Origin of the sequence: Xanthomonas sp. SS (genome assembly GCF_014236835.1) — a bacterium.
Lineage (GTDB): Bacteria > Pseudomonadota > Gammaproteobacteria > Xanthomonadales > Xanthomonadaceae > Xanthomonas_A.
In genome coordinates, this window is the sequence record NZ_CP051190.1 from 2,735,005 (window position 1) to 2,792,041 (window position 57,037).

At 68.9% G+C, this 57,037-nt stretch carries 50 protein-coding genes (2 of these 50 running past the window's edge); 15 read left to right on the forward strand and 35 right to left on the reverse strand.

The window, feature by feature from the left end:
* Positions 1–617 carry the 3' portion of a fatty acyl-CoA ligase RpfB gene (gene rpfB / locus HEP74_RS11280; RefSeq protein ID WP_185812964.1) on the forward strand. Its footprint begins 1,069 nt before the window's first position, so the window shows 617 of its 1,686 coding nt (coding positions 1,070–1,686); its start codon lies beyond the left edge, outside the window; its stop codon occupies positions 615–617.
* A gap of 255 nt (positions 618–872) precedes the next feature.
* Positions 873–1,748: a crotonase/enoyl-CoA hydratase family protein gene (locus HEP74_RS11285; protein ID WP_185812965.1), complete on the forward strand. Its 876-nt coding sequence runs from the start codon at positions 873–875 to the stop codon at positions 1,746–1,748.
* Positions 1,749–1,799: 51 nt separating this feature from the next.
* Here the strand turns inward: HEP74_RS11285 and HEP74_RS11290 are convergent, their stop codons facing one another.
* The 21 genes from HEP74_RS11290 to HEP74_RS11390 all read right to left on the reverse strand — a co-directional run bounded on the left by HEP74_RS11290 (position 1,800) and on the right by HEP74_RS11390 (position 29,135).
* Positions 1,800–3,959 carry an ATP-binding protein gene (locus HEP74_RS11290; protein ID WP_185812966.1) on the reverse strand — a complete coding sequence of 720 codons (2,160 nt, stop codon included), beginning with the start codon at positions 3,957–3,959 and terminating at the stop codon, positions 1,800–1,802.
* Complete coding sequence (rpfG, locus tag HEP74_RS11295; protein ID WP_185812967.1) at positions 3,956–5,098, reverse strand: cyclic di-GMP phosphodiesterase response regulator RpfG; 1,143 nt, start codon at positions 5,096–5,098, stop codon at positions 3,956–3,958. Before rpfG ends, HEP74_RS11290 begins: the two co-directional genes overlap by 4 nt.
* A gap of 169 nt (positions 5,099–5,267) precedes the next feature.
* The gene (gene lysS / locus HEP74_RS11300; protein WP_185812968.1) at positions 5,268–6,785 is read right to left on the reverse strand and encodes a lysine--tRNA ligase; all 1,518 of its coding nucleotides are present in this window, start codon (positions 6,783–6,785) and stop codon (positions 5,268–5,270) included.
* A gap of 97 nt (positions 6,786–6,882) precedes the next feature.
* A protein-coding gene (prfB, locus tag HEP74_RS11305) for a peptide chain release factor 2 (RefSeq protein WP_185812969.1) occupies positions 6,883–8,008 on the reverse strand; the annotation gives its coding sequence in 2 pieces (ribosomal slippage) (positions 6,883–7,932 and positions 7,934–8,008; 1,125 coding nt in all).
* A gap of 102 nt (positions 8,009–8,110) precedes the next feature.
* On the reverse strand, positions 8,111–9,007 hold the full coding sequence (locus tag HEP74_RS11310) for a LytTR family DNA-binding domain-containing protein (protein WP_185812970.1): 897 nt from the start codon (positions 9,005–9,007) through the stop codon (positions 8,111–8,113).
* A 50-nt stretch (positions 9,008–9,057) separates the two neighbouring features.
* Complete coding sequence (locus HEP74_RS11315) at positions 9,058–11,994, reverse strand: DUF2135 domain-containing protein (RefSeq protein WP_185812971.1); 2,937 nt, start codon at positions 11,992–11,994, stop codon at positions 9,058–9,060.
* A gap of 500 nt (positions 11,995–12,494) precedes the next feature.
* Positions 12,495–14,225, reverse strand: coding sequence for a single-stranded-DNA-specific exonuclease RecJ (gene recJ / locus HEP74_RS11320; protein ID WP_185812972.1), 1,731 nt, complete (start codon positions 14,223–14,225; stop codon positions 12,495–12,497).
* Positions 14,222–15,142, reverse strand: a complete 921-nt coding sequence (locus tag HEP74_RS11325; RefSeq protein WP_185812973.1) for a phosphoglycerate mutase — start codon at positions 15,140–15,142, stop codon at positions 14,222–14,224. Before HEP74_RS11325 ends, recJ begins: the two co-directional genes overlap by 4 nt.
* A gap of 4 nt (positions 15,143–15,146) precedes the next feature.
* Positions 15,147–15,611: a transcription elongation factor GreA gene (greA, locus tag HEP74_RS11330; RefSeq protein ID WP_170867603.1), complete on the reverse strand. Its 465-nt coding sequence runs from the start codon at positions 15,609–15,611 to the stop codon at positions 15,147–15,149.
* Between the two features lie 8 nt (positions 15,612–15,619).
* Positions 15,620–18,862, reverse strand: a complete 3,243-nt coding sequence (gene carB / locus HEP74_RS11335) for a carbamoyl-phosphate synthase large subunit (RefSeq protein ID WP_185812974.1) — start codon at positions 18,860–18,862, stop codon at positions 15,620–15,622.
* A gap of 8 nt (positions 18,863–18,870) precedes the next feature.
* Positions 18,871–19,314 (reverse strand): DUF6973 domain-containing protein, encoded by a 444-nt coding sequence (locus HEP74_RS11340; protein ID WP_104558976.1) that lies wholly within the window; start codon positions 19,312–19,314, stop codon positions 18,871–18,873.
* Complete coding sequence (carA, locus tag HEP74_RS11345) at positions 19,314–20,438, reverse strand: glutamine-hydrolyzing carbamoyl-phosphate synthase small subunit (RefSeq protein ID WP_185812975.1); 1,125 nt, start codon at positions 20,436–20,438, stop codon at positions 19,314–19,316. The genes HEP74_RS11340 and carA overlap by 1 nt, the downstream gene beginning before the upstream one ends.
* Before the next feature lie 161 nt (positions 20,439–20,599).
* On the reverse strand, positions 20,600–21,316 hold the full coding sequence (gene dapB, locus HEP74_RS11350; protein WP_185812976.1) for a 4-hydroxy-tetrahydrodipicolinate reductase: 717 nt from the start codon (positions 21,314–21,316) through the stop codon (positions 20,600–20,602).
* 364 nt (positions 21,317–21,680) lie between these two features.
* Positions 21,681–22,403: an MOSC domain-containing protein gene (locus HEP74_RS11355; protein ID WP_185812977.1), complete on the reverse strand. Its 723-nt coding sequence runs from the start codon at positions 22,401–22,403 to the stop codon at positions 21,681–21,683.
* 22 nt (positions 22,404–22,425) lie between these two features.
* Entirely contained in the window at positions 22,426–23,634 is a 1,209-nt protein-coding gene (locus tag HEP74_RS11360; protein ID WP_185812978.1) for an aminotransferase-like domain-containing protein, read from the reverse strand.
* A gap of 317 nt (positions 23,635–23,951) precedes the next feature.
* Positions 23,952–24,980 (reverse strand): hypothetical protein, encoded by a 1,029-nt coding sequence (locus HEP74_RS21930; RefSeq protein ID WP_255427723.1) that lies wholly within the window; start codon positions 24,978–24,980, stop codon positions 23,952–23,954.
* 90 nt (positions 24,981–25,070) lie between these two features.
* Positions 25,071–25,664 carry a hypothetical protein gene (locus HEP74_RS11370; protein ID WP_185812979.1) on the reverse strand — a complete coding sequence of 198 codons (594 nt, stop codon included), beginning with the start codon at positions 25,662–25,664 and terminating at the stop codon, positions 25,071–25,073.
* Positions 25,665–26,327: 663 nt separating this feature from the next.
* Entirely contained in the window at positions 26,328–26,723 is a 396-nt protein-coding gene (locus HEP74_RS11375; protein WP_185812980.1) for a hypothetical protein, read from the reverse strand.
* 42 nt (positions 26,724–26,765) lie between these two features.
* A complete protein-coding gene (locus HEP74_RS11380) occupies positions 26,766–27,020 on the reverse strand; it encodes a DUF6587 family protein (protein ID WP_185812981.1) in 255 nt (84 codons plus the stop codon).
* Position 27,021: 1 nt separating this feature from the next.
* Positions 27,022–28,881, reverse strand: coding sequence for a ferrous iron transporter B (gene feoB, locus HEP74_RS11385; protein ID WP_185812982.1), 1,860 nt, complete (start codon positions 28,879–28,881; stop codon positions 27,022–27,024).
* The gene (locus HEP74_RS11390; protein WP_221893123.1) at positions 28,878–29,135 is read right to left on the reverse strand and encodes a FeoA family protein; all 258 of its coding nucleotides are present in this window, start codon (positions 29,133–29,135) and stop codon (positions 28,878–28,880) included. Before HEP74_RS11390 ends, feoB begins: the two co-directional genes overlap by 4 nt.
* Before the next feature lie 125 nt (positions 29,136–29,260).
* Between HEP74_RS11390 and HEP74_RS11395 the strand changes: the two genes are divergently transcribed.
* The 6 genes from HEP74_RS11395 (at position 29,261) to HEP74_RS11420 (ending at position 33,535) form a co-directional block, all read left to right on the forward strand.
* Positions 29,261–30,049: an enoyl-CoA hydratase-related protein gene (locus tag HEP74_RS11395; RefSeq protein WP_185812983.1), complete on the forward strand. Its 789-nt coding sequence runs from the start codon at positions 29,261–29,263 to the stop codon at positions 30,047–30,049.
* Positions 30,046–30,447, forward strand: coding sequence for a VOC family protein (locus tag HEP74_RS11400; RefSeq protein WP_053841060.1), 402 nt, complete (start codon positions 30,046–30,048; stop codon positions 30,445–30,447). The genes HEP74_RS11395 and HEP74_RS11400 overlap by 4 nt, the downstream gene beginning before the upstream one ends.
* 177 nt (positions 30,448–30,624) lie before the next feature.
* Positions 30,625–31,518, forward strand: a complete 894-nt coding sequence (locus HEP74_RS11405; RefSeq protein ID WP_185812984.1) for a hydroxymethylglutaryl-CoA lyase — start codon at positions 30,625–30,627, stop codon at positions 31,516–31,518.
* A gap of 176 nt (positions 31,519–31,694) precedes the next feature.
* A complete protein-coding gene (locus HEP74_RS11410) occupies positions 31,695–32,465 on the forward strand; it encodes an SDR family oxidoreductase (RefSeq protein WP_185812985.1) in 771 nt (256 codons plus the stop codon).
* Between the two features lie 112 nt (positions 32,466–32,577).
* Positions 32,578–33,144, forward strand: a complete 567-nt coding sequence (gene yeiP, locus HEP74_RS11415; protein WP_185812986.1) for an elongation factor P-like protein YeiP — start codon at positions 32,578–32,580, stop codon at positions 33,142–33,144.
* 4 nt (positions 33,145–33,148) lie between these two features.
* The gene (locus HEP74_RS11420; protein WP_185812987.1) at positions 33,149–33,535 is read left to right on the forward strand and encodes a hypothetical protein; all 387 of its coding nucleotides are present in this window, start codon (positions 33,149–33,151) and stop codon (positions 33,533–33,535) included.
* Positions 33,536–33,997: 462 nt separating this feature from the next.
* Here HEP74_RS11420 and HEP74_RS11425 read toward each other — a convergent pair whose 3' ends face one another.
* From HEP74_RS11425 to HEP74_RS11435, 3 genes are all read right to left on the reverse strand, one after another.
* Positions 33,998–36,001 (reverse strand): DUF7844 domain-containing protein, encoded by a 2,004-nt coding sequence (locus tag HEP74_RS11425; RefSeq protein ID WP_185812988.1) that lies wholly within the window; start codon positions 35,999–36,001, stop codon positions 33,998–34,000.
* Positions 36,001–36,318: a DUF2388 domain-containing protein gene (locus tag HEP74_RS11430; protein ID WP_185812989.1), complete on the reverse strand. Its 318-nt coding sequence runs from the start codon at positions 36,316–36,318 to the stop codon at positions 36,001–36,003. Before HEP74_RS11430 ends, HEP74_RS11425 begins: the two co-directional genes overlap by 1 nt.
* Before the next feature lie 125 nt (positions 36,319–36,443).
* Positions 36,444–37,832, reverse strand: a complete 1,389-nt coding sequence (locus tag HEP74_RS11435) for a D-2-hydroxyglutarate dehydrogenase (RefSeq protein ID WP_185812990.1) — start codon at positions 37,830–37,832, stop codon at positions 36,444–36,446.
* Between the two features lie 291 nt (positions 37,833–38,123).
* Between HEP74_RS11435 and serA the strand changes: the two genes are divergently transcribed.
* Complete coding sequence (gene serA, locus HEP74_RS11440) at positions 38,124–39,365, forward strand: phosphoglycerate dehydrogenase (RefSeq protein ID WP_185812991.1); 1,242 nt, start codon at positions 38,124–38,126, stop codon at positions 39,363–39,365.
* A 205-nt stretch (positions 39,366–39,570) separates the two neighbouring features.
* Here serA and HEP74_RS11445 read toward each other — a convergent pair whose 3' ends face one another.
* Together HEP74_RS11445 and HEP74_RS11450 are read right to left on the reverse strand one after the other, a co-directional pair.
* Positions 39,571–39,852, reverse strand: a complete 282-nt coding sequence (locus tag HEP74_RS11445; protein WP_011036994.1) for a hypothetical protein — start codon at positions 39,850–39,852, stop codon at positions 39,571–39,573.
* Between the two features lie 109 nt (positions 39,853–39,961).
* Positions 39,962–40,513, reverse strand: a complete 552-nt coding sequence (locus tag HEP74_RS11450; RefSeq protein WP_185812992.1) for an NUDIX hydrolase — start codon at positions 40,511–40,513, stop codon at positions 39,962–39,964.
* Between the two features lie 170 nt (positions 40,514–40,683).
* Between HEP74_RS11450 and HEP74_RS11455 the strand changes: the two genes are divergently transcribed.
* The 6 genes from HEP74_RS11455 to HEP74_RS11480 all read left to right on the forward strand — a co-directional run bounded on the left by HEP74_RS11455 (position 40,684) and on the right by HEP74_RS11480 (position 46,768).
* A complete protein-coding gene (locus tag HEP74_RS11455; RefSeq protein ID WP_185812993.1) occupies positions 40,684–42,156 on the forward strand; it encodes an amino acid permease in 1,473 nt (490 codons plus the stop codon).
* 85 nt (positions 42,157–42,241) lie between these two features.
* Positions 42,242–43,678, forward strand: coding sequence for an amino acid permease (locus tag HEP74_RS11460; protein ID WP_185812994.1), 1,437 nt, complete (start codon positions 42,242–42,244; stop codon positions 43,676–43,678).
* Positions 43,679–43,687: 9 nt separating this feature from the next.
* Entirely contained in the window at positions 43,688–44,329 is a 642-nt protein-coding gene (locus HEP74_RS11465; RefSeq protein WP_185812995.1) for a methylthioribulose 1-phosphate dehydratase, read from the forward strand.
* 106 nt (positions 44,330–44,435) lie between these two features.
* A complete protein-coding gene (locus tag HEP74_RS11470; protein WP_185812996.1) occupies positions 44,436–45,002 on the forward strand; it encodes a 1,2-dihydroxy-3-keto-5-methylthiopentene dioxygenase in 567 nt (188 codons plus the stop codon).
* Between the two features lie 3 nt (positions 45,003–45,005).
* A complete protein-coding gene (mtnC, locus tag HEP74_RS11475) occupies positions 45,006–45,704 on the forward strand; it encodes an acireductone synthase (RefSeq protein ID WP_185812997.1) in 699 nt (232 codons plus the stop codon).
* A 59-nt stretch (positions 45,705–45,763) separates the two neighbouring features.
* Positions 45,764–46,768, forward strand: a complete 1,005-nt coding sequence (locus HEP74_RS11480; RefSeq protein ID WP_185812998.1) for a C13 family peptidase — start codon at positions 45,764–45,766, stop codon at positions 46,766–46,768.
* Positions 46,769–48,288: 1,520 nt separating this feature from the next.
* Here HEP74_RS11480 and HEP74_RS11485 read toward each other — a convergent pair.
* From HEP74_RS11485 to hisG, 9 genes are all read right to left on the reverse strand, one after another.
* Entirely contained in the window at positions 48,289–49,875 is a 1,587-nt protein-coding gene (locus HEP74_RS11485) for a calcineurin-like phosphoesterase C-terminal domain-containing protein (protein WP_185812999.1), read from the reverse strand.
* 78 nt (positions 49,876–49,953) lie between these two features.
* A complete protein-coding gene (hisIE, locus tag HEP74_RS11490) occupies positions 49,954–50,607 on the reverse strand; it encodes a bifunctional phosphoribosyl-AMP cyclohydrolase/phosphoribosyl-ATP diphosphatase HisIE (protein ID WP_255427724.1) in 654 nt (217 codons plus the stop codon).
* A complete protein-coding gene (hisF, locus tag HEP74_RS11495) occupies positions 50,597–51,373 on the reverse strand; it encodes an imidazole glycerol phosphate synthase subunit HisF (protein WP_185813000.1) in 777 nt (258 codons plus the stop codon). Before hisF ends, hisIE begins: the two co-directional genes overlap by 11 nt.
* Entirely contained in the window at positions 51,367–52,101 is a 735-nt protein-coding gene (gene hisA, locus HEP74_RS11500; RefSeq protein ID WP_185813001.1) for a 1-(5-phosphoribosyl)-5-[(5-phosphoribosylamino)methylideneamino]imidazole-4-carboxamide isomerase, read from the reverse strand. Before hisA ends, hisF begins: the two co-directional genes overlap by 7 nt.
* Entirely contained in the window at positions 52,098–52,700 is a 603-nt protein-coding gene (gene hisH / locus HEP74_RS11505) for an imidazole glycerol phosphate synthase subunit HisH (protein ID WP_185813002.1), read from the reverse strand. Before hisH ends, hisA begins: the two co-directional genes overlap by 4 nt.
* 28 nt (positions 52,701–52,728) lie before the next feature.
* Positions 52,729–53,856, reverse strand: coding sequence for a bifunctional histidinol-phosphatase/imidazoleglycerol-phosphate dehydratase HisB (hisB, locus tag HEP74_RS11510; protein ID WP_185813003.1), 1,128 nt, complete (start codon positions 53,854–53,856; stop codon positions 52,729–52,731).
* Entirely contained in the window at positions 53,853–54,938 is a 1,086-nt protein-coding gene (hisC, locus tag HEP74_RS11515) for a histidinol-phosphate transaminase (protein ID WP_524540795.1), read from the reverse strand. Before hisC ends, hisB begins: the two co-directional genes overlap by 4 nt.
* A gap of 20 nt (positions 54,939–54,958) precedes the next feature.
* Complete coding sequence (gene hisD, locus HEP74_RS11520; RefSeq protein ID WP_185813005.1) at positions 54,959–56,254, reverse strand: histidinol dehydrogenase; 1,296 nt, start codon at positions 56,252–56,254, stop codon at positions 54,959–54,961.
* A protein-coding gene (gene hisG, locus HEP74_RS11525) for an ATP phosphoribosyltransferase (RefSeq protein ID WP_185813006.1) crosses the window boundary here: on the reverse strand, positions 56,251–57,037 show its 3' portion. It continues 128 nt past the right edge of the window; 787 of the gene's 915 nt are visible here — the last part of the coding sequence; its start codon lies off the right edge, out of view; the stop codon is at positions 56,251–56,253. Before hisG ends, hisD begins: the two co-directional genes overlap by 4 nt.

The following is a 57,037-nucleotide window of genomic DNA, read 5'->3' on the forward strand; positions in this document are numbered from 1 at the left end:
TGGTCGAGGCCTACGGCCTGACCGAGACCTCGCCCGCCGCCTGCATCAACCCGCTGACGCTGCAGGAATACAACGGCGCCATCGGCCTGCCGATCCCGTCCACCGACGCCTGCGTCAAGGACGACCAGGGCCAGATCATGGCGCCCGGCGACGTCGGCGAACTGTGCATCAAGGGCCCGCAGGTGATGAAGGGCTACTGGCGCCGTCCCGAGGAAACCGCCGGCGCGATCGATGCCGACGGCTGGCTGCACACCGGCGACATGGCACGGATGGATCCGCAGGGCTTCTTCTATATCGTCGACCGCAAGAAGGACATGATCCTGGTCTCCGGCTTCAACGTGTACCCGAACGAGGTCGAGGACGTGATCGCGATGATGCCCGGCGTGCTGGAAGTGGCCGCGGTCGGCGTACCGGACGAGAAATCCGGCGAAGTGGTCAAGGTAGTCATCGTCAAGAAGGACCCCAACCTCACCGCCGAGGACGTCAAGGCCCACGCACGCGCCAACCTGACCGGCTACAAGCACCCGCGCATCGTCGAGTTCCGCAAGGAACTGCCCAAGACCAACGTCGGCAAGATCCTGCGGCGGGAATTGCGCGACAGCCCGCCGGCCGCCTAGGTCGACACTGGCGTGGACTCCAGGTCCACGCCGCGCGGCGGGCGCAGGCCAGATACACTCCGCCGCTACCCTCGCTTCTCGGCCCTGCCGCCAAGACGCATGGCTGCCGCCAGCCATGCACGCCACAAGACGTGAATTTCTCCGTCCAAGGCGCCATCAGCCCTCTGTTTCCGTAGGTGTAGCATCGGCTCGCGCGCCGTCCCCCCGGCGCCGCGCACGCCGTTCCGCTGCCAACCAAAACACCGAGGAAATCCCATGAACGTTGACAAACGCTTCTTCAACCCGAGCTTCCCCACCATCCGCGTCGAGTCGAGCGCGGATGGCAACGCGCATTGGATGTTCATGCACAACGATGCGGCCGTCGGTGCCCGCCCGTGCTTCAGGGACGATCTGCTCGACGACATGTGGAGCTTTACCGATGCGATCACCCTGAGCGGCGGCAATGCGCTGCAGCGCGGGCAACTGCGGCACTTCGTATTGGCCTCGGATGCGAACGTGTTCAACCTCGGCGGAGACCTGGAACTGTTTACCCAGCTCATTCGCTTGCGCGACAGGGACAGCTTGCTCGCCTACGCCAAGCGTTGCGTGGAAGGCGTGCATACCCTGCATACCGGCCTCGGCGGCGACGTGCGGACCATCGCGTTGCTGCAGGGCGACGCCCTGGGCGGCGGCCTCGAGATGGCGCTGGCATGCCACACCATCGTGGCGGAGGAAGGCGTCGGCATGGGCTTGCCGGAGGTGATGTTCGGCCTGTTTCCGGGCATGGGTGCCTACTCCTTCCTGTGCCAGCGCGTATCGCCGCAGCTGGCCGAGAAGATCATTCTGGAAGGAACGGTCTACAGCAGCGAGCAGATGCATGCACTCGGCGTGGTCGACATCCTGGTACCCAGGGGCGAGGGAAAGGCGGCGGTCGAGGAACTGATCCGCATCCAGCAGCGCAGCAAGCTGTCCTATCTCGCGATGAACGCGGCGCGCCGCATTTCGCAACACGTGTCATTGCGGGAACTGATGGCCATCACCGAAGTCTGGGTAGACGCGGCGCTTGCGCTAGACGACAAGTCGCTACGCATGATGGACCGATTGGTGCGGGCCCAGACGCGGCGCGCGCACAACGTCGCCGCGCTCGCCTAGAAGACTCAGACCGGAAGGGGGCCCGGGCCCGGCCGAATGCCGGGCTTTCCCTCAGCGCAGTTCGTTGCCGTCCTGCTGGCTGCTTCGCAGCGCCCGCAGGTCCAGCACCTCCCTACCCTCGGTCAGGCTGGCATTGAGCGTCGCCAGGCATTGCCGCCACTCGCTGCGCATCTGCCAATCCGCCATACGCATCAGTTCGCCGCCAAGGTTGGCCATCTTCACCAGCCCCAGGTTGCTCGCCACGCCCTTTACCGCGTGCGCATGTTCGCGCAACCTCTCCCAATTCTCGGACTCGCCCGCCATCTGCATTCCGCCCAGGCAGCCATCGGCATCGTTGAGGCATTGGGAAATGAATTCCCGCTCGAATCCGTCACCCATGCCCAGGCCGGCCAGCTCGTCGAGTACGGACGAATCCAACACCCCCTCCTTGGCAAGCCGCGATTGCGGTTCGGCCGGGCGCAACCTGCCGTCCGTGGCGATATCCGTCAGCGTGTCCAGCAGCCGCGAGGCGACCACCGGCTTGGCCAGGAACGTATGTGCGCCGGCCTGTTCGCAGCGGTGAATCGACTCAGGCGTGACGTCCGCGCTGAGCACCACGACCGGTGTGCGCGAACGGCCGGCCTGCATGATCCGCAAGTGCTTGAGCATGTCCAGGCCACTCATCCCCGGCATGTGCAGATCGACGATGACGGCATCGAAATCGGTCTCGGCAAGCGCATCGAGCACCGCTTCCGCACCATCGAGACAGATCGCGCGATGGCCGGCCTTCTGCAGCAGGCGCTGCAGCACCATGCGGTTGGCCGCATGATCGTCGGCAACCAGGATGCGCATGCTACGCACCCGCGCGCGATGGCGCAGGAACGGATCCGTGAACGCGATGATGTTGCCGCTCGGCGACGGTTCTTCTTCGCTTGCGCCATCCCGAGCGTTGCTGGTCAGCGGCGCGGCGGCTGCGGCCTCGAACGGCAGCTCGAACCAGAAGCGGCTACCGCGCGGAGGACTCTCCTGGTAACCGATGCTGCCGCCCATCGCTTCGACCAGTCCCTTGGCGATCGTGGTTCCCAGGCCGGTGCCTTCGTAACGCCGGGACAGGCCCACGTCCGCCTGTTCGAACGCCTCGAACAGGCGCGGGCGCATCGCGGGCGGCACGCCGATCCCCGTGTCGACGATGTCGAAACTCAACCGGAACGGCTCGCCGGCGTCGTTGCGCTGTATCCGGACACGGATATCCACCCGCCCCATGTTGGTGAACTTGATCGCGTTGCCGGCCAGGTTCAACAGGATCTGCCGCAGGTGCCCCGCGTCGCCACGCACATGGTCGGGCACATCGGCCGCGACCTCCAGGTGGTAGCCGAGCGCCTTGGCGCGCGCCTGCGGCTGCAGGATCAAGCCGATCTGCGCCAGAGTCTCGCGCAGCGAAAAATCATGCTTCTCGGTGCGGATCTTGCCCGCCTCGATGGCGGAAATATCCAACACCTCTTCCACCAGGGACAGCAGACTTCGCGCGGACGCCTGGATGGTGCCCACGCACTCGCGCTGTTCCGCGTCCAGCTTGGTGGTGGCCAGGACTTCGGTCATGCCGGACAAGCCGTTCAACGGGGTCCGGAACTCATGGCTCATGTTGGCAAGGAATCGGCTCTTGGCTTCGCTGGCGCGCCGCGCCTCCGCGGTCGCCTGGGTCAACTGCCGCAGCAGCCCCGACAGATACATGGGAATCGCAATCAGACCGGCCCACAGCCCGGCGCTCAGCGTGACGTTCTCGCGCCAGTAGCCATTGAGCAGGACCACGCAACCGAAACTGATGCAGGCGGATACCACCGCGCCGATCAGATAACGGTTTCCGTAGCGAAGGCCATTGCCGACCGTGACCCACATGATGATGACGTAAAGCCAGGCCAGCGGTTCTCCCTGCAGGATCATCGCCACCGTCATCAGGCCATAGTCGGTCACCATGCCGATGACGCGCCGCACGTTCGACTTGCCTGGCCGCGCCAGAATCGCGGCGAACAGCGCCAGGCCGACAAGAACGCCCACGCCGCTCATCAGCACCGACGTCAGGTACACATCGGGCGCGAGCTGACCCAGCCTTTCGGCGATCGTCATGCAGACGATGACGCACAGGAAGATGCCGACCCGGATCAGCGTCTGCCCGTGTTCGGTATCCGTGCGCTGTCGCAAGCGGGCCCGGATCCATTCCAGCCGCGGTTTCACAGCGCGACCCCCGGCCGGACCGACGCGCTCGAAAACTTCTCGCAGATCAGATGCAGCTGCTCGCGCCCGCGGAACAGCGCGTCCACGCAGCGCGGGTCGAACAGGCGGCCGCGTTGCGCGTAGAGATAGGCGAGGGTCGCATCCATGGTCCAGGCTTCCTTGTAGGGACGCGGCGAGATCAGCGCGTCGAAGACGTCGGCGACCGCCACGATCCGCGCCTCCAGCGGGATCGCTTCGCCGACCAGTCCGTCGGGGTATCCGCTGCCATCGTAACGCTCATGGTGGCGCAGCGCGATCAGCGCGCCGACCTGGATGAAGCGGTTCTGGCTGCCGCTGAGCAGTTCATAGCCGATGCGCGGGTGCATGCGCATCACCGCCATCTCTTCCTCGCTGAGCTTGCCGGGCTTGAGCAGCACCGCATCGGGAATGGCGATCTTGCCCATGTCGTGCAGGCTCGCGGCCATCTCGATGACCCGCACCTCGTCCTCGGACAGACCCAGCTGCTCGGCGATCAGGCCGGCCACGTGCGCCATCCGTTCCAGGTAGGCGCTGGTGCCGGCGTCGCGGTACTCGATCGCCCGCGCCAGCCGCGACAGGGTCTCGCGCTCGCGTTCCTCGACCTCGCGCATGCTCGCCAGCAGGCGCTGCTCCAGCGACATCGCGCGCTGCTTGATGTTCTCGCTCTGCAGCCGCAGCTGCAGCAGGTTGTGGCAGCGTGCGCGCAGTTCGCGCGGGCGGATCGGCTTGACCAGGAAGTCGATGACCCCGGCTTCCAGAGCGGCCTGGCGGATCGGCTCGTCGCCGACCACGGTGATCAGGATGATCGGAATGTCGCGGTGCTTGGGCAGGCGTCGCAGCCGCCGCGCGAATTCCAGCCCGTCCATGCCGGGCATGCGGTAGTCGAGCAGCAACAGGTCGACCTTGCCGGCCTCGCACCAGGCCAGCGCGGCCTGCGAGTCGCCGAAGTCGCGCACGGTCAGTTCCGGGGCGATGTCCTCGATCACGTGGCGCAGCATGGTCCGCGCAGACGTCTGATCGTCGACGATGACGATGTTCAAGCGATTGTCCGCCCCCTCCGCCCAGTCCGGGCGGTCGCTGCTGGAGGATACTCCGGACAGGCTCATGCTGGCATCTTGCATCTGCGATCCTCTCGCCCACGGGCTTCGGGCTGCTGAGACAATAACGGGAAACGCTCCGGCGCCGGCTATGCCGACCCAACCGCCTCACTTCCGCTCGCTTGCCAACCGCTTGCTTGCCGACGCCCGATACGAGAACCCCACGCCAAGGCCACCGCCGCCTTCGGCTAGATTAAGCCTCCGGGCGCATGTACGGGAACAGCAGCACGTCACGGATCGAATTGCTGCCGGTAAGCAACATTACCAGCCGATCGATGCCCATGCCCATGCCGCCGGTGGGCGGCAGGCCGACCTCCAGCGCGCGGATGTAGTCGGCGTCGAAGTGCATGGCCTCGTCGTCGCCGCCCTCCTTCGCCGCCACCTGGGCCTGGAACCGGGCCGCCTGGTCTTCCGGATCGTTGAGCTCGGAGAAGCCGTTGGCGATCTCCTTGCCGTTGATGAACAGCTCGAAGCGGTCGGTATAGCCGGGTTCGGTGTCGCTGGAACGGGCCAGCGGCGACACCTCGACCGGGTGGTCGGTGATGAAGGTCGGCTGGATCAGGGTGTGCTCGACGGTGGCCTCGAAGATCTCCAGCAGCAGCTTGCCCCAGCCGTAGGACGGCTTGGTGCGGATCTTCAGCCGCTCGCAGTGGCGCAGCAGCGCGGCGCGGTCGGTGCAATCGGCGGCGCTGATCTCGGGGTTGTGGTGGCGCACCGCTTCGTCCATGCGCCAGCGGCGGAACGCCGGGGCCAAGTCGATGTCGGCGCCGTCCCAGTGCACCTGGGTGGTGCCGAGCACCTCCTGGGCCACGTCGCGGATCACGCTCTCGGTCAGGTCCATCACCTCGTGGTATGTGGCGTAGGCCTCGTACAGCTCCATCATGGTGAATTCGGGATTGTGCCGGGTGCTGACGCCTTCGTTGCGGAAATTGCGGTTGATTTCGTAGACCCGTTCCAGGCCGCCGACCACCAGTCGCTTCAGGTACAGCTCCGGCGCCACGCGCAGGTACAGATCCAGGTCCAGCGCGTTGTGGTGGGTGGTGAACGGCTTGGCGGTGGCGCCGCCGGGGATGTAATGCATCATCGGCGTCTCCACTTCCAGGAAACGGCGCGCGTCCAGCCAGGCGCGCATCGCGCGGATGATCTTGGAGCGCTTGACGAACACCTCGCGCGCCTCCGGCGACACGATCAGGTCCACGTAACGCTGGCGGTAGCGCTGCTCCACGTCGGACAGGCCGTGCCACTTGTCCGGCAACGGGCGCAGCGCCTTGGTCAGCAGCCGCAGCGCCGTCGCCCGCACCGACAGTTCGCCGGTCTTGGTGCGGGTCAACCCGCCTTCCACGCCGATGATGTCGCCGATGTCCCAGCCCTTGAACGCATCGTAGGCCGGGCCCAGCGCGTTGGCCTGCAGGAACAGCTGGATGCGCCCGGACTCGTCCTGCAGCTGCACGAAGCTGGCCTTGCCCATCACCCGCTTGGCCAGCAGGCGCCCGGCCAGGCTTAGGTTGCGGCCCTCGGCCTCCAGCGCCTCGGCGCTCCAGCGCTCGGCCTCGGCGAACTCGGCCTGCAGGTCGCCGGCGTAATCGTGGCGGCGGAAATCGTTCGGATAGGCCACGCCCTGCGCGCGCAGCGCTCCCAGCTTGGCGCGGCGTTCGGCGATGAGGCCGTTCTCGTCGACGGGAAGGGACGGCGCGGGGGTCTGCTCGGTCATGGGAATGGGTACGCGGAGAAGAAGGGAGAGGATGCAGCAGATACGCGGGCTGCGCCGCGTGGCCGGCCTCCGCCACCGTGGGCGGGAGGCCGGCGGTTCAGGCGTCGCTGCGTTTGGCGCCGACTTCCAGGCCGGACTTGAGGCTGGCCTCGACGAATTCGTCCAGGTCGCCGTCGAGCACCTTCTGCGTGTCGGTACGTTCGATGCCGGTGCGCAGGTCCTTGATCCGGCTCTGGTCGAGCACGTAGTTGCGGATCTGGCTGCCCCAGCCGATGTCCGACTTGGTCGCCTCGACCGCGTCGCGCTCGGCGTTGCGCTTCTGGATCTCCAGCTCGTACAGCTTGGCGGCGAGCATCTTCATCGCGTTGTCGCGGTTCTGGTGCTGACTGCGCCCGGTCTGGCAGGCCACGACGATGTTGGTCGGGATGTGGGTGATGCGCACCGCCGACTCGGTTTTGTTGACGTGCTGGCCGCCGGCACCGGAGGAACGGTAGACGTCGGTGCGCAGGTCGGCCGGATTGATCTCGATGTCGATGTTGTCGTCCACTTCCGGCGACACGAACACCGAGGTGAAGCTGGTGTGGCGTCGGTTGTCCGAATCGAACGGCGACTTGCGCACCAACCGGTGCACGCCGGTCTCGGTCTTCAGCCAGCCATAGGCGAAATCGCCTTCCACGCGCACCGTGGCCGACTTGATCCCGGCGACTTCGCCGCCGGAGACTTCCATCAGTTCGGTCTTCCAGCCGCGCGACTCGCACCAGCGCAGGTACATGCGCAGCAGGATTTCGGCCCAGTCCTGGGCCTCGGTGCCACCGGCGCCGGCCTGGATGTCGACGAAGGCGTTGCTGGCGTCCATCTGCCCGGAGAACATGCGCTGGAATTCCAGCTTCTCCACGTGCGCCTGGAAGCGGTCGACATCGGCGACCACCGCCAGCGCGGTGTCCTCGTCGTCCTCGCTCTCGGCCAGCTCCAGGAACTCAAGCGCCTCGTTCAGCCCGTCGAGCACGCTGGCGATGCCGCCGACGGTCTTCTCCAGGTTGGAGCGCTCGCGGCCCAGGCCCTGGGCGCGCTCGGGGTCGTTCCACACATCGGGATTTTCCAGCTCCCGGGTGACTTCCTCTAAGCGTTCTTTCTTGACGTCGTAGTCAAAGAAACCCCCGGAGCGACAGCACCCGATCGGATAGATCGGCGATGCGGTGGCGGATGGGATTGAGTTCGATCATGGCGGCATTCCGGCAAACGGCAAACAAGAGCGCGATTCTAGCAATTCCGGCCGCCGCGCCACAGCGCGTGCGCTGCCGCGCCCGGGCCGGGCCGCGCCACGATCACTCGGCGATCGCCGCCTCGCCCTCGCCGGCCGCCGTGCGCAGGGCCGCGCGGTAGCGGCGGCTGCACGGCACATGGCTGCCGTCGCGCAGGTGCACGCGCGCCTCGCCGGCCTCCAGCGGCTCGATCGAGACCACGCAGCCCAGGTTGACCATGTAACTGCGGTGGATGCGCACGAACACGGCCGGGTCGAGCCTGGCCTCGATCGCGGCCATGGTGCTGCGCAGCGGGTAGTCGTGGCCGCGCACGCGCAGGTTGACGTAGTTGCCCGAGGCCTGCAGCCATTCGATATCGGCGGCGGCGACCAGGAAATCGCGGCCGAGCTTGCGCACCAGGAAGCGCTCCGGGCGCTCCAGCGACTCCACCGGCGGGCCTTCGTCGGGCGCACCGAGCAGTGCCGCCTCGCCCTGCCAGCGGCGCAGCAGGAAACGGTACATCTCCACGCACAGCAGCATCGAGGCCAGGCTGCGCACGTCCTTCAGGTATTCGTAGGCCAGCCCCTGCGGCCACGGGCCGAAGTCGTAGTGCTTGCCCTGCAGCCGGTACACCACGCTGCGGACCGCGACCATGCCCAGCACGTGCAGCACCGACAGCGCGACGCTGCCCAGCAGATAGGCCAGCAACCGGCGCCGCCAGTTGTCCCAGTGCAGCGGATAGCGCCGGCTCAACAGCACCACGATCGGCACGATCAGCAGGAACACCAGGCCGCTGGACCACTCCCACAACGCCGGCTCCCACGCGGCGAAGTGCAGGCCGGTGCGGCGGATGTCGATCAGCACGGTGATGCTGTTGGCGATGCCGTTGACCAGGGTCAGCGCGACCCAGAAGCCGATCTCGAAACTGCGGCGCCACGGCAGGAAACGGGAATAGACGCTGGTGGCTGGCGATTCGGACATGGCGCATTTTAGCGCGCCGGCCATTCGGCAATGGCCGGCGCGCGGACGCCTCAGCGCACCTCGAACTCGCCGACCAGGATCGTCTCCTTCTGGTCCTTCAGCCGCAGCGTCACCTGCTGGTCGCGCTGCGTGGCGCTGCCCCAGCCGGTACTCAGCTGCAGGTGCAAGGTCGTCGCGCCGGTGACCAGCGGCTGGCGGTCGCCGAAGAAGTTCGCTTCCACCTTGTACTTGCCCGGCTTGGCCCGGCGCAGCGAGAACTCTTCCGGCCCGTAGCCGCCGGTGAAGTCCTGCGACAGCTGCCCGCCCTGGTAGGTCGAGCGGTGCGCGTAATAGCAGCGCTCGCCGTTGGGGTCGGTCACCCACAGGTCCATGTCGCTGTTGTCGCTGTCCCAGTTCAGCACCACGCGCAGGTCCAGCGGCAGGTTGCGCCGCAGGCGCGGGTCGATGAAGCCGGTCTGCAATGGCTGCTGCGAGCGCGCCACGATCGCATTCAATTCGTTCAGGGCGATCAGCGCCACGCCGTCGAAGCGGCTGTCCCAGTCGCGCGCGACCACTTGGTACAGCTGTTCGATCGCGGCCTGCGCGTCGCCGCGTGCGGCGTAGGCCAGGCCCAGGTCGCGGAAGCTCTGCGGCTCTTCCTCGCCCAGCCGCAGCACCTGCTCGAACACCGGCACCGCCAGATCCGCCCTGCCCGCTTGCAGCAAGCGGTAGCCGAGCACGCGCAGCACATGGCGATTCTCCAGTTGCAGTTCGGCCAGGTTCGACAGCACGCGCAGCGCCAGTTCGTGCTGGCCGCGTTCGAACAGCACGTCGGCCACGTCCAGGTAGAACGCAACGCTGTCGGCATGCGCGGCGCGCTCGCTCAGGTACAGCGGATAGACCGCTTCCGGCGCGGCTGCACGCAGGCGCCGGGCGTAGGGCGAATCCGGTTGCCACGGCTGCAATGCCAGGGAAATCGTGGTGGACGCGGGCGCGCCGGCACGCGCATCGGCGTTCGCCTCGGCGTCCGCCGGTGCCGCAACCGCGGCGCTGACGGCCATTGCCTCCAGCTCAGCGGGCTCCGCTGCCGGCATCGGCGCGGCGGGTGCCGGCGGTGGCGCCATGGCCATCACCGGTGCGGGCCGCGAAACCTCGTCCCGCCGTTCCCGACGGGCGCCACCCTCCCCGCCTTCCGGCTTGGGCTGCGGCGGCGCGTTCTTCGGGAACGTGCGCTGCCACCAGGCGACGCGCTGGGCGAAATCCTCGGCGACGCGATCGATGCGCTGCTTGCGCTGCTCGCCCTGCTCCTGCTGACGCTGCGCCTGCGCGCGTGCCACCGCCTCGCGCAGCGCCGCTGGCGGCGCGATGTCATAGCGTACGTAGTCGTCCACGTTCTCCAGCACCAGCAGCGAGGTGTCGGCGCTGACCAGGCCGAAGCGGCTGGCCAGTTGCTGGCGGCGCGCGGCGTCGCCGAGCGGATCGGCGGCCAGGCGGCGCAGCATGGCCCGCGCCCAGGCGCCGGGCACCAGCTCGCCCGGCACCTCGCTGGCGTCGCGCAACGGAAGACTCAGGCGGCGCGTACTGGCGGCAGTGGCGATCTCCAGGTGCAGCGTCGCATCGGCCGCGAGCAGGCGCCCGGCGATGCGCAGATATCCGTCGTCGGCGTAGCGCGACTCGGCGACCAGATCGGCGACGCCCTCGCCCTGCAGCGCCACCAGTTCGCCACCGCGCTGCAGCAGCCGTTCGCTGGCCTGCTGCACACCCTGCACGCCCTGCAACTCGATCAAGCGACCGCCGCGCGCTTCCGCCGACGCCGCCAGGCGTGCGGCATCGGCATGGGCGCCGGCCGAATCGATCGCATACAGGCGCTGGCCCGGCGCCAACACCGGCAAGGCCTGCGCGCCGTAGTTGCCCAGGCCATCGCTGAACAACAGATACTCCTGCACATCCGCCGCCGGCCGCCAATCGCCCAGCGCGCTGGCGCCGTCCGGCTGCAGGCCCTGCAGCGTCGCTTTCAACGCGCTCCAATCGCCAGCGCGCACCTGGAACCGGCGCGGCGCCTCGGCGTGGTCGCGCAGCACGATCAGATCGACCTGCGCGTTGCCCAGCGCGGCGAAATAGCGCTGCAGCAAGGCCAGTTCCGCAGGAATATCGCGCTGCCGCGCCGAACCCGATGCATCCCACAGCAGGCCGATGCGCTGCGGCAACGGGCGTGCGCTGTGCAGATCGGCGATCGGCAGCAGCGCCTGGAAGTAGCGCTGGCCGTCGTGACTGCCGAACGCGACGCGTGGATCGCTGGTTGCGCGCAGCGACAGCGTCAGTTCCCTGGGCAGTTGCGCTGGCGTGCCCGACCACGCCGCCGCGTAGCCGCCGGGCGCTGGCGACAGGCGCAGGCCCGCAGGCAACGCCGCGGTGTCCACCGGCGCCGCCTGCGTGCTCAACTCCAGGCGCAGCGCCTGGGCGCTGGCCGCATACCCCAGCGGCAGCCGCCACTGCCAACCGGCGGCGGTGCGCGGCAGCGACTCGCGATAGACCAGGCGCACGCGGCGGCTGCCGTGTGCGGGAATCGGATAGAGCCGCAGTTGGAACTGGTTGCCGGCGGTCTGCTCGACCAGGCCCGGGTCCACGCCGCGCCGCTCGATCGCCTCGAACACCTGCCGCCCACGCGCCTTCGGCACCGGCACCGCGTCGCGCATCTGTCCGTCGATGTCCAAGGCGAAGCCGCTGATCTGCTGGCCGTCGCGCAACGGGAACGCCAGTTGCCCTTCCAGCACGCGCGCATTGGGGTTGAAGAACAGCAGGTCCACGGTGGTTTCGGCCAGGCCGGCCGCGGCATGCGCGCTCACTGTCGCCGAGCGCAGCTCGACCGGGCGTTCGCTGCGATCGGTCTTCAGCAGCGGGGCCAGGAGTTGTCGCTGCGGCGCGGTCTGGGCCAAGGCCGGCATGGCGGCGGCCGACAACAGCGAGAACAACAGCAGGCACAGGCCTTTGCGCGCGACGTACGGCATGGATCACTCCTTGATGGGACGGTACAGCTTGAACGTCCGGTGCGGCGCTGTGGGGTTAGCCAGAATCTTCGTGCGGTGTGCTTGGGCCGCCGAGTCTTGCATCGATGCGGCTGATCCTATCTTTACCCAGCCGTCTTTGAGGGGAGAGCGGCTAGCGGCCGTTCCCTTCTCCCATCGGGACCATGGCCCCCTTTTCGGGGGAAGGTGCCCCGAAGGGGCGGATGAGGGTACGGGCGCAGCCTCGTGCACCCAAACACAGCGAGTCGCTTTCGCGCCGGACCCTCACCCCAACCCCTCTCCCGAGGGGAGAGGGGCTAATCGGCTGTTCCCTTCTCCCGTCGGGAGAAGGTGCCCCGCAGGGGCGGATGAGGGTACGGGCGCAGCCTCGTGCACCCACACTCCGCGAGTCGCTTTCGCGCCGTACCCTCACCCCAACCCATCTCCCGAGGGGAGAGGGGCTATGCGCGACCAGGCAACGCGCGCGCGGCAAGGACGCTGGATCAGCCCGTAACGCTCCGGCAGTGCTCCACCACCAGTTGCACCGCTTCGCCGCCGCGATAGTCGTCGGCGACCAAACGGTAGGCGATGTGCACGCGGCGGCCGGGTTCGTCGCCGCGCCAACCGTTGAAATGGATCGCGTTCAACGGCTCGTCACGGCCGGCGCAGCGCAGGCTCAGCTTGAGGTGGCGCTCCTTCAGCAGGCGCCACTGCAGCACCTCGAACTCGCCGTCGAACAGCGGCTCGGGGAAGCCCTGCCCCCATGGCCCGGCCAGGCGCAGCGCCTCGGCATGGCGATGGTCCAGCTCATGCGGATCCAGCGCGCCGTCGCTGAGCAGTTCGGCTTGCAGCAGCGCCGCGTCCAGGCTGGCCAGCGCATGCTCGCGGAACAGCTGTTCGAACTCGGCCAACGCGGCGCGCGGCAGACTCAGGCCCGCGGCCATCGCATGGCCGCCGAACTTGTCCATCAATCCGGGTCGGCGCGCCTCCACCGCGGCCATCGCGTCGCGGATGTGGAAGCCGGGAATCGAGCGCGCCGAGCCGCGCAACTGGTCGCTGCCCGGCTCGGCCGGGGCGAAGGCGATCACCGGGCGGTGCAGGCGGTCCTTCATCTTCGAGGCGACCAAGCCGATCACGCCCGGATGCCAGTCGGCATCGAACAGGCACACCGCCACCGGCGGCGCGTCCGGCGCGGCCAGCAGCGCCTGCGCCACGGTGGCCTCGGCTTCGTCGGTCATCTGCTGCTGCACCGCGCGGCGCTCGCCGTTGATCTGTTCCAGCGTGACGGCGATCTCGCGCGCCTGCTGCGGGTCCTCGCACAGCAGCAGCTCGATGCCCAACGCCATGTCCTCGAGCCGGCCGGCGGCATTGAGCCGCGGCGCCAGCGCGAAACCGATGTCGCTGGCACTGAGCCGCGCCGGATCGCGGCCACTGGCTTCGATCAAGGCGCGCAAGCCGATGCAGCCGTCGCCGCGCTGCAGGCGGCGCAGTCCGGCCGAGACCAGCGCGCGGTTGTTGGTGTCCAACGGCACCAGGTCGGCGACGGTGCCGACCGCGACCAGGTCCAGCAGCACCGTCAGATCCGGCGCCTGCGTGGCGAACGCGCCGCGCTCGCGCAGGTGCCGGCGCAAGGCCAGCAGCACGTAGAAGATCACCCCGACGCCGGCCAGCATCTTGCTCGGGAACGCGTCGCCGGCCAGGTTCGGATCGACGATCGCGTCGGCCGGCGGCAACACGCTGCCCGGCAGATGGTGGTCGGTGACCAGCACCTGCCAGCCCAGCGCCTTGGCCGCGGCGACGCCGGCATGGCAGGCGATGCCGTGGTCGACGGTGACCAGCAGGTCCGGCTGCAGCGGCGCCAGTTCGGCGACCAGCGCCGGCGACAGGCCGTAGCCGTGGACCATGCGGTTCGGTACCGCATGCAGCACCTGCGCGGCGCCGAGCAGGCGCAGCCCGCGCACCGCGACCGCACAGGCGGTGGCGCCGTCGCAGTCGAAATCGCCGACCACCAGAATCCGTTTGCCGGCGGCGATCGCGTCGGCCAGCAACGCGACCGCGGCGCCGATGCCGCTAAGCGCATCCGGCGGTAGCAGCTGCGCCAGCTTCGGCTGCGCCAGGCTGGCGTCGTGCGCGCCGCGTGCGGTGTAGATACGGCGCAGCAGCGGCAGCACGCTCTCCGTCCACGGCCCGCCCTCGGCGGCCGGCCGCCGGGTGATGCGCAGCGGCGGGCTCATGCGTCCAGGCGCGCCAGCGGCCGCCGCCAGAAGCGCCAACGCTGCTCGCGCTCGATCCGGAAACGCGTGCCGTCCTCGAAATCCAGCAGCAGTTGCTGCAATTCGCCCAGGCGCAGCGCTTCGAGCAGCGGCTGCATCACCTCGCCGACGAACTGCTCGGGCGCGCGCAGCTGGCGCAGATCGACCAGCGCGTCGACGCGCGGCGTCTGCTCGGCGTCGATGCCGGCGGCCTGGGTCAGCGCGCGCAGCAGCGGCTCGCGGCTGCGCACCTGCGCATGCGCGCTGCTCACCGTGGCCGGCAACGCGCCGCCGCCCCAGAACCACAGCGAATTGATCGCCGGCTGTCCGCGCGCACTGCGTTCGCGGTTCCACGGATGCTGGTGCAGCAGCACCTGCGCCTCGGTCAGCAGCGCCCGCCAGCGTCGCCCGCCCTCGCCCTGCGGCAGATGGTCGAACAGATCGGCGCCAAGCACCTGCGCCGGTGCGGCGAACGCGGGCAGCACGCTGTCCGACGCCAGGCGCAGATACCAGCGGGTCGGTTCCGGCGCGTCCAGCACCAGGCCGGACTCGGCGAACAGGTCCTGCAGCGACGGCAGCAGCGCGGCCAGATCGATGGCGTCGATCGCGAGCATGTCGCCATGCGCCATCAGCCGCGCGCCCTGCATGTCCGGCACCACGTAGGCCGGATCGGCACGCAGCCACACCGCGTCGCCGGCGTCGCCGGCGTCCAGTTGCCGGGTCAACGCCGCCACCGGCCAGTGCCCGGGCGGCAGCGCGAAATGGCGGCGCAACTGCGCTTCGGAGCCGGGCTCCAGGCGCTCGCGCTCGGCGCGGCCGAACGCCCGCGCCACCTCGCCGGTCAGCGCCGCGGCGGCCAGGCGCGCGCGCTCCGGCAACAACAAGGTGGCGACAGCCACGGCGTCAGCCGACGTATTCGACGCTGACGATCTCGTACTCGCGACGGCCGGCCGGGGCGTCGATGCTGACGCTGTCGCCTTCCAGCTTGCCGATCAGCGCACGCGCCAGCGGCGAGGAGATCGCGATCAGCCCCAGCTTGATGTCCGCTTCCAGATCGCCGACCAGCTGGTAGCGCTTCTCTTCGTCGTTTTCCACGTCGGCCAGGGTCACGGTCGCGCCGAACACCACCTTGCTGCCGACCGCCAGCTTGCTGACGTCGATGATCTCGGCATGCGACAGCTCGCTCTCCAGCTGCTTGATGCGGCCTTCGATGAAGCTCTGCTGCTCGCGCGCGGCGTGGTATTCGGCGTTTTCCTTCAGGTCGCCGTGCGCGCGCGCCTCGGCGATCGCGGCGATGACCTGCGGCCGCTTGACCGACTTCAACTGGTCCAGTTCCTCGCGCAAACGCAGCGCGCCTTGCATGGTGATCGGGGCTCTCACGCTTCCAGCTCCTTGTGCAGTTCCTGCAGCGCCCAGACCGGACCGGTGCCGCGGAATTCCAATGAATGCACCAGCGCTCGGGCGCCGGCGACGGTGGTCGAATAGGTCACGCGATGTTGCAGGGCTTCGCGCCGGATCGAGAACGAATCGGAGATCGCCGCGCGGCCCTCGGTGGTGTTGACGATATACACGATTTCGCCGTTCTTGATCAGATCGACGATGTGCGGGCGGCCCTCGGCCACCTTGTTGATCTGGTCGCACTGCAGGCCGTGCTGGCGCAGCCACGCGCAGGTGCCGCTGGTGGCCACCAGGGTGTAGCCGCGCTCGACCAGCGCCTGCGCCACCGGCAGCACGCGCTGCTTGTCCGGGTCGCGCACCGACAGGAACGCCTTGCCCAGCGGCGGCGCCTTGATCCCGCCGGCTTCCTGCGCGCGCGCGAACGCCGCGCCGAAGCTGCGGCCCACGCCCATCACCTCGCCGGTGGAGCGCATCTCCGGGCCGAGGATCGGATCCACGCCCTGGAACTTGGCGAACGGGAAGATCGCCTCCTTCACCGAGTAGTAGTCGGGCACGATCTCCTTCAGCGCGCCCTGCTCGGCCAGGGTCTTGCCGGCCATGCAGCGCGCGGCGATCTTGGCCAGCGCCATGCCGGTGGCCTTGGACACGAACGGCACGGTGCGCGAGGCGCGCGGGTTCACTTCCAGCAGGAACACGATGTCGTCGCCGGCCTCGTCCACCTGCACCGCGAACTGGGTGTTCATCAGCCCGACCACGTTCAGGCCCTTGGCCAGCATCACCACCTGGCGGCGCAGCTCGGCCTGGGTCTTGGCCGACAGCGAATACGGCGGCAGCGAGCACGAGGAATCGCCCGAATGCACGCCGGCTTCCTCGATGTGCTCCATCACCCCGCCGATCAGCACGTGGCCGTCCTTGTCGGCGATGATGTCCACGTCCACTTCCACCGCGTTGTCGAGGAAGCGGTCCAGCAGCACGGGCGAATCGTTGGAGACCTTGACCGCGTCGCGCACGTAGCGCGCCAGATCCGATTCGCCGTAGACGATCTCCATCGCGCGGCCGCCGAGCACGTAGCTCGGGCGCACCACCAGCGGATAACCGATCTCGCGCGCCAGCACCAGCGCCTCTTCAGCATTGCGGGCGATGCGGTTCGGCGGCTGCTTCAGGCCCAGCTTGTCGACCAGCTGCTGGAAGCGCTCGCGGTCCTCGGCCAGGTCGATCGAGTCCGGGCTGGTGCCGATCACCGGCACGCCGTTGGCTTCCAGCGCGCGCGCCAGCTTCAGCGGGGTCTGCCCGCCGTACTGCACGATCACGCCCTTGGGCTGCTCCAGCTCGACGATCTCCAGCACGTCTTCCAGGGTCAGCGGCTCGAAGTAAAGGCGGTCGGAGGTGTCGTAGTCGGTGGACACGGTCTCCGGGTTGCAGTTGACCATGATGGTTTCATAGCCATCCTCGCGCAGCGCCAGCGCCGCATGCACGCAGCAGTAGTCGAACTCGATGCCCTGGCCGATGCGGTTGGGGCCGCCGCCGAGGATCATGATCTTGTCGCGATTGCTCGGCTTGGCCTCGCACTCGTCCTCGTAGGTCGAATACAGGTAGGCGGTATCGGTGGCGAATTCGGCCGCGCACGAGTCCACCCGCTTGTACACCGGGCGCACCTTGTGGGCGCGGCGCAGCGCGCGCACCGCCGCCTCATTGGTGCCGCACAGTTCGGCCAGGCGCGCATCGGAGAAACCGGCGCGCTTGAGCGTGCGCAGGCGCACGGCGTCCAGCGAGCCAAGGCCGTCGGCGGCCAGCTGCTTCTCCTGCGCGATCAGGTCCTCGATCTGGTCCAGGAACCACGGATCGATGAACGACAGCGCATGCACCTGCTCCACGCTCATGCCGGCGCGGAACGCGTCGGCGACGTAGAACAGCCGCTCCGGACCGGGCGCCTTCAGCTCGCGCTTGAGCGCGGCCATGTCGTCCTCGCTGCCCAGGTCCAGCCCGGTCGGGTCGAGCCCGATCTTGCCGGTCTCCAGGCCGCGCAGCGCCTTCTGCAGCGATTCGGAGAAGGTGCGGCCCATCGCCATCACCTCGCCCACCGACTTCATCTGCGTGGTCAGGCGCGCATCGGCCTGCGGGAACTTCTCGAACGCGAAGCGCGGGATCTTGGTCACCACATAATCGATCGACGGCTCGAACGAGGCCGGGGTCAGGCCGCCGGTGATCTCGTTCTTCAGTTCGTCCAGGGTGTAGCCGACCGCCAGCTTGGCCGCAACCTTGGCGATCGGGAAGCCGGTGGCCTTGGAGGCCAGCGCCGAGGAGCGCGACACGCGCGGGTTCATCTCGATGACGACGACGCGGCCGGTCTGCGCGTTGATGCCGAACTGCACGTTGGAGCCGCCGGTGTCCACGCCGATCTTGCGCAGCACCGCGATCGAGGCGTCGCGCAGGCGCTGGTATTCCTTGTCGGTCAGGGTCTGCGCCGGGGCCACGGTAATCGAGTCGCCGGTGTGCACGCCCATCGGGTCCAGGTTCTCGATCGAGCAGACGATGATGCAGTTGTCCGCGGTGTCGCGCACCACTTCCATCTCGAATTCCTTCCAGCCCAGCACCGACTCTTCGACCAGCACTTCGCTGGTCGGCGACAGCTCCAGGCCGCGACCGACGATCTCGATCAGCTCCTCGCGGTTGTAGGCGATGCCGCCGCCGCTGCCGCCGAGGGTGAAGCTGGGGCGGATGATGGTCGGATAGCCGACCCGGGTCTGGATCTCCAGCGCTTCCTCGAGGGTGTGCGCGACCGCCGCCTTCGGGCATTCCAGGCCAATCTCGCCCATCGCCACGCGGAACAGCTCGCGGTCCTCGGCCATCATGATCGCTTCGCGCTTGGCGCCGATCAGTTCCACGCCGTACTTTTCCAGCACGCCGTGGTCGGCCAGGTCCAGCGCGCAGTTCAGCGCGGTCTGTCCGCCCATGGTCGGCAGCAGCGCGTCGGGCTTTTCCTTGGCGATGATTTTCTCGACCGTCTGCCAGTTGATCGGCTCGATGTACACGGCGTCGGCCATGTTCGGGTCGGTCATGATCGTGGCCGGGTTGCTGTTGACCAGCACCACCCGGTAGCCCTCGTCGCGCAGCGCCTTGCACGCCTGCGCGCCGGAGTAGTCGAACTCGCAGGCCTGGCCGATGACGATCGGGCCGGCGCCGATGATGAGGATGGTTTTTAGGTCGGTGCGCTTGGGCATGGGGATTCTCAGTAAAGTCGGTCCTGCCACGCCGCGGGGGCGCGCCAGGTGATCTGGTCGGACGATCGGGCGTCGATCGCACCATGGTCGACCGCGGCGCGAACCTCGCGCTGCATCGCGGCCCAGCTGGGAGCGGCGGCGCCGATGCGCGCGCCGATCCGGTTGTTGTGGGCGTCCATCGCCCGGCTCGCGTTGCCGCGCCCGTCGCGCTCCATCACCGCCGTCACCCAGTCCACGCAGCGCGGCGACAAGGTGTAGGCGACGATGGCGCTGGCCAGGCTGTGGCGGTACGCATCGGCCGGGCCGTTGCGCCCGCCGGGCAGGCCGGCGCCGAGCCACTGCGCATAGACCGCGACCAGCACGAACAGCGGATACGCGGCGAGCGCCAGCAACGCCAATACGCCCCAACGCCAGCGGCGTGGACGCAGCGACGGCGCCAGCGCGGCGCTCATCAGGCGGCGGCCGCCATCAGCGCGGTGAAGCGATCGAACAGCGGCGCCACATCGCGCGGGCCCGGCGAGGCTTCCGGGTGGCCCTGGAAGCTGAAGGCCGGCGCGTCGGTCAGTTCGATGCCCTGGTTGGTGCCGTCGAACAGCGAGCGATGGGTCACCCGCACGTTGGCCGGCAGCGACGCTTCATCGACCGCAAAACCGTGGTTCTGCGAGGTGATCATCACCCGGCCGCTGTCCAGGTCCTGCACCGGATGGTTGGCGCCGTGGTGGCCGTGGCCCATCTTCAGGGTCTGCGCGCCGGCGGCCAGCGCCAGCAACTGGTGGCCCAGGCAGATGCCGAAGGTCGGGATCTTGCTGGCCACGATTTCCTTGATCGCCGCAATCGCGTAGTCGCACGGCGCCGGATCGCCCGGGCCGTTGGACAGGAACACGCCGTCCGGCTGCATCGCCAGCACCTCGGCGGCAGGCGTCTGCGCCGGCACCACGGTGACCTCGCAGCCGCGCTCGGCAAGCATGCGCAGAATGTTGAGCTTCACGCCGTAATCGTAGGCCACCACCTTGTACTTCGGTGCGGCCTGGGCGAACGCGTTGCTGTCCAGGTCGAGCTGGCCGTCGCGCCACGGATAGGCCTTTTCGGTGGAGACCACCTTGGCCAGGTCCATGCCCTTGAGCCCGGGGAACTTGCGCGCCGCTTCCAGCGCGGTGTCCACGTTCACTTCGCCGGCCATCAGCGCGCCGTTCTGCGCTCCCTTTTCGCGCAGGATGCGGGTCAGCTTGCGGGTATCGATGCCGGCGATGGCGACCACGCCGCGCTGGATCAGCCAGTCCGGCAGCGACACCTGGCTGCGCCAGTTGCTGGGACGGCGCGGCACGTCGCGCACGATCAGCCCGGCCGACCAGACCTGGGCGGCTTCGTCGTCCTGGTCGGTGCAGCCGGTGTTGCCGATATGCGGGTACGTCAGGGTGACCAGCTGACGGGCGTAGGAGGGATCGGTGAGGATCTCCTGGTAGCCGGTCATCGCGGTGTTGAACACCACTTCGCCGACGGACAGGCCGGCGGCGCCTACGGATTCGCCCTCGAACACGGCGCCGTCTTCAAGGACAAGGATTGCGGGTTGAGTCACGGGGTTCGCCTTGGGGAGAGAGGAACCCTGCCCCACCAACTTGCGGCTGCAAGAAACCGCGAACTCGGCGCTTCTCCGGGTCCGTGGCGATGGGTAACAGGCGAGCGAGAATTGTACCGACGCGGACCTGTCCGCGCCAGACGTTTGTGTGAAAGCGCCGTTCAGCCGAGCAGATCGCGCAGCCGGTAGGCCCCGGGCGCGCGGCCCGGCAGGCGCGCGGCGGCATGCAGCGCGCCGCGGGCGAAGATGTCGCGGTTGCTGGCGCGGTGCACCAGTTCCACCCGCTCGCCGAGCCCGGCGAACTGCACCAGGTGCTCGCCGACAATGTCGCCGGCGCGCAGGCTGGCGTAGCGTGGCTGCGCGCCGCCGTGCGCGGCGGCCTCGCCCAGGGTCAGCGCGGTGCCGGATGGGGCGTCCTGCTTGTGCACGTGGTGCGATTCGACGATGTCGCAGTCCCAGCCCGGCAGCGCCGCGGCGGCGCGTTCCACCAGGTCGTTCAGCACCGCCACGCCCAGGCTGAAGTTGGACGCCCAGATCAGCGGGATGCGCACTGCCGCGTCGGCCAGCGCCTGCCGCTGCGCCTCGTCCAGGCCGGTGGTGCCGGACACCAGCGCCGCGCCGCGCGCCACGCACAGCGCCAGCACCGGGTCGAAGCCCTGCGGCAGGCTGAAATCGACCGCCACGTCGAACGCCGGCGCGCCGTTCAGCTCGGCCGCGGCGAAGTACGGCACCCCGTCGACGACCCGCTGCGCCGGCGCCCGCCGGATCACCGCAGCTGCCACCTGCAGCGCGGGGTCCTGCGCGGCCAGGCGCAACAACGCCTGGCCCATGCGGCCGGATGCACCATGAATCAACACACGTACGGGGGAAGTGGTCATCGCCACAAGGTAGCGGTTTGTCGCGATCCGCGACAGGGGTTTGGCGCTGCGGCGGTGGTCGGCGACGCAGACGGTTTAGGTGTTGACGGCATCCGACAGCGGAAGGTCTGCCGTCCTGTTCGTCGCGACTGAAGTCGCTCCCATAAGGGTCTTGTGGCTCTCTTGCAGGGTGCACTGAGGAGCGGCTTCAGCCGCGACAGACAAGCAAAATCGCCAGGCTTCCTGACATCGTTTGTCGCGGCTGAAGCCGCTCCTACAGGGACTTGCGATCAGCGTGCCGGGCGCACTGTAGGAGGGGCTTCAGCCCCGACGGCCCGCGGCCAGAAGGGCCACCGCCCCTGCGGCGCGGCGAGACGTTGCGCGCCTACTCTGCCGCCGGCTGCCCCAGCAGCCTCTTGTCCCAGCACTCGACCTCGCGCTGGGCCAGGCGCCGCTCGAACAGCACGCGCCAGTTCGGCACCAGCGGCAGCGCCAGCACCTGTTCCAACTGCGCCAGGTCCACCTCGCGCCGATACAGCAACTGGATCAGCCGGGCCAGCGACCAGGCCGGATACGGTCGCTCCAGCAGGACCAGCCGGTCGCCGGCGGCGACCTCGCCCGGCTGCAGCACGCGGTAATACCAGCCGGTGCGGCCGCTTTCCTGCACGCGCCGCGCCAGCGCGGCCACGCCGAAACGGTCGGACAACTTCCAGCACGGCTGCCGCGATTGCGAGACCTCGACCAGCGCCGTGCCCAGCCGCAACCGGTCGCCCAGGCACAGGTCGGCCTCGGTGGCGCCGAGCGTGCTGAGGTTCTCGCCGAACGCGCCCGGCGCTTCCAGCAAGGCGTGCGCGCCCAGCTCCTGGCGCCAGGCCGCGTAGTGGTCGCGCGGATAGTGGTGCAGCGCCTTGTCCGGGCCGCCGTGCACGCGGCGGTCGCCCTGCTCGTCCAGCTCCAGGCCTTCGATCCCGATCCGCAACCGCCCGGGCAACGGCCGCTTGTCGATCGCGCTGCGGCTGCCGGGCCGGGTGAAGTCCTGCACGCGGCCGACCAGCACCGCATCCACGCCCAGGTCCAGATCCAGATCCACTGCCGCAGCCGCGTTCATGCGCAGGCGCCCGGGTGCCGGATCAGGCGGCCGCGCCGCGATGCGCGGCGATCTCGGCCTGCAGCAGTTCGCCGAGGATGCGCACGCCGCTCTCGATGCGTTCTTCCGGCACGGTCACGAACGACAGGCGCAGGGTATTGCGCTGCGGCTCGACCGCGTAGAACGGCGCGCCCGGCACGAAGGCGACGTTGCGCTCGATCGCCTTGGCCAGCAGTGCGCCGCCGTCCATGCCTGCCGGCAATTCGACCCAGATGAACATGCCGCCGGCAGGGCGATTCCAGCGCACCTGCGACGGGAAATACTTCTCCAGCGCCGTCAGCATCTGCTGGCAACGGCTTGCATACAGGCTGCGGATGCCGGGGATGTGCGCATCCAGGAAGCCGTCCTGCACCGCCTCGTAGACGATGCGCTGACTGAACGAGGGCGTGTGCAGGTCCGCCGCCTGCTTGGCCTGCACCAGCTTGGCGTGCACCGCCTCCGGCGCCACCACGAAGCCCAGGCGCAGGCCCGGCGCCAGCACCTTGGAGAACGAACCCATGTAGATGGCCGCGTCCGGATTCATCGACAGCAGGCTCGGCAGCGTGTCGCCGCTGTAGCACAGTTCGCCGTAGGGGTCGTCCTCGACGATGGGCACGCCGGCCGCGGCCGCGCGCGCGACCAGCGCCTGGCGCCGGTGCAGCGGCAGGCGCCGCCCGGTCGGGTTCTGGAAATTCGGCAGGCAGTACATGAAGCGCGCGCCGGCCAGTTGCGCGTCGTCCAGCGCGTCCACCACCAGGCCATCGTCGTCCGACTGCATCGCCGCGAACGCCGGCTGGAACAGCGAGAACGCCTGCAGCGCACCGAGATAGCTCGGCGTCTCCACCAGCACCTTGCTGCCTTCGTCGATGAAGACCTTGCCGAGCAGGTCCAGGCCCTGCTGCGAGCCGGTGGTGATCAGTACCTGGCTGGGGCGGATGCTGGCGCCGTCGCGGCTCACGCGCGCCGCCACCCATTCGCGCAACGGCAGATAGCCTTCGGTCGGGCCGTATTGCAGCGCCGCCTGCGGCGCCTCGCGCAGCACCTTGTCGCAGGCGTACTGCATGCGCGCCACCGGGAACGTGTCCGGCGACGGCAGCCCGCCGGCGAAGGAGATCACCTCCGGGCGTTCGGTGACCTTTAGGATTTCGCGGATCGCCGAACTGGTCAGCGCCTGCGCACGGCGGGAGAACTGGAAGGAGGTCGTCATGGCCATAGCATAGCGGCAGCATGGCCGCACTCCACTGTGCGGCGCAGCGCAAACGACAGCGACGGTCCGCGATAGACCGGGCCGACCCAACCGGCACTGGCATAGGTCGGCCAACGTCGACGCACGATGGTGTTGTGGCTACGCGTGGTGGTCCGCAGGGCCGGAGTGACCAGGGTGCGGCGCGCCTCGACCAGCGCCCAGCACTTGTCCGGCGCGATCCCAGCGCCGAGGATGGTGTGATTGTATGAGTAGAGTTCGCTGCGCCGGTCAGCGATTCCCACACATGCTCGGAGCGGTCGCGATCTTGCCGGCCTGGTGGCCGGCTATTGACCCGCGCCGACCACCTGGCTGAACCGCTGACGCTCGGCGCTGGACGCCGACGGACGCGCGACGGCGCTGGCGAGCGTGGACCTGAGCGTCGGGCTGAGTTGCACGTCGCCGCTGGCGACGGCATCGAGCGTGGTCATCACCAAAGGACTGGTGGCGCCGCGTGCGATGTAGTTCACCGCCACATCCGCGGCGGCGTCCGGGGCGGAAAGGCGGTAGATCTTCTGCACCGCCATCGCGCGCACCAAGGCGTCGCCGTTGCCCGAGGCCAGCGAGTCCATCTGCGCCACCGCGCTGCGCTTGAGCGCGTCGGCGCCAGGCGCGACGTCGTTCTCGATGGTGCCGATGAAGTTCAGCGCGGCCACCGCGGTGCGCTGATCGGTGCCGTGCGCGTCCAGGGTCGCCAGGGCATCGGCATAGACCTCGCGCGTTGCCTGGCCAGGCAGGTTGGAATAGGTCTCGTACATTTCTCCGTAGAGTCCCTTGTCCTTGCTGGCCCAGATCTGGTTGGCCTCGTCGAGCACCAGCGCGCGCCCCTGCGGCGAGGGCACCAGCATGCCGCGCAGCATGTCGCGCTCCATCGCCTGGCTTGCCGGCATGGCCCGGTAGGTCTCGGCCACCGCCTGTCTCGCCTCGGCGCTGCCATCGACCGCTGCCAGCAGCCGTGCCGCGAATGCGTCCTGCTCGGCGCGCGACGGCGGCGGGTTGGCGTTCACCCGGGCGAAGAACTCCTGCAAGCGGCGCTGGATCTCGCCAGCCTCGAACGGCAGTGCCGCATCGGCGATGCCGGCATGCGTGGGCGCATCCTCGACCACGGGTCGGGTAGGTCGATAAGGATTGGCCGCACTGAGGCCCGTGCCAAACCGATCTGGGATGGAGGCGTCTGCCAGCGCAGCGGTTTCGCTTTCCGCGCCGGACAAGCGCCCGTGCCCACCCTGATAGAAATACAACGCGGCACTGGCGAGCAAGCCGCCAACGATCACCAGCGGTAAATACCCTCGATATACGGAACTATTGATCTTCATTGAGATTGCCACGAGCCTGGAAAACAACGACACAACCCCGTGCTTGCCCGAACAAGCGCAAGCACGGGAACCTGCTACCGCAAGGCGCGCTTAGATGCGCTCGTAGTCGCAGGTACTGCCGCGCCATTCCGGCAGATAACCCTGTCGCGAATAAGTGCCGCCGTTATATCGACAGGACCAACCGTAGCCACCTTCCCAGTTCGACTTCCAGCCTGCCGGGCAGGAAGACTGCAAGGTGACGTAATAATTCGGATCGCCACCGACCACATTGACCGTGCCGACACGCTCGCTGAAGATGATCGCGGCGCGGCCTTTCCAGCCGGGTTTCGGCGAACAGGTCACGGTTTCCGAGCGTACGTTGCACGCCGACCACGAGTTATTGTAGCCGCCGTTGATTTCCATCGAGCCGACCCGGGTGGGAACCGCCCATTTGATACCGATATTGAATCCACGGGTCACGCAGGTGCTGTGGCCCGTGGTCAGCGCCACCGAACCGCAGGAACCGCCCTGGTTGCTGAAGCAGTAATGCCAGTCCGATCCGTCGATATATTCGGAACGCTGCTGCTTGCCGATCCAGCCACCGAAGGTGGTTTTCAATTGCGTAGACGGATCTGCAGCGGCGACGCCACTGAACAAGAACAGGACCAACGAAAACAAGATGATCCTTAATTTAAATTTCGACATACCACTCTCCCTAATAAATAAGCCAGCCCAAGATGTAGACAAAATAGCGCCACTGCGTCACACACGATCATCCTGGAAAACGCAGCGAAACCTCCGCGCATGGCGTGCGAAGTATCTCGATCGACGTTTACCGAGGAATCCCAGCCGGAGTGACGGTGCGCAGAGCCTACCCAAGCAATGCTACATATTGGTGGCACGCAAAATTAACTAAATGCGGCAAATCAAATTGCATGAATATTATAATATTGAACGAATTTGAAAATTCGGTCTACCGGCTCTGAGCTTGCGCTGGCAGCGACCGCCGCCGCACCTTCCCGCAAGATCGCATCTGAGCCTTCTACGTTGCTTATCACGCAGGCATGGCAGTAGCACTTCAACGCAGCGCCAGCGCAGAGCGCATCGTGCGGCCAAGGCGCTGCGGCGAGACCGCTACGCGAACCGGTCTCGCGCTCGCGCGGGTGCGGGCAGGCTTTTTGGGCACACCGCGATGTCGGCAGCAGCCATCACCGCAGGCACAGCTGGACGGCGCAGCCTCACGGCAGCAAGTTTCGCCTCACCCATTCCGCCTGCCGGCAAAGTCGATGCCGCTGCGACGGTGACAGGCCGCAGCGGTCGCAGCCGCCACCATGGCGGCCGCCGGACAACGGTCCGCGGGTGCCGGCATCAAGCCTGTGCTGCGACGCCCAATAATTGCTCCAGCGCGGCATGCGCATACAGACGCACATCCGACATGGCGGGAAGTGTCGCCGCCGCGAACAGCGCCTCGTCCAACTGCAGGATCGGACCGTAGGCGATCACGGTCTGCGCACCGACGGAGGACAGACGGCGCAGCACGGTCAGCCGATAACCCTCCCCCATGTAGTAGCGTGTGCCGCCGTCGGCCGGCAATGGCGCTTCGGTATCGATGCGTGCGTGCAGCGGCGCGCGGCCAGCCGCGACGGCGCGGAAATCGGCATCGGCCTGACGCAATGCGTCGCGCTGTGGCGGCGCGAACGCCTGCAGATCCAGGCCGAAGAAGGCGCCGGCCAGCGGCGACATGGGCAGCGACGGATCGCTCATGGCAACCGATTTCGCCTCATCTTTTCCGCCCGCCGCTTCAGCTCAATGGCGACGCGGCGGTGCCGGACCGCAGTTGTCGCAGCCGCCGCACGCGCCGGCACCGGCGGTGGCCGCAGGCGCGATCTTGCGGCCCATGGCCTGCAACCAGGACGCGCGGCCCGGCTTGAGCAGGCGCACGGCGATGGCGCCGCGCAGCTTGCGCGCGGTGCCGGGAAACTGCTTCTTCAGCACCACCCAGGCGCTGAGCAGGACCGCCAGCGCGATCACCAGGTACTGCAGCAGCAGCGACGTGCTCATCTCAGCCGGCTCCCAGCGCCGCCGCGACCTGATAGGTGACCAGCGAGGCCAGATACGCCAGCGCGAACAGATAGAACGCGGCGAAGCTCATCTGCTTCCACGAGTTGGTCTCGCGCTTGATCGTGGCCAGGGTGGAAATGCACATCGGCGCGTAGATGTACCAGACCAGCAGCGACAGCGCGGTGGCCAGCGACCAGCCATTGTGGATCAGCGGCGACAGCGCCTGCGCGGCGGCATCGTCGTCGGCCGCCGCCAGCGCGTACACCGTCGCCAGCGACGCCACCGCCACTTCGCGTGCGGCCAGGCCGGGGATCAGCGCGATGCAGATCTGCCAGTTGAAGCCCAGCGGCGCGAACACCGTGGTCATCGCATGGCCGATGCGGCCTGCGAAGCTGTAGTCGATCGCCGGCAGCGTGGCGTTGGCCGGCGCGGCCGGGAACGACAGCAGGAACCACAGCAGGATGGTCAGCGCCAGGATGATGCCGCCGACGCGCTTGAGGAAGATCGCCGCGCGCTCCCACAGACCCAGCGCCAGGTCGCGCAGGTGCGGCACGCGGTACGACGGCAACTCCAGCAGCAGCGGATGCTCGCCCTTGTCGCGGCGCCACTTCTTCATCGTCCACGACACCGCCAGCGCGCTGGCGATCGCGGCGAAATACAGCCCGAACAGCACCAGGCCCTGCTGGTTGAACACGCCCCAGACCTTTTTCTGCGGAATGAACGCGCCGATCAGCAGCGCGTACACCGGCAAGCGCGCCGAGCAGGTCATCAACGGCGCGACCAGGATCGTGGCCAGGCGGTCGCGCGGATCCTGGATGCTGCGCGTGGACATGATGCCCGGCACCGCGCAGGCGAAGCTGGACAGCAGCGGGATGAACGAACGCCCCGACAGTCCGGCCGCGGCCATCATGCGGTCGAGCAGGAACGCCGCGCGCGGCAGGTAGCCGGATTCCTCCAGCGCCAGGATGAAGGCGAACAGGATCAGGATCTGCGGCAGGAAGATCACCACCCCGCCGAGGCCGGCGATGATGCCATTGACCAGCAAGCTGTTGAGCGGACCCTCCGGCAAGGTGCTGCCGACCCAGGCGCCGAGCGCCTTGCTGCCGCCGTCGATCAGGTCCATCAACGGCGCCGCCCAGGCGTACACCGCCTGGAAGATCAGGAACATCACCAGCGCCAGGGTCAGCAGCCCGGCAACCGGGTGCAGCAGCCAGCGGTCCAGCGCGTCGTCGATGCGCGAGGTGCGGGTCGGCATCGACACCGCGGCGGCGAGGATGCGCCGCACTTGCTGGTGGTAGTCGCCCTGCCCTTCGGCCGGCGCCACCGCCGGCGGCAGCGTCGGGGCCAGCGCATCGAGCCGCTCGACCAGCGCCTTGGCGCCGTTGCGGCGTACCGCCACGGTCTCGATCACCGGCACGCCGAGCGCATCTTCCAGCGCCTGGCGGTCGATCTGGATGCCGCGGCGCTGCGCGGCGTCGACCATGTTCAGCGCCACCAGCATCGGCTTGCCCAGTTCGCGCAGCTCCAGCGCGAAACGCAGGTGCAGGCGCAGGTTGGTGGCATCGACCACGCACACCAGCACGTCCGGCGCCGGCTCGCCCGGATAGAAGCCGCGGCACAGGTCGCGGGTGATCGCCTCGTCCAGGCTGGCCGGCTGCAGGCTGTAGGCGCCCGGCAGGTCGAGCACGGCGAAGTCGCGCCCGGACGGCGCGCGGAAGCGGCCTTCCTTGCGCTCGACGGTCACGCCGGCGTAGTTGGCCACCTTCTGCTTGCTGCCGGTGAGCTGGTTGAACAGCGCGGTCTTGCCGCAGTTCGGATTGCCGACCAGGGCCAGGCGCAGCGGAACGGCCTCCGCGCTCATGACTGCGCCTCGGCGGAGGCACCGACGCTGACCTGCACCCGCGCCGCTTCGCTGCGGCGCAGGGCGAAACGGGTATAGCCGACCTGCACCAGCAACGGCTCGCCGCCGACCGGGCCGCTGGCCAGTACCTGCACCTGCTCGCCGGCGACGAAGCCCAGCTCGCGCAGGCGGCGCGCGATCGCGTCGTTGGGCTGGCGATCGTGCACGGTCTCCACGGTGGCGGTGCTGCGCAACGGCATATCGGACAACGTCACGGAACGTTCCGTCGAATAAGAATGGTTATCAATTGTAGCACCGTCGCAGTGCGTCATGGCGTGGCCGGCGCGGCCCGCTATGATTCCCATATGGCTGCCGTTATCCCTCCGTACGAGAACTGCCGATGAGCGATGCATTGCTGCTGGAGCGCTCAGGCAAGGTCCTGACCCTGCGGCTGAACCGACCGGACGTGCGCAACGCGTTCGATGCCGCGCTGATCGCGCGGCTGACCGAAGCGCTGCAGCAGATCGGCGCCGATCCGAAGGTGAAGGTGGTGGTGCTGGCCGGCGCCGGCGCCGCGTTCTCGGCCGGCGCCGACCTGCAATGGATGCGCTCGATGGCCAGCGCCAGCGAGGCGGAGAACCTGGCCGATGCGCTGGCGCTGGCGCAGCTGATGCGCACCCTGGACGAATTGCCCAAGCCGACCGTGGCGCGGGTGCATGGCGCCACGTTCGGCGGCGCGGTCGGGCTGGTCGCCTGCTGCGACATCGCTGTGGCCTCCACCGATGCCCGCTTCGGACTCAGCGAGAGCCGCCTGGGTCTGTTGCCGGCGGTGATTTCGCCATATGTGATCGCCGCGATCGGCGCGCGCCAGGCGCGGCGCTGGTTTGCCAGCGCCGAAGCGTTCGATGCGGCCACCGCCACCCAGATCGGCCTGGTGCACCAGACCGTGGCGCCGACCGCGCTGGACGCGGCGGTGCAGCGCCAGGTGGAACTGCTCGGCCAGGCCGGCCCGCTCGCCGCCGCCGGCGCCAAGGCGCTGGTGCGCCGGGTTGCCGCCGGCGGCGACAACGCCACGCTGGACCGCGACAACGCGGCGCTGATCGCGCGGCTGCGGGTCTCGGCCGAAGGCCAGGAAGGACTGAGCGCGTTCCTGGACAAGCGCGACCCCAACTGGGCGGGATTCTGGTGAGCCCGCTCGACCACATCGGCCTGCGCTGCGTCGACCTGGAGCGCAGCCTCGGGTTCTACCGCGCCGCGCTGGCCGCGCTCGGGCTGGACATCGTCATGGAGGTGAGCGCCGAGCAGAGCGGCGATCGCCGCCATATCGGTTTCGGCCGCGACGGCAAGCCCAGCGTCTGGCTGACCGATGGTGCTGCGGGCGCCGGCGGCGAGCTGCATCTGGCCTTCGCCGCCGCCGACCGCGCCCAGGTGGATGCCTTCCATCGCGCCGGGCTGGCCGCCGGCGGTCGCGACAATGGCGCGCCCGGGCTGCGGCCGCACTACCACCCCAACTACTACGGCGCCTTCCTGCTGGATCCGGACGGGCACAACATCGAAGCGGTCTGCCAGCGGCCGGCGAGCGCCTGAGCGGCGCACTGCACTGACGATCGTACTTCGCGCGGGCGGCGGCCTGCGCCGCTCGGCGACGGCGCGCAGCCGTCCACTCCAAGGAATGCATGTGACCGCCAATTCGCCGTTTCCGCCCTGCCCCGCGCGGCCTCTGCCGATCGCGCCCGCTTGCGCGACGCGCTGCAGGTGCCGCCGATGAGCGACTTCGTCCGCCTGGTGGAAGTGGGACCGCGCGACGGCCTGCAGAACGAGAAGGCCTGGGTCGCCACCGCTGACAAGATCGAGCTGATCGCGCGGCTGTCGCGCACCGGCCTGCGCAGCATCGAGGCGACCAGTTTCGTCAGCCCGAAATGGGTGCCGCAGCTGGCCGACGCGGCCGAAGTCTACGCCGGCATCGTGCCGGCGCCGGGCGTGGACTACCCAGTGTTGGTGCCGAACCTGCAGGGCTACGAGCGCGCCGCAGCGGTCGGCGTGCGCGAGATCGCGGTGTTCACCGCCGCCTCGGAAACCTTCAACCACACCAACACCAATGCCGGCATCGACGAATCGCTGGCGCGCTTCGCCCCGGTGCTGGCGCGCGCGGCGGCGGATGGGGTCAAGGTGCGCGGCTACGTCTCCACCGTGCTCGGCTGCCCCTACCAGGGCGCGGTGCCGCTGTCCGACGTGGTGCGGGTGGCGCGGCAGCTGCACGCGATGGGCTGCTACGAGATCTCGCTGGGCGACACCATCGGCATCGGCACCCCAGGCAAGGCGCGGGCGATGCTGCGCGCGGTCGCCGCCGAACTGCCGATGGCGGCGCTGGCGGTGCATTTCCACGATACCTACGGCCAGGCCCTGGCCAATATCGCCGCGTGCCTGGAGGAAGGCGTGCGCGTGGTCGATGCGGCGGTGTCAGGCGCCGGCGGCTGCCCGTACGCCAGGGGCGCCAGCGGCAACGTGGCCAGCGAAGACGTGGTCTACCTGTTGCACGGCAATGGCGTGGCCACCGGCATCGACCTGCAGGCCTTGGCCGCGACCGGGCACTGGCTGGCGCAGAAGCTCGGCCGTCGCACCGGCAGCAAGGCCGGCCAGGCGCTGGCGGCGGCGTGAACGCAACGGCCACGCGTGCCGCGAGCGGCGCGGCAGCGGCCAGCCGCCCCGTGTCGGTCCTGCCCGCATCGTCCGGCGCCGCTGTATATCGGCACGATCGCCGGGCGGATTCGCGCCGCAGCTGAACCGAAGCGCGCGCCTCGGCTAAAATGCGCGCTTTCCTGGGAGGGAACACCATGCAACTTGCCGATATCCGCGCGGTCGTCACCGGCGGCGTTTCCGGCCTCGGCCTGGCGGTCGCGCAACGCATCGTCGCCGACGGCGGCAAGGTCGCGCTGTTCGACCTCAACGACGACAAGGGCGCGGCCGCGGTCGCCGCGTTCGGCACCACGCAGGCGCGCTATTTCCGCACCGACGTCAGCGACGAGGCGCAGGTGGCAACGCAGCTCGGCGCGGCGCGCGAGTTCCTCGGCGGGCTCAACGCCGCGATCAACTGCGCCGGCATCCTCGGCGCCGGCCGCGTGCTCGGCAAGGAGGCGCCGATGCCGCTGGCCACGTTCCAGGGCACGGTGATGGTCAACCTGGTCGGCAGCTTCAACGTCGCCAAGGCCGCCGCCGACCTGATGCAACACAACCCGCCGGGCGAGGACGGCGAACGCGGCGCGATCGTCAACACCGCCAGCGTCGCCGCCTACGAAGGCCAGATCGGCCAGGCCGCGTATGCCGCCTCCAAAGGCGGCGTGGTGGCGATGACCCTGCCGATGGCGCGCGAACTGGCGCGCTTCGGCATCCGCGTCAACACCATCGCCCCGGGCATCTTCTGGACCCCGATGGTGGACGGCATGCCCGAGGCGGTGCAGCAGTCGCTGGCCGCGTCGATCCCGTTCCCGCCGCGGCTCGGCCGCCCCGAAGAGTTCGCCGACACGGTGATGTTCTTGCTGCGCAACCGCTATCTCAACGGCGAGGTCATCCGCCTCGACGGCGCGGTACGCTTGGCGCCTAAATAGCCGGGATTCGTGATTCGGGATTGGGGATTCGTAAAAGCGCCCCGCCCCCTTCGCTCCCGCCCTGCTCTTTACCAATCCCGAATCTCCAATCCCCAATCCCGGCTCCCAACCCATGAAAGCCAACGAAATCAAGAAAGGCAACGTCGTCGAGTACAACAACGGCGTCTACCAGATCCGCGACATCGAACGCAGCTCGCCGCAGGGCCGCGGCGGCAACGTGCGCTTCCGCTTCGTGATGTACAGCGTGCCGGGCGGCAACAAGCTCGATGCCAGCTTCGACGGCGACGACGACCTGCGCGAAGTCGAGCTGAGCCGGCACCAGGCCACCTTCTCGTACAAGGACGGCGAGGCGTTCGTATTCCTGGACGACGAGGACTACACCCCGTACATGCTCGATGCCGACGTGATCGGCGACGACGCCGGCTACATCACCGAGGGCCTGACCGGCATCTATGTGCAGGTCATCGACGACCAGCCGGTGGCGGTGCAGTTGCCGCAGAGTGTGACCCTGGAAGTGATCGAAACCCCGCCGGAGCTGAAAGGCGGCACCGCGACCAAGCGGCCGAAGCCTGCCAAGCTCAATACCGGACTCGAGATCATGGTGCCGGAGTACATCGGCAACGGCGAGCGCGTGCTGGTCAACACCACCACCGGCGAGTTCGCCGGGCGCGCGGACTGAGCCCGTGCGTGCGCTCTGCGGCATCGTCCTGGCGACGCTGCTGATCCTGCCGGGCCTGGCCGTGGCTGCGGTGGCCAAGCCTGTGGCCGCGACGCAGGGCGCGGCCGCCTGCACGATCCCGGAGGAGGTGGATCCCGAGCACCACGCCGGCTTCTGCGCGCTGCCGCAGGAGATCCGTGCGTTCGTCGCGCGCCAGGATGTCTGCAACCACTTCGCCGGCGAGGAACCCTACGACGCCGCGCGGCGCCGCGAGCTGGACAAGGCGATGGCGAAGTACTGCGACGGCAACGAGGCGACCTGGGCCAGGCTGCGCGCGAAGTATCGGCAGGATCCTGTGCGCGATGCCTGGCTGGATCGCTATGGCGAAGACGTGGGTCTGGATTTGCCGTAGCGGCGACGGAGCGGCGGCAGAGGGACGCGTGTGACTTGCGTTCCTGAGTCTTCATCGTGATCGGGTCGCGACGTTCGATTGAACGAGGCTTTGCCCCACCCTCATCTTCGCTGCGGCGCCCTCGCGATGTTCGATTGCGCGAGGCTTCGCCCGTACCCTCATCCGCCCCTTCGGGGCACCTTCCCCCGAAAAGGGGGCCATGGTCCCGGTGGGAGAAGGAACTGCTATAGCCCCTCTCCCACCGGGAGAGGGGTTGGGGTGAGGGTCGGGAGCAAAGCGTCTCGTCCAATCAAGGCACCAGCGGCTTTGGTCGCGGCTTACGGTTGGCTACTAACCGATGTCCTGAATGGCCGCAGTTCGGTCACGCAGGAGCAAATTCCGTTGCGCGACCTCTTCCCAGATGGACAAGTCCCACGAATCCGACGCTCAAACACTTGCTGCCGCGGTCCAACCACCTCCACATCATTGCTTGCCAGCAGGCTGCAACAACGAAGGCGAAACCAGCTGCAGTCCGCCGCTGTCGCGGTTGAGATCGCGCAGCCGCGTTCCCAGCGTCGCCAGGTTCGCGTCGATCTGCTGCAGTTCCGCGCGCAGCGGTGGCGGCAGCAAGGCGTGCAGGCGCGCCTGCAGCGCGGCGCCGTCGCTGCGCAGTGCGTCGATCCGCGCTTGCCCCTGACGCTGCAGCCATGCGCGCTCCTGCGCCTGCGGCAACCCATAGCCGGGCTGGCCCTGCAGCAGCGTCGACGGTTGGCTCAACAGACCTTGCTGCGCCAGCACAGCGCGAACTGCGGCAGCGGCATTCTCAGTCTGGACCTCTGTAGCGTCGGCGACGATGGCAGCATCACCAGCAGCACCAGCACCAGCACCGCCACCGGTACCGGTACCAGCGTCAACGCCGGAACCGGCAGCGGCAGATGCAGGCAGATGCGCCCTGGCCAGATAACGCCGCTTCAACGCATCGCGGCCGCGCTGCTCCTGGCGCCGGCGCGCGGCGTTCTCAAGCAATAAAAGTGCGGCGCTGGCGCGCAGGTCGCCGCGCTGCAGCCAGGGCGCGCGTTGCGCCGCCGGCAGGTCCAGCCAGGTTTCCACGCTGCGCGCCGGCAACGCCAGCTGCGCGCGCGCGACCGCGAACATCGCCGCGTAGTGCGCGCTCGCCGCCGCGAAGTAGTAGCCCTGGCGCGTGGCGGCGTCCGCTTCGTCCAGCACCGCGGTGTCGGCGATGCCGGCGCGGGCCAGGCGGCGCAGCAGGCCGGTCGGGCTGATCCCGGCCAGGCGCGCGCCGGCCAGCCGCGGCACGCCGTCGTGCAGCAGCTTGTAGGTTTCCACCGCGCAGTTGTTGCTGAGAAAGTAATAGCGCCCGTCGTAGCTCCAGTGCAGCTGCGCGGCGCGCTCCAGCAGCGCCGCGCGCTCGTCCGCGCTCAGCCGCAGCGGAATCGACTGCAGGCCGCGCAGTTGCACCTGGGTGTAGTCGTCCACCACCTGGCGCAGCGGCAGCACGAACAGCCGCGATGGATACGAACCGACCAGGCCGCGCATGTTGGAGATCTGCACGTCGTCGACGAACGCGCGGAACGACAGCACCTTGTGATACGCCAGATCCAGGCGGCAATCGGGGCCGGGCGCACGTCCCGGCGCGCAGATCACCAGCCGCAGCATGCTGTGGCCCCAATGGCTCATCGGCTGCGCGTTGCCCTCGGCCAGCAGGTAGTCGATCGCGTAGACCCGCGCCGGATCCAGTTGCAGCAGCGCCGTCTCGTCGGCAAGCGGATCCTGCAGATAGGCCAGGCCGGGCGCGCACGCCGTCGCCGGCGGCGACCAGGCCAGGCGCTGCGCGAAATACCGCGCCAGCGCCGGGCGCCGGCACGCGTAGTCGGGATCCAGCAGGAAATGTTCCAGATTGACCGCGACGAATTCCGTCGGCGACTCAAGTTCGTACCGGTCCGGGCTGCGCTCGCTGAAGGCATTGCGGCCCATGCGCAGGCCCAGCCGCATCGGGCTGACCTGCCAGCCGGCCAGATCCAGCAGGCGCGGATCCGACGACAGCCGGCCCGTCGCGGAGCGGTCGTAGAAATGCGCCAGTTCGTGCAGCAGCGCGGCGATCGCGGGCCGCCTCGCCGGGTCTGCTGCGCCACCGTCGGCGGCACCGGCAGCAGGCTGCGCCATCCACGCGCGCAGCAGGGCCTTGTTCAACAGCAGGTGCCGCGCCTGCGCCCTGCCGTGCACCTGTTCGGGCAGGTCGTCTCGCCATTGCAGCGTCAGCGGCGTCGCGATCGCCGCGCCCCAGGCCGGCGGCAGCTTCGGCAGCGTCGCGTCGAGCAGGGCCTGGCTGGCCGCGCGTTCGGAAGCGCTCAATCCGCCCGCGTCGACCTGCAACCGCACTGCCTGCGCAGGCAGTGCGCACGCCAACCCAAGCAACGCCAGCCACGCCAGCCGGCGCAGCCGCCGGCGCAGCCGCCGGCGCGGCATCACAGCGCCAGGATGGCCTGCGCCAGTTGCAGGTCGCTGGCCTGCTGCGCCTGCGGGTTGCGCTCGCGCAGCACGCGCAGCGCCGCCTCCAGCTGCACGCCGCGGATGCGGCCGGCACTGGCGACGAAACCGGCCGCGTCGTCGCGTGCCTGCAGCACCAGCTTGTCGTCGCCGGAGCTGCTGTCCGAAGAGGCGGAACTGCCGGCAGAACCGGCCGAGGCGGAACCGGCGGAGCTGCCGGCGAAGCTGGAAGCCTGCGCGAACGCGGGGACGGACAGGATCAACAACAGGGCGCAGCGCGCGGTCACTCGGTTCATCGCATCGGTTCCAACGGGATCGGGAAAAGAGAAGCGGCCGTGGCCGCGTCGGCATAGCCTAGCCGGCCGCCGCCGCGAGCGCGAGCATCGACGCCGCGCGCATGCCTGCACGGCGTGTGCGCGGCTCAGGGATCGAACAGTTTGCCTGGATTGAGCAGCCCGGCCGGATCGAACACGCGCTTGACCGCGCGCATCAGCGCGATCTCCTCGGCGCTGCGGGTGCTCTCCAGATACGGCTTCTTGACCAGGCCGATGCCGTGTTCGGCGGAGATGCTGCCGCCATGCTCGGCCAGCACCTGCGCCAGCAGCTTGGTGACCTGTTCGCAGGCGGCGATGAAGTCGGCATCGGCGGTGGCGTCGGGCTTGAGCACATTGATGTGCAGGTTGCCGTCGCCGATATGGCCGAACCAGACCACGTCGAACTGCGGATAGGCTTCGCCGAGCAGGGCCTGGGTCTGCGCCAGGAACGCCGGCATCGCCGAGATCCGCACCGACACGTCGTTCTTATACGGCTTGTAGCGCGCCACCGCCTCGGTGATGCCTTCGCGAAGGCGCCACAGCTGCGCCGCCTGCGCATCGCTCTGGCTGATCACCCCGTCCAGCACCCAGCCCTGCTCCATGCACGCCTCGAACGCGGCCAGCGCCGCGGCTTCCTGCGCCTCGTCGCCGCTGGCGTACTCGGTTACCACGTAGTACGGATAGACCGTGTCGAATGGCGCCTGCGCACCATGCGCCAGCACATGTTGCAACGCACGGTCGGTGAAGAATTCGAACGCCTCCAGTTGCAGGCGGCCGCGGAACGCGGCGAACACCTGCATCAGCACTTCGAACGAAGGCAGCGCCAGCAGCATCACGTTGCTCGGCGGCGGCGGATCGGTCAGCCGCAGCGTGGCCTCCACGACGATGCCGAGCGTGCCTTCCGAGCCGATCAGCAGCTGGCGGAAGTCGTAGCCGCTGGAGTTCTTGATCAGCCCGCGGTTGAGTTCGAGCAGTTCGCCGCTGCCGGTCACCACCTTGAGCCCGGCGATCCATTCGCGGGTATTGCCGTAGCGGATCACGCGGATGCCGCCGGCATTGGTGGCGATGTTGCCGCCGATCGAACACGAGCCGCGCGCGGCGAAATCCACCGGATACACCAGCCCGTGCTCGCGCGCCGCGTTGTGCACCGCCTCCAGCGGCATGCCGGCCTGCACGGTGAGGGTGCGATCGACCGCGTCGAACGCCAGCGCCTTGTTCATCCGCTCCAGGCTCAGCACCAGTTCGCCGTGCGCGGCCACCGCGCCGCCGGACAGGCCGGTGCGGCCGCCCGAGGGCACCACCGCCACCGCGTGGTCGTTGGCCCAGCGCAGCAACGCCTGCACCTCGTCCACCGTGGCCGGCAATGCGATCGCCAGCGGCGCCGGCGTCCAGCGCCGGGTCCAGTCGCGGCCGTAGTGCTCCAGGTCGGCGGGGTCGGTCTTCAGGCGCAGTCCGGGAACGGAGTGCGTAAGGGCGTCCAGGCGCGGATCGGTCATGGGTCGGGATCGGGCAAAGGCAAGCGTTCAAGCGTGCCAGCGTTGGGTAGCGGCGTCCAGTTGGGCGGGACTCGGGACTCGGGACAGGGGACTCGGAAGAGCCGGACCACCAGCATGAAGCGAGGCGGTGCCTTCTTCCCACGCTTCTTCCGAGTCCCGAGTCCCGAACAGATGCAACTGAAACCTTTGCCACCGTTGCGTTTGCGCGACCCCGGCGTCCTATTGCGACGCACCAAAACGCGGACGCATCTGGCATAGTGACCGACCCTTTCGCTTCGCCTCGCCGCCGCAATGTCGCCCAAGAAAACCTCGTTTCCGAAGCAGGACATCCGCGTCCTGTTGCTCGAAGGCATCAGCCAGACCGCCATCGACGTGTTCCGCGCCGCCGGCTACTCGCAGATCGAACTGCACGCCAAGTCGCTGCCGGAAGAGGAACTGAAGGCGCGCATCGCCGACGCGCACATCGTCGGCATCCGCTCGCGCACCCAGCTCAGCGCCGAGGTGCTGGCGCAGGCCAAGCGCCTGATCGCGGTCGGCTGCTTCTGCATCGGCACCAACCAGGTGGACCTGGACGCGGCCGAGCTGGCCGGCATCCCGGTGTTCAACGCGCCCTACTCCAACACCCGCAGCGTCGCCGAACTGGTCATCGCCGAGGCGATCCTGCTGCTGCGCGGCATTCCGCAGAAGAACGCCGAATGCCACCGCGGCGGCTGGTCGAAATCGGCCACCGGCAGCCACGAGACCCGCGGCAAGGTGCTGGGCATCGTCGGCTACGGGCATATCGGCACCCAGGTCGGCGTGCTCGCCGAATCGCTGGGCATGCAGGTGATCTTCCACGACATCGAGGCCAAGCTGTCGCTGGGCAACGCGCGCGCGGCGACCGACCTGGACGACCTGCTGGCGCGCTCGGACGTGGTGACCTTGCATGTGCCGGAAACCGCAGCGACCAAGGACATGATCGGCGCGGCGCAGATCGCGCAGATGAAGCCCGGCGCGCACCTGATCAACGCCTCGCGCGGCACCGTCATCGACATCGCCGCGCTGGACGCGGCGCTGACCTCCGGCCACATCGGCGGCGCGGCGGTGGATGTGTTCCCGGTCGAGCCGAAGGGCAACGGCGACGTATTCGAATCGCCGCTGGCCGCGCACGACAACGTGATCCTGACCCCGCACGTGGGCGGCAGCACGCTGGAAGCGCAGGACAACATCGGCGTGGAAGTGGCGGCCAAGCTGGTGCGCTACAGCGACAACGGCAGCACCCTGTCGGCGGTGAACTTCCCCGAGGTCACCCTGCCCGAGCATGCCGAGAGCCTGCGCCTGCTGCACATCCACCGCAACGTGCCGGGCGTGCTGTCGCAGATCAACGAACTGTTCTCGCGCCACAACGTCAACATCGACGGCCAGTTCCTGCGCACCGACCCCAAGGTCGGCTACGTGGTGATCGACGTCGCCGCCAGCGAGGAACTGGCGGCGGTGCTGAAGGACGAGCTGGGACAGATCGCCGGGACGCTACGCACGCGCATTCTTTACTGAGCGGGACTCGGGACTCGGGACCGGGGACCCGGAACAGCGGCGGCGCTGGCGAGCCCGTTCTCCGACTGCAATCGGGCTTGGAGTGTTTGCGGCTGCGGCGCAAAAAACGCGCGCGGGTGCGAAGGCTTGAATCAAGCGCGGGAAAGCGGATCACGCGGCTTACGCTCTTGCGAATCCCCAATCCCCAATCCCGAATCCCGGCCCCTCAGGGCTGCAACTCGCCGCGCAACCCCTCGCTCAACAGATAGTCGTCGGCCTTCAAATACCACCGCTCCGGGCCGGTGGTGACCGCCTCCATGTACAGGCCGTCGCCGTCCTCGCGCGGCGGGCGCTGCAGGCTGACGATCGCCACGCCATGCGGCGGCCCGCTCAATGCCAGCAGCGCCCGTTGCACGGTACGCGCCAGTTCGGCCGAATCCATCCGGTCGTCGACCGGGCGGAATGCCAGGCGGTAAGTGAATGAAGCAGCGGTGCGGGACATGGGCATGGACAGGCAACGGGCGCCCAAGGGTACCCAATCCCGCCAGGCCCGCCCAGCCGGCCGCGGACGCTCGGCGCCCGAACCAGCCGGTCCAGCAGCCTCCGTCACCGGCGCATCAGCCGCCGCTGTGCGCCAGCCACTTGCCGGCCATGCGCCGCAGCGACGGATCCAGGTCCGGTTCGGCCAGCAGTTCGGTGATCGGGCGCCAGGCCAGGGCCAGCGATTCGGCGCTGACCGCGAACGCCTCGTCGGCGCCAGCGCGCACCACGTAGCGCGCGTCGAAATGCCAGTGCCCCGGCACGTCCTGGCGCTCGGGGATCCAGTGCCGGTCCAGGTCGAACAGTGCGCCGTCCTCCAGCGCCAGGCCCGGTAGCCCGGATTCCTCCTCGGCTTCTTTCAGCGCCACCAGCGCCAGGTCGCGGTCGCCGTCGGCATGCCCGCCCAGCTGCAGCCAGCGCTGCAGCTTGCGGTGGTGGGTCAGCAGGGTGCGGGTGCCGTCGGCGCTGACCAGCCAGGCCGAACCGGTGAAATGGCCGGCCAGGCGTTCGCGCACGAACGGGTCCTGCGCATCGTCCAGCAAAGCCAGGAATTGCGCGGCAAGCTCGGTCTCCTGCGGCCAACGGGCGGCATAGCTCTGCAACTGGCGGCGCAGGGAAAGGTCCGGCATGGGCGGTTCTCGCGATCGGGGACCGCCATTATCGCCGCCGACGGTGCGGCGCGGCTTGTGGCGGCCGTCCGGCTTTGGCATGGTACGACGCTTGCGTGGCCTGCTTGGGCCTAGCGCACCATCTTTACCGGGGCACGACAGCCCCGCTCGCCACCCAGGGGATCCACCGCATGCTGAAGTCTCTGTTGAGGGTCAAGCCGATCGAACCGGCCGGGCACGTCGATGCCGGCGAACCGTTCGAAGGCAGCCTGGAAGGCGAAGCCACGCTGAAACGGACCCTCACCGCCAAGCATCTGATCATGCTCGGCATCGGTGCGGTGATCGGCGCGGGCATCTTCGTGCTAACCGGCCAGGCCGCGGCCAACCACGCCGGACCGGCGGTGATGCTGTCGTTCGTGTTCGCCGGCATCGCCTGCGCCTTCGCCGGCCTGTGCTACGCCGAGTTCGCGGCGATGATGCCGGTCTCCGGCAGCGCCTATTCCTACTCCTACACCACCCTGGGCGAAGGCGTGGCCTGGTTCATCGGCTGGTGCCTGGTGCTGGAATACCTGTTCGCCGGCTCCAGCGTCGCGGTCGGCTGGTCGGCCTACCTGATCAGCTTCCTCACCGGCACCCTGGGGTTGCCGTTCCCGGCGGAACTGGCCGGCGCGCCATTGGCCTGGACCGGCCACACCTTCGTCGCCTCCGGCAGCATCGTCAATCTGCCGGCGGTGCTGATCGTGGTCGCGGTCAGCGCGCTGTGCTACGTCGGCGTGACCCAGTCGGCGTTCGTCAACGCCATCGTGGTGGCGATCAAGGTGTTGGTGATCTGCCTGTTCGTCGGCTTCGGCGTGTCCCACGTCGACCCGGCCAACTGGCATCCGTTCATTCCCGAGAACACCGGACCGGGCCAGTTCGGCTGGAGCGGGATCTTCCGCGCCGCCTCGATCGTGTTCTTCTCCTACATCGGCTTCGACGCGGTCTCCACCTCGGCCGGCGAAACCAAGGACCCGCAGCGCAACATGCCGATCGGCATCCTGGTGTCGCTGGCGGTGTGCACGGTCATCTACATCATCGTCTGCGCGGTGCTGACCGGCCTGCTGCCCTACACCCAGCTCGGCACCGCCAAGCCGGTGGCCACCGCGCTGGAACACTACCCGAGCCTGGCCTGGCTGAAGACCGCGGTGGAGATCGGCGCGATCGCCGGCCTGTCATCGGTGGTGCTGGTGATGCTGATGGCGCAGCCGCGCATCTTCTACACCATGTCGCGCGACGGCCTGCTGCCGAAGCTGTTCGGCAAGGTCCACCGCAAGTTCCACACGCCCTACGTCGGCACCATCTTCGTCGGCGTGGTCGCCGCGCTGCTGGCCGGGCTGATCCCGCTGGACGTGCTCGGCGAGCTGGTGTCGATGGGCACCCTGCTCGCCTTCGCCACGGTCTGCATCGGGGTGATGGTGCTGCGCTTCACCAAGCCCGACCTGCCGCGCCCGTTCCGCGTGCCGCTGGCGATGGTGATCTGCCCGCTCGGCGCGCTGGCCTGCCTGTTCCTGTTCCTGCAGGCGTTCCAGGAACACTGGAAGGTGTTCGTCGGCTGGACCGTGATCGGCCTGTTCATCTATTTCGGCTACGGCATCCGCCACAGCCGCCTGGCCACAAAGGCCTGATTCTCCCCCCGAAGACCGGCGCCCGCGCCGGTCTTCGCGTTCGTTCCTTCTTCCATCGCGCGCAGCGCCAGGCTGGAATCGCTCCATGTTCAAACAACTCTGGGCCACCAAACATCCCCATGCCGCCCACGAGGACGCCGGCGGCCTGGGCCTGCAGCGTGCGCTCGGGCCCTGGGGCCTGACTGCGCTGGGCATCGGCGCGGTGATCGGCGGCGGCATCTTCGTCATCACCGGACAGGCCGCGGCCAACCATGCCGGCCCGGCGATCATGCTGTCGTTCGTGCTGGCCGCGCTGTGCTGCGCGTTCTGCGCGCTGGCCTATGCCGAGTTCGCGGCGATGGTGCCGGTGTCCGGCAGCGCCTACACCTACACCTACGCCACCTTCGGCGAATTGGCGGCGTGGTTCATCGGCTGGATGCTGGTGCTGGAATACGGCGTGTCGGCCTCGGCGGTGGCGGTGAGCTGGACCGGCTATTTCCTCAGCCTGCTCGACCATTTCGGCATCCACCTGCCCGCGGCGCTGGTCAACGCGCCGCTGGACGGCAAGCTGCAGCGCACCGGCGCGATCGCCAACCTGCCCGCCGCCGGCATCGTGCTGCTGCTGACCTGGCTGTGCTACGTCGGCATCCGCAAGTCCTCGGCGATGAACATGGCGATGGTGGTGCTGAAGACCGGGCTGATCCTGCTGGTCATCGCGGTCGGCTGGAAGTACGTGGACACGGCCAACTGGCACCCGTTCATCCCGGCCAACGAAGGCCCCGGCAAGTACGGCATGGACGGCGTGCTGCGCGGCGCGGCGATGGTGTTCTTCGCCTACATCGGCTTCGAGGCGGTATCGGTGGCGGCGCAGGAATCGCACCGGCCGCAGCGCGACCTGCCGATCGGCATGATCCTGTCGCTGGTGATCTGCACCGTGCTGTACATCGCCATGGCGGCGGTGATGACCGGGCTGGTGCCGTACACCCAACTGGGCACCGACGAGCCGGTGGTGACCGCGGTGGCCGCGCATCCGCAGCTGGCCTGGCTGCGGGTGGTGGTCGAGGTCGGCGCGCTGATCGGCCTGTCCTCGGTGGTGCTGGTGATGATCATCGGCCAGCCGCGGATCTTCATGATCATCGCCCGCGACGGGCTGCTGCCGCCGCTGTTCACCCGGATCCATCCCAAGTACCGCACCCCGCACATCAACACGGTGATCACCGGCATCGGCATCGCGCTGCTGGCGGCGCTGTTCCCGCTGGATGTGCTCGGCGAACTGACCTCGATGGGCACGCTGATCGCCTTCGCCGCGGTCTGCGCCGGGGTGCTGATCCTGCGCCGCACCCAGCCGGACCTGCCGCGCCCGTTCCGCATCCCGTTCGCCTGGCCGATCTGCGTCGCCGGGGTGCTCAGCTGCATGGCGCTGCTGTCGGCGATGACCGCGCACAACTGGCTGCTGATGGCCGGCTGGACCGTGCTCGGCCTGCTGATCTATTTCGGCTACGGCTTCCGCCACAGCCGTCTGCGTGCCACACAGGCTCGCTAGAATAGGGGCATGAACGCACAGCCCTACGATACCGAACGCCTGCGTACGCTGGCCCAGCTGCTGATCGGCAACATCCGCGAACTGTCGGAGGCCGGCTGGACCCCGGCCACCAGCAGCAACTTCTCGCACCGGCTCGACGCCGCGCATGCCGCGATCACCGTGTCCGGCCGCGACAAGGGCCGGCTGGTCGAGGCCGACATCATGGTGGTGGACTTCGACGGCGAGGCGGTCGGCAGCGATCACCGGCCCTCGGCCGAGACCCTGCTGCACACCCAGCTGTACCGCCGCTTCCCGGAGATCGGCTGCGTGCTGCACACGCACTCGCCGGTGCAGACCATCGCCTCGCGGCTGTATGCGCCCGCCGGCCACGTGCGCCTGGAAGGCTACGAGCTGCTGAAGGCGCTGCACGGCAACCAGACCCACGAGACCGCGGTGGAGCTGCCGGTGTTCGCCAACACCCAGGACATGACCGTGCTGGCCGCGCAGGTGGACGCGCTGCTCGACCGCGCGCCGCTGTGGGGCTACCTGATCGACGGCCACGGCCTGTACGCCTGGGGCCGCGATATGGCCGAGGCGCGCCGCCACCTGGAAGCCATCGAGTTCCTGCTGCATTGCGAACTCGAACTGCGCAAACTGCGCGCCACCGGCTGAGCCGCGGCGCACGGCGCCGGCGCGACAGCGTTCCAGCGCCGCAACGGCGGCTTACCCGCCAGCTGCTACCCTTTTCCTCCCCTCCACGACGCCCTCGCCCGCCGCCATGAGCCGACTCCGCATCTTCGCCGAAACCACTCCCGACGCGCCGCTGTTCGACAGCCGCGATGGCGACGCGATCGCCGCCGAGCTGCGCAAGATCGGCGTCACCTTCGAGCGCTGGCAGGCCGACCAGCCGATCGAGGCCGGCGCCACCCCGGAAGCGGTGATGACCGCCTACAAGAGCGACATCGACCGATTGGTGGCCGCGCACGGCTTCAAGACCGTGGACGTGGTCAGCATCGCCCCGGACCATCCGCAGCGCGAGGAAATGCGCAAGAAGTTCCTCGAGGAGCATTTCCACAAGGAAGACGAAGTGCGCTTCTTCGTCGCCGGCTCGGGCCTGTTCACCCTGCACGTGGACGGCAAGGTCTACGAGATCGAATGCGTGCAGAACGACCTGATCGCGGTGCCGGACGGCACCCACCACTGGTTCGACATGGGCCCGGAGCCGCGCTTCATCGCGATCCGCTTCTTCACCGAGCCGGACGGCTGGGTCGGCCATTTCACCGGCACCGACATCGCCCAGCGCTTCCCGCGCTACGAAGCGGCGCTGCGCGGCGAGGCGAACTGAGCGATGGGCAACCCACGCGTGATCCTGACCGACATCGAAGGCACCACCAGCAGCATCTCTTTCGTCAAGGATGTGCTGTTCCCCTACGCGCGCCGCGCCCTGCCCGACTTCGTCCGCGAACACGGCCAGCAACCGCAGGTCCGCCAGTGGCTGGACGCGGTGGCGACCGAATGCGGCGGCATCTGCACCGACGCGGTGATCGTGGAGACGCTGCAGGGCTGGATCGACCAGGACCGCAAGCACACCGCGCTGAAGGCGTTGCAGGGCATGATCTGGGAGGCCGGCTACCGCGACGCCGACTTCGCCGCGCATATCTACCCCGACGCCGCGCCGGCGCTGCGCCGCTGGCATGCCGACGGTCACCCGCTGTACGTGTACTCGTCCGGCTCGGTGCCGGCGCAGAAACTGTTCTTCGGCCACAGCGACGCCGGCGACCTGACCGGGCTGTTCTCCGGCTGGTTCGACACCGAGGTCGGCGCCAAGCGCGAAGCGGCCAGCTATGCGCACATCGCCGAGGCCACCGGCGTCGCGCCCGCGCAGATCGTGTTCCTGTCCGACGTCGTCGCCGAGCTCGATGCCGCGCGCGAGGCGGGGCTGGACACGGTGCTGGTCGATCGCCGCGAGGACTATCCCGAACCGCGCCTGGGCGACGCCTGCAACGGCCACCGGCGCGTGGAGAGCTTCGCCGAGCTGGCGCTCTGAGCGTCGCGGCAGCCGCCGCCGCACGCGACCGCCTCCTTTCTCCGCCGCAGCCGCCGCCCATGCCTTCGTTCCTGCGCAGCCTCCGCGTGCCGCACCGCCGCCTGGCCCTGGCCTTGCTGCTGGCGCTGCTGCTGCCCGCCTGCCATCCGGATGCCGGCGCGGCGCAGGCACAGGTCGATGCGGCGGTGCCGGTCGATCCGATCGACCAGGCGCAGCTGCGCAAGGCGCTGGCCGCGCTGCAGCCGCAGCGGCCGGGCACCACCGACCTGTACGTGGTCGGCTTCGCCGGCGACGCCAGCGAGGACGTGTTCCGCAACGAGACCCAGTACCTGCGCCAGCTGTTCGCGCAGCGCTTCGACGCGGCGGGGCGAATCGTCACCCTGATCAACCACGCCGACAATCTCGGCGCCCACGCCTACGCGCCGCAGGCCTCGTACGACAACCTGGCCGACACGCTGCAGCGGATCGGCAGGCTGATGGACAAGCGCGAGGACGCGCTGCTGCTGTTCCTGACCAGCCACGGCACCGAGCAGCACGAACTGTACGTGCAGTTCGGCCCCGGCGAGGACGCCGACTACGACACCATCACCCCCAAGGAATTGCGCGGGCTGCTCGACGATGCCGGCATCCGCAACCGGGTGATCGTGCTGTCGGCCTGCTATTCGGGCGGCTTCGTGCCGGCGCTGAAGAGTCCGGACACGCTGATCATCACCGCCGCGCGCCGCGACCGGCCCTCGTTCGGCTGCGGCAACACCGCCAGCGCGACCTATTTCGGCCGCGCCTGGCTGATCGACGCGCTGGCGCGCACCACCGATTTCGTCGAGAGCTATCGCCTGGCCACGGCCGAGATCACCGCGCGCGAACAGGCCGAAGGCGAAGCGCCGTCGTATCCGCAGCTGTACGTCGGCGCGCGCATCGCGCCGTTGCTGCAGCGCTGGCGGGCGCAGCTGCAGCCGGTTGCGGCGCCGGCGTATCCCTATGCGGAACCTGAGGCGGAGATGGAGACGGAGTCGGAGACAACAGCAACGCCGGACACAGCGGCCGGCGGCAAGGCTGGGCAATAGCTAAGCCGGGCAAGACTTCGGATCCGAATGCCGACGACGAAGCCGAGATGGCAGGTTCGGTGCGCGCGCGACAGTATCCGAAAGGATGATGAGGTGACTTCGCCCTGACCCTCAGCTCCGCCCACTCTCCCACGGGGACTTCCTTCGGTCGCCGGGGGAGAGGAGCTTCAGTGTGGTGATCGGCATCGCCCTCAGCGGTCGTACCCATCATGGGCGTCGCGCGACGACAGCCGCGCAAGACGATCCCACAAGTACGCAGTGCGGCATCGAGCGCATGTCTTGCGTGCGTCGCCTTGCGAGTAGATGAGAGTGAGTCGCGTTTGATCGCCGAATCGTGGCACTCGCTAGACTTGGCCTCGCAGCAAGCCCGCCAGCCTCACGCCAGCCAGCTGCGCCCGATCCTTCCGCCCGCTCGCCTTCGCTCGCCAGCCAGGATCACCCGCTTTCGACAGCCTCCCGCGCGGAGGCGTCTTTGTTTTTGGGATTCGGAAAAATGCACTTGCTGGTCTTGCGTCTTGTGGTCAGCGATGACAAATCCGTGGGCTCGGAAGGGTTGGCTGCTCACGCTCGTCGCGACTGAGGTCGCTCTCACAAGAACTCGCGGCAAGCCAGCCGAGTGCACTGTAGGAGGGGCTTCAGCCCCGACAGTTCGCTTGCGGAGCCGACCAGTTTGCCGACGCATTCGTCGCGGCTGAAGCCGCTCCTACAAAGGCTCGCAGCAGCGGCCTGGACGCAATGCGGGAGGGACTTCAGTCCCGACAGCTGACGAAGCCACCCATCTCGCTGCCACATTTGTCGTTATCGAAAAAACTCTCATACAGAAAGCGCAGAAAGCCAGCCTGAGCGCACTGTAAGAGGAGCTTCAGCCCCGACAGTTCGCTTGCGGAGCCGACCAGTTTGCCGACGCACTCGTCGCGGCTGAAGCAGCTCCTACAAAGGCGCGCAGTAGCGGCCTGGACGCAATGCGGGAGGGACTTCAGTCCCGACAACTGACGAAGCCACCCATCTCGCTGCCACATTTGTCGTTATCGGGAACTCTCCTACAGAAAGCGCAGAAAGCCAGCCTGAGCGCACTGTAGGAGGGGCTTCAGCCCCGACAGTTCGCTTGCGAGGCCGGCCAGTTTGCCGACGCATTTGTCGCGGCTGAAGCCGCTCCTACAAAAGCGCGCAGCAGCGGGCTGGATGCAATACGGGAAGGGACTTCAGTTCCGATAGCAGACGAAGCCCCCATCTCGCTGCCGCACTTGTCTTGATTGGAAGCTCTTCTACAGGAAGCGCAGAAAGCCAGCCTGAGTGCACTGTAGGAGGGGCTTCAGCCCCGACAGGTCGCTTGAGGAGCCGACCATTTCCCGGCGTATTTGTCGCGGCTGAAGCCGCTCCTACAAGGGCGCGCAGCAGCGGCCTGGATGCAATGTGGGAGGGACTTCAGTCCCGACGCAGGAAGCCTGACCGTTCGCCGTACGCCGTTTCTTGCATCGGCCAGGAACCCGTTGCAGCAATGCGCCGAACGCCGCGCGCACTCAGGGCGTCGCGTCCTGCAGTCGATAGCCGGTGCTCGCGCGCTGTTCGCCGCGCCAGCGGTCGAAGGCACGGACTTCGATGCGGTGCGCGCCGGCGCCCAGGTCGGTCGGCAAGGCTCCGCGCCACAGGTGCTGCGACGGGGTCGCTTCCGGCGAGCGGTCGTAGCCGCGCAGGGTCTCGGCGGCATCGTCGCGTGCGTTCTCGGCGAGCAGGTCCGGATCCGGCTGCTGCACGCGGGCCATCGGTTTCCACGCGCCATCGTCGATGCGGTATTCCACGCGGCTGTCGTCCTCGCCCATGAACACGTTCGCGTACACCGCCCAGGCCGGATAGGCGCCGCGGCGCAGCACCTTCGGCGCGTGCAGGGTCATCGACGCATCGTCGGCCGCGCGCGCGGCGTGGTAAGCCAGCGCGTATCGGCCATCGCGCTGCAGCGTCAGCAGCGCATAGCCGTTCGGGGTGCCGTCGGCCATCGTCGCGGTGGGAATGCCGTCGGCATCCTTGGCCCCGGACCAGAACGCGCCGCAGGCCGCGCCCACGTTGTACTCATGCAGCGGCTGCGCGCCGTGCCAGCCGTCGTCGGCGCCGTGGTAGTAATGCCGCTGGGTGTGGCTATGGCCGCTGAGCACCAGCACGTGCGGAAACGCCTGCAGCAAGGAGAACAGGCGCGCGCGGTCGGCATGGCGGAAGGTCTCCTTGCCCGGCGCGGCGTCGAACAGCGGGATGTGCATGCCCAACACCAACAGCCGCTGTTTTGGCAGCGCCGCCAGGTAGGCCTGCAGGAACGCGAACTGGTCCTCGCGCAAACCGCCGATGTATTTGGGCTGCTGCTGCGGCTGGTAGACCACGTCGTCGAGAAACACGAAGCTGGCGCCGCCCTCTTCCACCGCGTAAGTATCCGGCCCGTAGACCGCGCGCCAGCTGGACAACGAGCCGGCATCGTCGGCCGCATCGAAATTCAGATCGTGGTTGCCGGGCACATGGAACCATGGCACGCCGAGCTTGGCGGTTTCGGCATTCAGCGCCGGATACAACGACAGGTCGTCGCTGACCACGTCGCCCAGGGTGGTGCCCAGGCGCGCGCGGGTCTTACCCAGCAGCGGCGCGACGATGTCGCGCGCGTAGTAGCCGACATCGGTCGCCGAGGCGGTCTGGGTGTCGGCGAACACCAACACCTCGGTGCTGGCCGCCGGCGCTTGCGTGCGCAGCGCGAAATCCCAGCCACTGGTGGCGCCGCCGGTCGGGGCGATGCCCGGATACTTGAGCTTGGGCGATCCCGCCGGCGCGTAATGCCGCCAGTAGGCCGGCAAACCGTTGCCGGCGCTGGCGAAGGCGTAGCCGTCGGGCTTGATCACGAACACCGTGCGCCCCGGCTCCACCGCCAGGCTGTAGCGGCCCTGCGCATCGGTGCGCACGATATGCACGCCGTCGGAGACCTGCACACCGGCGATGCCGCGCTCGCCGTTGCTGAGGCCCGCGTGGCCGTCGCGCTCCTGGTAGACGCTGCCGCTGATCGTCGCCGGCTGCGTCAGCGCGGGCGCCGCGGCGGTCAACAGGCAGGTAAGCACTACGGCGCGCAGCAGCATGCGGGACATCCGGCAATCGACAGAAGCCGCGATTGTAGCCACCCGCCACGGCACGACGGTGACCGCCGTCGCGTCGGCCTAGTTGTGCCGCGCTTCCAGCACCGCGACCGCGTCGGCCAGCGCCAGGCCGCGCGCGCGCAGCAGCACGGTCAGGTGATACAGCAGGTCGGCCGATTCGCCGAGCAGCGCTGCATCGTCCTGCGCCACGCCGGCCAATGCGGTCTCCACGCCTTCCTCGCCGACCTTCTGCGCAATACGCCGGGTGCCCTTCTCGAACAATTGCGTGGTGTAGCTGCCCGGCGGACGCTCGCGTTCGCGTTGCTCCACCAGGCGGTCGAGCGCGCCCAGGAACTGGCCAGGCGCCTGCGGGAAGCAGCTGCTGCGGCCGAGGTGGCAGGTCGGACCGTGCGGGTGCGCCAGCACCAGCAAGGTGTCGCGGTCGCAGTCGGTCTCGATCGACACCAGGTCCAGGGTGTTGCCGGAGCTTTCGCCCTTGGTCCACAGGCGCTGCTTGCTGCGGCTGTAGAAGGTGACCTTGCCGCTGGCGCGGGTCGCGGCCAGGGCATCGGCATTCATGTAGCCGAGCATCAGCACGCGCAGCGTGGCCGCGTCCTGCACCACCACCGGCAGCAGGCCGTCGCCCTTGCTCCAGTCCAGCGTGCTCCAATCCAATGCGTCCCAATCAAACGCCGCATCCGCGGGCACGGCGGCGGTTTCGTGCTCATGCGCCATCGCGCACCTCGATCTGTCGTTGGCGCAGGAAGCGCTTGAGGTCGGGAATCGGAATCGCGCCGCTGTGGAACACGCTGGCGGCCAGCGCGCCGTCCACGTCGGCCTGTTCGAACACGTCGGCGAAGTGCTGCATCTCGCCGGCACCGCCGGAGGCGACCAGCGGCACCTTGCACAGCGAGCGCACCTCGAACAGCTGTGCAATGTCGTAGCCGCGGCGCACGCCGTCGTTGTCCATGCAGTTGAGTACGATCTCGCCGGCGCCGAGTTGCTGCGCCTCCACCACCCAGTCCACGGTGCGCACGCGCAGCGCCTGGGTCTTGCTCGGATCGCCGGTGAAGCGGCGCACGCGCCACTGGCCGTCGTCCTCGCGGATCGAATCGATGCCGACCACCACGCATTGCACGCCGAACGCTTCGGCCAGTTCGGCGATCAGCGCCGGCCGTTCCAGCGCCGGCGAGTTGATCGAGATCTTGTCGGCGCCGGCGTGCAGCACGGCGCGTGCGGTAGCCACGTCGCGGATGCCGCCGGCCACGCAGAACGGGATGTCGATCAGCCGCGCCACCCGTTCCACCCAGGCGTAGTCGACCGAGCGTCCTTCCGGGCTCGCGCCGATGTCGTAGAACACCAGTTCGTCGGCGCCCTGGTCGCGGTAGCGCAAGGCCAGCTCGACGATGTCGCCCATGTCGACGTGGTCGCGGAACTTGACGCCCTTGACCACGCGGCCGTCGCGCACGTCCAGGCACGGGATGATGCGCCGGCTCAGCATGCCAGCGCCTCGTCCAGCGTCAGCCGGCCTTCCAGCAGCGACTTGCCGAGCACCGCGCCGGCGCAGCCGACCTCGCGCGCGGCGCGCACGTCGGCCGCGTCGCGGATGCCGCCGGAGGCTTGCACGTGCACGCCCGGCGCGATCCGGCGCAGGTAGGCGTACAGCTCCAGGTTCGGCCCGGACAGCATGCCGTCGCGCGCGATGTCGGTGCACAGCAGGTGTTTCAGCCCGGCCGCCGCGTATTCGACCGCCAGCGCCTCCAGGGTCAGCGAGGAGGTCTCGGTCCAGCCCAGCACCGGCAACCGCCACACGCCCTGCGCGTCCTGGCGCGTGTCCAGCGCCACGGTGATGCGCTCGGCGCCGAACTCGGCCAGCCATTCCAGCACCGACTCGCGGTCGCGCACCGCCAGCGAGCCGATCACCACGCGCGCGGCACCGGCGTCGAGGATGCGCTGTACGTCGGCACGCGAGCGCACGCCGCCGCCGGTCTGCACCTGCAGCCCGGTCTGGGCGCCGATCTGGCTCAGCAGCGGCGCCAGGGTGTAGCCGCCGGCGCGCGCCGCATCCAGGTCCACCAGGTGCATCCAGCCTGCGCCGGCGTCGGCGAAGGCCTGCGCGCGCGGCAGCGGATCGTCGCCGTAGTGGGTTTCGCGGGCGTAATCGCCCTGCGCCAGCCGCACCACGCGGCCGTCGCGGATGTCCAGCGCGGGATAGACGATGAAGCTCATGGGAAATCGGTCTCGAGGAAGTTGCGCAGGATGCGCGCGCCGGTGCTGGCCGAGCGCTCGGGATGGAACTGCGCGCCGCAGCGTCGGCCGTGCTGCACCACCGCGGTGAACAGGCCGCCGTGGTCGCAGGCGGCCACGGTATCGGCGGTGACCGGTGCGGCGTAGCCATGCACGAAGTACGCAGTGGCGGTCTCCGGCAGACCCTCAAGCAACGGCGACGGACGCATCGGCAGCAGCCGGTTCCAGCCCATGTGCGGGATGCGGATGCCTAGCGCCGGCGGCATGTGCCGGACCACGCCGGTCAGCAGGCCCAGGCAATCGACGTCGCCTTCCTCGGAATGCTCGAACAGCAGCTGCATGCCCAGGCAGATGCCGATCAGCGGCACCTCGAGCGCCCGCAGCGGCTCGATCAGGCCTTGCTCGCGCAGCCGCGCCATCGCATGCGGCGCGGCGCCGACACCGGGCAGGATCACCCGGTCGGCGCCCTGCAGCCCGGCGGCGTCGCGCACCAGCCGGGCTTCCACGCCGAGGCGTTCCAGTGCATAGCGCACCGAACCGAGATTGGCGCCGCCGGCATCGATCAGGGCGACATCGCTCATCGCACGCTCCTCGCAACGCCCGCGCGCATCACAGCACACCCTTGGTCGAAGGCAGCGCGGCGCCCTCGCGGCGCAGCGCCTGGCGCAAGGCGCGCGCCAATGCCTTGAAGCAGGCTTCGACCTTGTGGTGGTCGTTGTCGCCGTGCACGCGCAGGTGCAGGTTCAGGCCCGCGGCGTCGCACAGCGAACGGAAGAAATGCGGCACCAGTTCGGTCGGCAGGTCGCCGACGCGCTCGCGCTTGAACTCGCCTTCGAACACGAAGTACGGGCGGCCGCTGAAATCCAGCGCGGCGCTGGCCAGGGTTTCGTCCATCGGCAAGGTGAAGCCGGCGCGACCTGCGGCGTCGGCGGCCGGCCACGGGCTGTCCGGCGGATCGAAGCCGTAGCGGCCGATGCCGCGCTTGTCGCCCAGCGCCTGGCGCAAGGCCTGGCCCAGCGCCAGGCCGGTGTCTTCGATGGTGTGGTGCTCGTCGATGTGCAGGTCGCCCTCGGCGCGCACGTCCAGGGCGAAGCCGCCGTGCTTGCCGATCTGCTCGAGCATGTGGTCGAAGAACGGCAGGCCGGTGGCGCACTGCGGATCGCGCGCCAGGTCCAGGTCGATCTCGACGCGGATCCGGGTTTCCTTGGTGTCGCGCTGCACGGTGGCGCGGCGCGGCGCATCGGCCAGTTCGTGGGCGATGCCGGCCCAGTCCCAGTCGCCGCCGAACTGCTCGGTCTTCAGCTGGAAGCCACGGATACGCAGGTTCTCGGCGAACTGGATGTCGGTGAGGCGGTCGCCGACCATCGCCGAACGCGCCCAGTCGATGCTGCGGTCCTGCAGGTACGGCAGCATCAGGCCGATGCCGGGCTTGCGCGTGGGTGCGTTGTCGCCCGGCCAGCTGCGGTCGATCAGCACCTCGCGGAAGGCGATGCCCTGGCTGGCGAAGATCTGCAGCATCAAGTCGTTGGGGCCATCGAACGCGGCCTGCGGATAGGCGTCGCTGCCCAGTCCGTCCTGATTGGTGACGATGACGAACTGGTAGCCGGCATCGCGCAATCTCAACATCGCCGGGATCACGCCCTGCACGAAGCGCAGCTTCTCGTAGGCGTCGATCTGGAAATCGGCCGGCTCCTCGATCAGGGTGCCGTCGCGGTCGACGAACAGGATCGGGGTCATGCCGCCGCCCTCCCCGCCTGCAGCGCACCCAACACGCGCTGGTTCTGCTCCGCGGTGCCAATGGTGATGCGCAATGCATCGCCCAGGGTCGGGGCGGCGCGCTGGTCGCGCACCACCACGCCGGCGCCGAGCAAGGCGCGGAACGCGGCTTCGGCATCGTCGAAGCGCAGCAGCAGGAAGTTGCCTTGCGAGGGATACACGCGGCGCACGCCGGGCAGCGCGGCCAGCGCGGCGGACATGCGCTCGCGCTCGCGGCGGATCTCGGCCACGCGTGCCGCGGTCTGCCGCAACGGCTCGGCCTGCAGCGCGGCCAGCGCCAGCTGCGTGCACGGCGCCGGAATCGGATACGGCGCCTGGCAGCGGCGCAGCACCGCGATCAGCGCCGGATCGGCGATCACGCAGCCGATCCGCGCCGCGGCCAGCGCATGCGCCTTGGACAGCGTGCGCAACACCGCCAGGTTGGGATACCGCGCCAGCAACGTGGTCGCCGACGGCACATCAGAGAATTCGCCGTAGGCCTCATCGACCACCAGCAAGGCGCGCCCATGCAGGCGCTCGGCGGCACGTTCGATGTCGGCCAGCGGAATCGCCGCCCCGCTGGGATTGCCCGGGGAGCAAAGGAACACCAGCTTGGCCATCTGCGTTAGCGCCGTCTCCACCACCGCGTCGACGTCCGTGACCAGGCCGGCGGCATCCTCGCGCAACGGCACTTCGACGATGCGCGCATTCTGCAGCCGCGCGCAGACCGCATACATGCCGAACACCGGCGGGGTGATCACGATCGCGTCGCGGCCCGGCTCGCACAGCGCGCGCAGCAGCAGGTCGATGGTCTCGTCGCTGCCGCGGCCGAGCAGCACCTGCTCCGGCGCGCAGGCGTACAGCGACGCCAGCGCCGCACGCAGTGCCGGCGGTTGCGGATCCGGATAGCGGCGGTTGCCGGCATCGCGGTCGGCGGGATTGGCCCAGGCCGATTCGTTGGCGTTGAGCCAGACCTCGCCGTGCAGCGCGCTGCTGCGCGCCGAGGAATAACCGGCGAAGTCGCGCAGGTCGTGGCGCACCAGCGCCAGCATCGATCCCGGCATCTGCGTGTCGTTCGGCGCGCTCATGCCGCCTTCTCCATCCGCAGCGCCACCGCATTGGCATGCGCGTCCAGGCCTTCGGCGCGCGCCATGATCACCGCACAGGCGCCGATCGCGGCGATGCCGGCGCGGCTGGCGCTCTGCACGCTGACGAAGTTCTGGAAGCTGGCGACGCTGACCCCGCTGTAGGCGCGCGCCGCGCCGTTGGTCGGCAGCACGTGGTTGGTGCCGCTGCAATAGTCGCCCAGCGCTTCCGGGGTGTAATCGCCGAGGAACACCGAGCCGGCCGCCTCGACCCGCTCCAGCCAGCCGCGCGGCTCGCGCAGCGCCAGGATCAGGTGCTCGGGCGCATAGCGGTTGCTGATCGCGAAGGCGTCCTCGAGCGTGCCGACCTGGATCAGCCGCGACGCGGCCAGCGCCTGGCGCGCGATCGCCGCACGCGGCAGCGTCGCCAGCTGGCGCTCGATCTCGTCCTCGACCGCATCGATCAGCTCGGCGCTGTCGGACAGCAGCAGCACCTGCGAGTCCGGGCCGTGCTCGGCCTGCGACAGCAGGTCGGCGGCGACGAACGCGGCATCGGCACCGACATCGGCGATCACCAGCACCTCGGAGGGGCCGGCTGGCATGTCGATCGCGGCGGCCCCAGCCTGCGCCACCTGCTGCTTGGCCTCGGTGACGTAGCCGTTGCCCGGCCCGAACAGTTTGTCGCAGGACGGCACCGAGGCGGTGCCGAAGCCCATCGCCGCGATCGCCTGCGCGCCGCCGAGCTTGAACACGCGGTCCACCCCGGTCAGCTTCGCCGCGACCAGCACCGCCGGATCGGCCGAGCCGTCGGCGCGCGGCGGCGTGCACAGCACCACTTCGCGGCAGCCGGCCAGCGCCGCCGGCACGCACAGCATCAGCGCGGTGGACGGCAGCGGCGCGCTGCCGGCCGGCACGTACAGGCCGACCCGGCCGATCGGCCGCACTACCCGCTCGCAGACCACGCCCGGCGCGGTTTCCACCGCGTAGGGCTGCGCCATGCCGGCGCGGTGGAAGGTCTCGATCCGCGCCGCGGCCTGCGCCATCGCCTCGCGCAGCACTGCCGGCACCGCCGCTTCGGCGGCGGCGAACTCGTCGGCACCGACTTCGAAACTCTGCAGCGCCACGCCGTCGAAACGCGCGGTGATCTCGCGCAATGCCGCATCGCCGCGGCCGCGCACGTCGTCCAGCAGCTGCGCCACCGCGGCGCGGGTCTGCGCGGCGACGGTCTGCGCCGGCCGGGTCAGGGCCTGCGTGCGCGCCTGCGCGTCGAGCGAATTCCAATCCAGTCGGTTCATGCCAGCGAGCGCTCCACCGTCAACACCATCAGCCCCTGCGCGCCGGCGCGCTCCAGTTCCTCCATGCGCTGCCAGGTGATCGCGCCGTGGCACATGGTCTGCAACTGCAGCGGGCCATCGCCGTCGCCGGGCAGTTGCACCAGCGGGTCGGCATCGGGCAGCAGCCGGGTCAGTTCGGCGACGTGATCGCGCGAGGCGCGGAACATCAGCAGCTTGCTGTCGCGCAGCTTGAGCACGCCGTCGAGCCGGCGCAGCAGCATCGCCGCCAGCCCGGCGCGGGCGTCGCCCGGTTCGCGCACCGGCCCGGCCAGCACCGCCTCGCTTTCCAGCAACGTCTCCACCGGCTTGAGCTGGTTGGCGGCCAGGGTCGCGCCGCTGGACACCAGGTCGCAGATCAGGTCGGCGGTGCCCAGACGCGGCGCGATCTCCACCGAGCCGGACAGTTCCACCACCTGCGCGTCGAGGCCGCGCGCTTCCAGCCAGTCGGCCAGCACCGCCGGATAGCTGGTGGCGATGCGCTTGCCCTGCAGTTGTTCCGAGCCGGTCCACTCCCAGCTGTCGGGCACCGCCAGCATCAGCCGGCACTGGCCGAAGTTCAGTCCGCGCAGCGCGCGGTAGGCTTCCGGCAGGCCGTTGCGGCGGCGCTCGCCGGCCTGCTCTTCCAGCTCGTTGCGGCCGACGATGCCGAAATCGCAGACGCCGTCGGCGATCAGCCCGGGGATGTCGTCGTCGCGCACTAGCAACAGGTCCACCGGCAGCGACTCGCCGTAGCAGAACAACTTG

Bases quoted from the DNA above. Each gene is read 5' to 3' on its own strand.
- yeiP (WP_185812986.1), top strand. From the start codon at position 32,578: ATGAAAGCCAACGAAATCAAGAAAGGCAACGTCGTCGAGTACAACAAC.
- HEP74_RS11310 (WP_185812970.1), bottom strand. From the start codon at position 9,007: ATGTCCGAATCGCCAGCCACCAGCGTCTATTCCCGTTTCCTGCCGTGG.
- mtnC (WP_185812997.1), top strand. From the start codon at position 45,006: ATGGGCAACCCACGCGTGATCCTGACCGACATCGAAGGCACCACCAGC.
- HEP74_RS11460 (WP_185812994.1), top strand. From the start codon at position 42,242: ATGTTCAAACAACTCTGGGCCACCAAACATCCCCATGCCGCCCACGAG.
- HEP74_RS11410 (WP_185812985.1), top strand. From the start codon at position 31,695: ATGCAACTTGCCGATATCCGCGCGGTCGTCACCGGCGGCGTTTCCGGC.
- HEP74_RS11455 (WP_185812993.1), top strand. From the start codon at position 40,684: ATGCTGAAGTCTCTGTTGAGGGTCAAGCCGATCGAACCGGCCGGGCAC.
- rpfG (WP_185812967.1), bottom strand. From the start codon at position 5,098: ATGCAAGATGCCAGCATGAGCCTGTCCGGAGTATCCTCCAGCAGCGAC.
- HEP74_RS11370 (WP_185812979.1), bottom strand. From the start codon at position 25,664: ATGTCGAAATTTAAATTAAGGATCATCTTGTTTTCGTTGGTCCTGTTC.
- carB (WP_185812974.1), bottom strand. From the start codon at position 18,862: ATGCCCAAGCGCACCGACCTAAAAACCATCCTCATCATCGGCGCCGGC.
- HEP74_RS11425 (WP_185812988.1), bottom strand. From the start codon at position 36,001: ATGCCGCGCCGGCGGCTGCGCCGGCGGCTGCGCCGGCTGGCGTGGCTG.
- HEP74_RS11340 (WP_104558976.1), bottom strand. From the start codon at position 19,314: ATGAGCGCCGCGCTGGCGCCGTCGCTGCGTCCACGCCGCTGGCGTTGG.
- hisD (WP_185813005.1), bottom strand. From the start codon at position 56,254: ATGAACCGACTGGATTGGAATTCGCTCGACGCGCAGGCGCGCACGCAG.
- serA (WP_185812991.1), top strand. From the start codon at position 38,124: ATGTCGCCCAAGAAAACCTCGTTTCCGAAGCAGGACATCCGCGTCCTG.
- HEP74_RS21930 (WP_255427723.1), bottom strand. From the start codon at position 24,980: ATGAAGATCAATAGTTCCGTATATCGAGGGTATTTACCGCTGGTGATC.
- HEP74_RS11470 (WP_185812996.1), top strand. From the start codon at position 44,436: ATGAGCCGACTCCGCATCTTCGCCGAAACCACTCCCGACGCGCCGCTG.
- HEP74_RS11315 (WP_185812971.1), bottom strand. From the start codon at position 11,994: ATGCCGTACGTCGCGCGCAAAGGCCTGTGCCTGCTGTTGTTCTCGCTG.
- hisB (WP_185813003.1), bottom strand. From the start codon at position 53,856: ATGACCCCGATCCTGTTCGTCGACCGCGACGGCACCCTGATCGAGGAG.
- feoB (WP_185812982.1), bottom strand. From the start codon at position 28,881: ATGAGCGCGGAGGCCGTTCCGCTGCGCCTGGCCCTGGTCGGCAATCCG.
- hisIE (WP_255427724.1), bottom strand. From the start codon at position 50,607: ATGGCGCATGAGCACGAAACCGCCGCCGTGCCCGCGGATGCGGCGTTT.
- hisA (WP_185813001.1), bottom strand. From the start codon at position 52,101: ATGAGCTTCATCGTCTATCCCGCGCTGGACATCCGCGACGGCCGCGTG.
- HEP74_RS11395 (WP_185812983.1), top strand. From the start codon at position 29,261: ATGAGCGATGCATTGCTGCTGGAGCGCTCAGGCAAGGTCCTGACCCTG.
- HEP74_RS11450 (WP_185812992.1), bottom strand. From the start codon at position 40,513: ATGCCGGACCTTTCCCTGCGCCGCCAGTTGCAGAGCTATGCCGCCCGT.
- lysS (WP_185812968.1), bottom strand. From the start codon at position 6,785: ATGACCGAGCAGACCCCCGCGCCGTCCCTTCCCGTCGACGAGAACGGC.
- HEP74_RS11405 (WP_185812984.1), top strand. From the start codon at position 30,625: ATGAGCGACTTCGTCCGCCTGGTGGAAGTGGGACCGCGCGACGGCCTG.
- hisF (WP_185813000.1), bottom strand. From the start codon at position 51,373: ATGCTGAGCCGGCGCATCATCCCGTGCCTGGACGTGCGCGACGGCCGC.
- HEP74_RS11430 (WP_185812989.1), bottom strand. From the start codon at position 36,318: ATGAACCGAGTGACCGCGCGCTGCGCCCTGTTGTTGATCCTGTCCGTC.
- HEP74_RS11480 (WP_185812998.1), top strand. From the start codon at position 45,764: ATGCCTTCGTTCCTGCGCAGCCTCCGCGTGCCGCACCGCCGCCTGGCC.
- HEP74_RS11380 (WP_185812981.1), bottom strand. From the start codon at position 27,020: ATGAGCACGTCGCTGCTGCTGCAGTACCTGGTGATCGCGCTGGCGGTC.
- dapB (WP_185812976.1), bottom strand. From the start codon at position 21,316: ATGACCACTTCCCCCGTACGTGTGTTGATTCATGGTGCATCCGGCCGC.
- HEP74_RS11435 (WP_185812990.1), bottom strand. From the start codon at position 37,832: ATGACCGATCCGCGCCTGGACGCCCTTACGCACTCCGTTCCCGGACTG.
- HEP74_RS11375 (WP_185812980.1), bottom strand. From the start codon at position 26,723: ATGAGCGATCCGTCGCTGCCCATGTCGCCGCTGGCCGGCGCCTTCTTC.
- HEP74_RS11355 (WP_185812977.1), bottom strand. From the start codon at position 22,403: ATGAACGCGGCTGCGGCAGTGGATCTGGATCTGGACCTGGGCGTGGAT.
- HEP74_RS11360 (WP_185812978.1), bottom strand. From the start codon at position 23,634: ATGGCCATGACGACCTCCTTCCAGTTCTCCCGCCGTGCGCAGGCGCTG.
- HEP74_RS11285 (WP_185812965.1), top strand. From the start codon at position 873: ATGAACGTTGACAAACGCTTCTTCAACCCGAGCTTCCCCACCATCCGC.
- hisC (WP_524540795.1), bottom strand. From the start codon at position 54,938: ATGCCGGGATCGATGCTGGCGCTGGTGCGCCACGACCTGCGCGACTTC.
- HEP74_RS11465 (WP_185812995.1), top strand. From the start codon at position 43,688: ATGAACGCACAGCCCTACGATACCGAACGCCTGCGTACGCTGGCCCAG.
- HEP74_RS11445 (WP_011036994.1), bottom strand. From the start codon at position 39,852: ATGCCCATGTCCCGCACCGCTGCTTCATTCACTTACCGCCTGGCATTC.
- recJ (WP_185812972.1), bottom strand. From the start codon at position 14,225: ATGAGCCCGCCGCTGCGCATCACCCGGCGGCCGGCCGCCGAGGGCGGG.
- HEP74_RS11485 (WP_185812999.1), bottom strand. From the start codon at position 49,875: ATGCTGCTGCGCGCCGTAGTGCTTACCTGCCTGTTGACCGCCGCGGCG.
- hisH (WP_185813002.1), bottom strand. From the start codon at position 52,700: ATGAGCGATGTCGCCCTGATCGATGCCGGCGGCGCCAATCTCGGTTCG.